This is a genomic window from Micromonospora sp. NPDC051227 (assembly GCF_044455385.1).
Lineage (GTDB): Bacteria > Actinomycetota > Actinomycetes > Mycobacteriales > Micromonosporaceae > Micromonospora.
In genome coordinates this window covers 115,344-158,090 of sequence record NZ_JBITET010000014.1, presented here as the reverse complement: position 1 = coordinate 158,090, position 42,747 = coordinate 115,344, and the positions used below count along the sequence as shown (strand labels likewise).

The following is a 42,747-nucleotide window of genomic DNA, read 5'->3' as shown; positions in this document are numbered from 1 at the left end:
TTAGCCGTCTCGAAGGATCGCGCGGTGGCCGTCTCCTATCTACCCAACACGCCCATCACGGGCAAGTCGTACACCACTCCCGTGGGCGCAACCCGATCCCTCTTACCCTGGATGTGGGAACCAGGACGGGGTAGACGCACCGATCGTGGAGGTCCTATGGCGACGAGGGCGGCGGCAAAACCGGGACGGAGCACTCTTTCGGCGTGGGCTGCCGGGCAGCGCAAGGTACGGCCACAACGGTTCACCCCGCCTGCGGATGGACTGCGCTTTGCGTTCTATGGACGGATGTCCACCGTCGACTTTCAGGATCGGGCGTCGTCGTGTCGGTGGCAGCGTGACTACGCTGACGACCTGATCGCCGACCACGGTCGGATCGTGGTGGAGTTCTTCGACGAGGGCATCTCTCGCCGGGTGGCCTGGTCGGACCGGCCGCAGGCGTCACGGCTGCTCGCCGCGGTGATGGATTCGGCACGCGGGTTCGACGCGATCGTCGTCGGTGAGTACGAACGTGCCTTCCACGGCCAGCAGCTTGAACAGTTGACTCCCACCTTGCTCAGGCATGGCGTGCAGCTGTGGCTGCCGGAAACCTATGGGCCGGTGGACTTCAACAACCCGCGGCAGCTGGCGTTGCTGGACCTGCTGGGTGTGCACTCCCAGCGGGAGGTGTCCCGAGCCCGGCATCGCACGACCGCGGCCATGCGCGCTCAGACCGAGTTGCAGGGCCGACATCTCGGCGGCCGGCCACCCTACGGCTACCGGCTGACCCACGCCGGCCCTCATCCGAACCGCGCCCACGCCGCCTGGGGACGGCGCCTGCACCGCTTGGAGCCCGACCCTGCCACCGCACCCCACGTCCGGTGGATCTTCGAGCAGCGGCTTGCCGGCCGGAGCGTGGCCAGCGTCGCCCGCGCCCTCAACGACAACGGCGTCCCGTGCCCGTCCGGCGCCGACCCAGCGCGTAACCCCCACCGCAGCGGCAGCCAGTGGATGCTGACCACTGTCGCGGCGATCCTGGCCAACCCCCGTTACACCGGGCGGCAGGTTTGGAACCGTCAACGCAACGACCGTGACGCCCTCCCTGGACAGGGAACCTTCGATCGACACCACGAGATCCAACGGTCGAGCGCCTCCACCGACTGGGTCATCTCCCGCGAGATCGCGCATACTCCGCTGGTCAGCGAAGAACACTTCGTCGCCGTCCAGGCAATCCACACCGCACCGACCTCAGCCGACGGCATCCCCCGCTGCTACTTGTTGGCCGGAGTGATCTGCTGCGGCGTGTGCGGCCGCATCATGGACTCCCACTGGGTCCACGACCGACCCGGCTACCGCTGCCGCCACGGACACACGAGCACCCGCACCAGAACCTCCGCCCAACCGAAGATCCTCTACATCCGGGAAGACCACCTGCTCGACCGCATCCGACACGACCGCGGGCTACACCGTCACCATCCCGCGCTGCGCAGCCCCGACCCGGATGAGCTTGCCGCCTACATACGCACCAACAACATGATCATCGTCTGTGACCACCACGCATGGACCATCGAAGCCGAGACCGCGATCTACCCGCTCACCCCGGCGGGGAGCTTCCTCACCACGACAGCAAAAATCCCCGCCCAACGGGACGGGGATCACGCAAAACACGAACAACCATCACAGTTCGTGTGGAAATAACGTGTCCGAGGGGGGACTTGAACCCCCACACCCTATACGGGTACTAGCACCTCAAGCTAGCGCGTCTGCCATTCCGCCACCCGGACCTACACGTTCAGCCTACCTCGCCGACCAGATGATCTTCCATCCGGCAGTCAGCACAGCGGGCCGCACGGGGAGTTACTGTACACGCCGCTCGTGGATCATGCACATCGCCTTCCGGCGCCTCTCACACGGCGCTTCCGCCGCTGCTCAAGCCGCCTCAAAACGGCCGCACCGGCACACCGTCGGGGCGTGTCCGGGTAGCGTCCGGCGGCCTCTGACGGCAGCATTGCCACGTGTCCCATCCCTCCCCCCTGGCAGCCGCCCAGCACCGAGCCCTCGCCCTGCGCGCCGCGGGCGACCTCAGCGCCGCCCGGCAACTGCTCGCGGAGGCCGTCGAGTCCGCTCCCCCGCCATACGGTGACGATCATCCCGAGGTGCTGCACACCACACACCTGCTGGCACGGTTGCACCGGGAGGGGAACGAGCCGCTTGCCGCCCGCCGGGTGTTGGAGGAGGCATTCGCGGCGGGCGAGCGGCGCTGGGAGCATTCCGACCCGCTGATGCTCGCGCTCGCCTTCGAGCTCGCCGAGGTGGCGGAGGAGCTCGGCAACCGGCACGAGGCCCGCCGCAACTACACCCGCGTCGCCACCGCCGGTCCCGCCGCGCTGGGGGAGAACCACCCGGCGGTACGCGCAGCCCGCGACTACCTCGGCCCACCCCCGTCGACGCCGGGCGAGCAGCACCCCGCGCCGACGCCCGGTCCGGCCGCAGTCGCCCCGGTGACCGAGCCCGGTGCCCGGTCGGCGCTCTCCGGCCCGACCCTGTCGCTGGCGACCCTCGCCGCGATGCGGCCCTCCGCCGGTGGCCCGCCGCCCGCCGTCTCACAGTGGGCGCCGCAACCGCCGGCCGCACCCCAACAAACCCCTCCAGCGGTACGCGCACCAGCCACACCCACGTCGCCCGGCCACGCCACCGCGGCACCGGTCCCAGCCCCTCCGGCGACGCCCGTTCAGCCGGCGGCAGCCCCCTCGATCGCGCCAGCGCGGCCCGGCCCGCCGACGGCCCCACCCAGACCCGTGACGCCGCCCCGCCCGCGCGCCGACGCGGCACCGCCGGCGAATGCGATGTCGCTCGGCTCGGGCGTCGGCGTGCAACCCCCCACGGATGCGCAACCATCGCTTCGGCGCACCGATGGGCAACCACCCGAGCGTGCAATGCCGCCCCGTGAACACGCCGATGAGCAACCGCCTGGACCGTCCCGGCCAGCGGTCAACCCGATGCTCCGGCCGAGGGCTGAAGGCCCGCCGACGACGCCGGCCGGGCAGCGGTCACCAGACCGACCGCCGTCCGGGCCGGCCGTGGCACCACGTCAACGGGTGGGCGACCAGGCGACCCCGCCGGTGGTCGACGTACCGGCGACCGTCCCGCCGGCGACACCGGCGGTGCCGGCACCTCGCTGGGACAACCCCACGATCCGGGTACGGCAGATCGAGCCGCTGCTCGCCGAGGAGGCCGCCCGGCCAACCGCGCGGACCGAATCGCACAACGTGTCCGGTGCCGAGGCGACATCATCGGGCAGGCCCTCCCCGACCGCTGACCACCCAGGGCCGGCGTACCCGGTGAGCGGACCACCAGCCCAACCCACCAGCGCACCACCGGTGACCCCGCATCCGATCTCCGCGCCACCCAGCCAGCCCTATCCGGTCTCCGGACCACCGGCCCAGCCATACCCGGTCTCCGCACCACCCGGCTACGGACCACCCGTCTCCGCGCCTCCGGTGAGCGCACCACCCGTGCCGCCCTGGGGGTTGACCGCACCGCCCTGGAGCAGCAGCGCCCCACCGCAGCCCCTGCCCAATCCAGGTGCCGACTCCCCCACCCACACCACGACACCTCCGCAGAACACGGCGGCTGTGCAGACCGTCACCGCCGGGCCGAGCACGCCCGCCCCGACCAGGATGGACGAGGGCGGCACCGGTGCGGACGGCGACTCCGGGCTGGGCATCCTCGACGCCCCAGTGGTGCCGACTCAGCGGGCCCGTAGCGCGCCGTCCGACCAGACCGTGGTAATGCCGTCCGTTCCGGCGCACGGCGGCCCGGCCGGGGTTGAGGCCAGTCCGGGCTGGCGAGCCGCCGCCCAGCCCGCCCCGACGGCCGCCCCGGCGAACCCTGTCCCCCCGCAGGCGAGCGCCAGTGCCGCCCAGGCGCACTTCACCGCCGCCCAGGCAAACCCGAGCCTCGCTCAGGCAAACCCGAGCCTCGCTCAGGCAAACCCGAGCCTCGCTCAGGCAAGCCCCATCGCCGCGCAGCCGAGCCCTGTTGCGCAACCGGCGTGGTCACCAGGCGCCGACCCGGCGCTGGCGCCGCCGGCCGCACCGCCACCGGTCCAGCAGTACCACCACCAGCCCCCCGAGGCGCCGTACCCGACCCAGGGCCAGCACCAGGTGCCGTACCCGGGTCAGCAGTACCACCCGCCGGACGCGTACCGGCCGGCGTACGCCGATGACGGTGGGTCGACGGGCCGCAACCGGGCGGCGCTGATCGGCGCGGCCGTGGCGGCCGGGGTGGCCGTCGTGGCGGTGGCGGGCCTGGGTGCGGTGATGCTGACCCGCGACGATCCGCCGCCGTCCGGGACCGCGCCGACGGCGGCGGCACCGACGGCGGCCGGGCTTCCGCCGGGCGACCTGAAGTTGCGCGACGATTCGACAACGATCACGTTGACCTGGACGGACCCGACCGGCGGCGCGGTGCCGTTCATGGTCGCCGCCGGGCGGGCCGGGCAGGCCCTAGGCGTGATCGCCACCGTGGACCCGGGCCGGACCAACTACACGGTCAACGGGTTGAACTCCCGAGTGGATCACTGTTTCACCGTGTTGGCGGTCTACTCCACTGACAGCTTTGCGACTTCCGGGCAGGTCTGCACCGCGCGGGAACGCGAAGCCACACCGAGTGGGGAGCCCTCCGGCCGACCGTCGCCACGCTGAGTCGAACCGAAGCCGGGCTGAGCTGGACGTCCACAACGCACACTCTCGGTATCCACAGGGGTGACGGTGCGGGTTCCCCCGCCACCACCAGCGCCATATGATGGCACCCGGCTCAGGGGAGGGGTCGCCGGAAGGCGCGCCACCTGCCACGACTCAGGGAGGCAGCCGGCTGTGGCCAGCATCGACGACGCCGTACAGACCGAGGCCCCCCGCCCCCGGTCCCGGCTGCGCGGCGGGCTGGTGACCGTCGGCACGGTGGCCGCGCTGTTGGCCGCCATGGGGCTGACCGTCCTCGGGTTGGGCGCGGCGGACAACGCGGTGGCCAACTACGACGCGAGTTCCTGGCTGTGGAGCGCGGCGCGCAGCGAGCTGGCCCGGGTCAACGGGGTCACCGCCCGGGTGGACACCCGCACCGAGATCCCCGGTGCCCGGCAGCATCCGATGCAGATCACCCAGACCGACCGGCTGCTGATCCTGCGGGACCTGCAGACCGGGCAGGTCAGCTCCCTGGATCTGGCCACCCTCCAGCTCAGCGCGACCACCCGGACCACCCCCGGCCTGGGCGTGAGTGTCGCCCTGTACGAGGATGCGGCGTTCGTCGTCGACGCCGTGCAGGGCATCGTCCGGCAGCTCGACCCGCGATCGTTGACCCCGGTCGGCGAGCCGGTGCGCTATCCGCCGGGCATCACCGGCGGCACCTTCGACGGCAAGGGTCGACTCTGGATCGCGGTGCCCAGCCAGGGCACCGTCTCGGCGATCACCGCCGCCAAGCTGCCGTCCGCGCCGGCGTCGGCCGCGCCCGCGGGTGCCGGGCTCAGCCCGCAGCGGGTCGAGTCGTACGACGTCGCCGACGCCAGCCACGAGCTGGTCGTCTCCACCCTGGACGACGGGGTGGCGGTGCTCGACCGGACGGCCGGGAAGCTGGTGCGGGTGCAGCGCGGTGAGGTGCACCCGACGGTGCTGACCCTGTCCGGTCCGGCGGCGCTGCCCGCGCGCACCAGCGGCCCACGGGTGCCGGTCACGGTGACCGCCGACCGGCGGGTGCTGCTGGTGGGTGACGGTGGGCAGGAGAGCGGGTTCACCGTGCCGGGTGAGGGGGACCGGCTCAGCCCGGCGGTGGCCTGGGCCAACCGGTTCTACTGCGCCGACGAGGCGACCGGCACCATCTACTCCTTCGACGCGGCGGGTCAGCTGGTCGAGACCATCCGCGGGCGGGCCAACGGGCCGCTGGAGCTGGAGGTCCGGGAGAACCACCTGTTCATCAACTCCCCCGACTCGGCGACCGCCCGGGTGGTGGACGACAAGCACCAGGTGCGCGAGGTCAACAAGTACGCCAACGACGTGCTCGGCGGCGACCCGCCGCCGGTTCCTCCGCCGCCGCCTCCGCCGAAGAAGCCGCGGGTGGGCAAGCCGAGCGCGCCGCGCAGCGTCACCGCCGCCGCCGGCAACGCCCAGGCGCGGGTGAGTTGGCGCCCGGCCGCCGCCAACGGCGCCGAGATCATCAAGTACGTGGTGCAGGGCGCCGGGCAGCGCCTGGAGGTGGGTGCCAACCAGCGTGCGGTGGAGGTCAAGGGCCTGACCAACGGCGAGACGTACCGGTTCGCGGTGCACGCCGTCAACGCCAAGGGCGACGGTCCGCCGCGCAACAGCAACCCGGTGACGCCGACCGCCGCGGTGCCCGACCCGCCGGCGAGCGTCACCGCCCAGGAGCGGCCGGACGGCACGGTCCTCGTCAAGTGGCCGGCGGCGAACGGGCAGGGCAACACCATCGCGAGATACGCGGTGACGGCCAGTTCGGCGGGCACGAACGCCCCGGCCGGCGAGTCGACAAAGACGGAGCTGGTGGTGCCCGCCGGTGAGCTGGAGTTCGGCACCCAGTACGCGTTCACAGTGGTGGCGGTCAACAGCAAGGGCGCCGGGTCGGCGGCTTCCCCGGTCAGCAACACGGTGGTGCCCTTCGCGGCGCCCGGTCGGCCGCTCAACCTGCGCGCCGGCACGGTAGCCAACCAGCCGGGCGCGGTGACGGTGCAGTGGGCTCCGGCGGATGCCAACGGTCGGCCGGTGACGAAGTACCTGGTGGACGTCGGTGGGCGGGTCAGCGAGGTGACCGACACCCGCACGACCGTCACCGGGCTGGGCAACGGCCAGAACGTCACGGTGAAGGTGAAGGCGGTCAACGAGGCGGGGCCGGGCCCGGAGGCCACCGCCACCGCACGAACGGTGGCCGAGCCACGGGTCACGGTGACCGGCTCGTCGTCGACGGCCACCGGGGCGACTGTCACGTTCACAGTGGACGCCGGTGGCGGCCAGGCCACCTGCACGCTGACCACGACGGGCGAACCGGCGAAGGCCGGGGCGTGCTCCAGCATCACGATGACGGGCCTGACGCCGGGCACCAACTACACCTTCACGGTGACGGCGAGCAACGCCGCCGGTAAGGGCACCGCGACGCGGGCCCAGAAAACGCAGCCGCTGCACGGGATCGCGACCTGCCGCAACGGCGCGTCCGGGCCCGAGTCGACCTACTGTGACCGAGACCGGGAAGGCCGCAACGGCAATGAGATCTTCTCGGTCGCCCGGCAGGACAACGACAAGCAGGTGGGCTGGGCGAAGCCGGGCAGCCGGCTGCAGGCGTACTGCAAGAAGTCGGGCGAAGAGGTGTACGCCTACATCTACAACAACGACAAGCGCAGCACCTGGTGGGTGCAGGTGAACTACGAGGGGAAGAACTACATCCCCTGGGCCTGGCTCAACCTGGAGGGCGGCGACAACATCAACGTCCTGCCCACCTGCTGAAACACCAGGCGAGGAGCACCACCGACCGTGAACACCCACGAGCCGCTCACCCAGCCGGAGGTGCAGGGCTTCGCCGCTTTGGCTGCCCGGCTGGCCGAGAACGTCAACGCGGTGGTGCTCGGCAAGCCGCAGGTGGTGCGGCTGGCACTGACCGCGCTCTTCGCCCAGGGTCACGTGCTGCTGGAGGACGTGCCCGGGGTCGGTAAGACGACCCTGGCACGGGCCATCGCCGCCACTGTGAAGGGCGAGTGGCGGCGCATCCAGTTCACGCCCGACCTGCTCCCCTCGGACGTGTCCGGCGTGACGATCTTCAACCAGGCGACCCGGGACTTCGAGTTCCATCCGGGGCCGGTCTTCGCCAACATCGTCATCGCCGACGAGATCAACAGGGCGTCGCCGAAGACCCAGTCGGCGCTGCTGGAGGTGATGGAGGAACGCACTGTCACGGTGGACGGGGTCCGGCACCCGGTGCCGTCGCCGTTCCTGGTGGTCGCTACGCAGAACCCGGTGGAGATGGACGGCACCTACCGGCTGCCCGAGGCGCAGTTGGACCGCTTCCTGGTGAAGCTCTCCGTCGGGTACCCGGACGAGGCCGTCGAGGTCGAGGTGCTGCGCGGCGCGACAGTGCGGTCGCCCGAGGCGCTCGCCCCGGTCACCGACACCGCCACCGTCGGCGAGATGGTCCGGATGGCCCGCCGGGTGCACATCGCCGAGCCGCTCTACGCGTACGCGGTCCGGTTGGCCGCGGCCACCCGCACCCACCCGCAGGTGCGCGTCGGGGTCAGCCCCCGGGGCGTGATCGCGTTGACCCGCGCGGCGTGCGCGTACGCGCTGATCGACGGGCGGGGCTGGATCATGCCGGAGGATCTGAAGGCGCTCGTCGAGGCGGTGTTCGCGCACCGGCTGCTGCTCACCCCGGACGCCCAGGTGCGCGGGATGACCCCTGCGGAGGTGCTGCGCCAGGCCGTCGCCTCGGTGCCGGTGCCGTTGCCGTCGGGGCAACCCGCTCCGGTGCAGGGCTGACCGGCAGCAGCGCGATGGGGATCACCGCCCGTGGGGTCGGGCTGCTTGTCGCCGCCGTGGTGCTGCTGGGGGTGGGTTTCCGGTTCGCGTACCCCGAGTTGACGCTGCTCGGCGCGGCGGCCGGCGCGGCCGTCGGCTACGCCGCGCTGGTCGCGGCCTGGCGGCCCCGACTGACGGTGACCCGCCGCGCAGACCCGGACCGGGTGGCGCGCGGCGAGCCGGCGAGCATGACGTTGACAGTGCGCAACACCGGGCGGCTGCGCTCGGCGAACCTGCTGGCCGAGGACCGGTGCGGGGAGCGGGCCGTGCCGGTGCCGGTACTGCGCCTGCGGCCCGGCCGGAACACCGAGGTCCGCTACGACGTGCCGACCGACCGCCGTGGAGTGGTACCGGTCGGTCCGCTGCGGGTGACCCGGCGCGATCCGCTGGGGCTGGTGGCGCTGGCCCGCCCGTACGGTGCGGCGGTGCCGGTCTGGGTGCACCCCCGGATCCACCCGCTGACGGCGGTGCCCAGAGGCGCGGGGCGCAGCCTCGACGGCCGGGTGGACGGGGTCCCGCACGGGTCGATCACGTTCGACTCGCTGCGGGAGTACGTGGTCGGCGACGAGCTGCGCCGCGTGCACTGGCGCACCAGCGCCCGGGTGGGTGAGCTGATGGTGCGGGAGAACGTGGACACCAGCCTGCCGCGCCTGGTCGTCCTGCTGGACAACCGTGCCGCCGCGCACCCGCAGCGGGTCGGCGGTGTGGCGGAGTCGTTCGAGTCGGCCTGTGAGGCGGCGGCGTCGATCATCACCGCCGCGCACCGCGCCGACCTGCCGGTGCTGTTGCTGTTGGTCGCCGCGGAGCCGGCGGAGGTCACGACGCCCGACGGCGAGGCCGACGGCGCGCTCGGGCCGCTGGACCGGCTCGCCGCCGCCGACCTGTCCGCCGACGGTGACGCGGTGCGGGCGGCCACCACCCGGCTGCGGCAGGACCGGCTCGGCGACACGTTGGTCTTCCTGACCGGGCCGGGTGGCCGGGCGGACCTGGGGCACGTCGGGGCGCTGCGCGGGGCGTACCCGTCGGTGGTGGTCGGGGTGTTCGGCGCGGCCGAGCCGACGCCGCCGGGCGCCGCCGGCCTGGTGGTCGTCGACGCGGCGGACGGCGCGCAGTTCGCCGCCGAGTGGGACGGGGTGCGCCGGTGGTGACGGGCACCGTGCGGGTGCTGCGGGCGGCGGTCCTGCCGCTGGCGCTGATCGGGCTGACGGCGCTCGCCGGGGTGGTCCTCGGCCGGGTGTACGCCGGTGGCCTGCTGACCTGGCTGGTCGTCGGCGCGGCGGCGGGTTCGGTGCTGGTCAGCGTGGCCGCCCGGCGGCTGCCGTCCTGGCTGGTGGCGCCGGTGTCGGTGGCCGCGATGGCCGGCTGGACACTGTGGTCGCTGCGGCTGGCCGCCACCCGCGCCGAGTTGCCGGGCGGCCTGCTGGAGGTCACCACGGACGCCGCCCGCAACGGCATCCCCCGGCTGCTCACCGCGATGATCCCGGTGGAGCCCACCCCGGACACGGTGCTGGTGCCGGTCGTCGCGGCCTGGCTGGCCGGGCTGACCGGCGCGGAGGTGGCGCTGCGCACCGGCCGGGTGCTGCTGGGTTACCTGCCGGCGGCGGGGCTCTACGCCGCCGCCCTCTACGTGGTCGGCCCGAACGCCGAACCGGCGGTGGGGTCGACGCTGGTGTTCGTCGCGGTCGCGGCCCTCGGCCTGGCGACCCCCACCCGGACGGCGGGCGGCGGCGATCCGACCACCGAGCTGACCCCCCGGGTACGCGCGGCGGTGCGACTGCGGCTGGCCACCAGCGCGGCACTCGGGGTGGCAGTGGTGGTCGGGCTGGTGGCGTTGCTCGGCCCGGTCGTCGCGGAGCAGGTCGACGGCCGGCCGGTGGACCCGCGCCGGTACGTGGAGCCGCCGCAGGTGCAGGCGCTCGACGAGAACCCGTTGATCCGGATCTCCGGCTGGGCGCTGCACCCGGAGCAGAAGCTCCTCGACGTGAGCACGGAACGCCCCGACGCACCGCCCGCCGACGCCCCGAACGAGGCTGACCCGGCGGCGGGCACCGCGCGCAGTGTGCGGATCCGGTTGGCGGTGCTCAGCGACTACGACGGGGTGACCTGGCGCGTCGGCGCGACGTACCGCAACGCCGGGCGGATCCTGCCGGCCGCGACTCCGGCCCGGGACAGCACAATGCAGACGGTCCGGCAGCAGATCAGCGTCGCCGAGTTGAGCGGCCGGCTGCTGCCCGCCGTGGCGACGCCCCGGGAGGTCAGTGGGGCGCGGGTGGCGTACGACCCGGCGAGCGGAACGCTGATCCGGCCGGAAGGGCTGACGCCGGGGCTGCGGTACACGGTGACCTCCGCCGAGGAACGCCCCGACCAGAACCTGTTGGCCAGCGCGAACGTGCCCGCCGGCGACGAGGTGGCCCGGGTGCTGCGGGTCGCGGACGGGGTGCCCGACCCGATGCGCCGGCTGGCCACCCAACTCGCCGAGGAGAACGGCGCGCCGTACGCGCGGGCGTCAGCGATCGAGCAGTTCCTGGCCGAGCACTACCGGGTGGTGGCGGATGCCCCGAGCGGGCACGCGTACCCGAATCTGGGTTTCTTCCTGTTCGGACCCCGCAACGGCGGCGGGCAGGAGGGCACCTCGGAGCAGTTCGCGGCGGCCTTCGCGGTCCTCGGCCGGCTCTCCGGGCTGCCCACGCGGGTGGTGGTGGGCTTCCGGAGCAGCGGGCAGGGGCTGGTGCTGGCCGGTGACGCGTACGCCTGGCCGGAGGTGCTCTTCGACGGGCTGGGCTGGGTGGCGTTCGACCCGCTGCCCCGCCCGAACGACGAGCCGAGACCGGTGGAGGAGGATTTCCGTCCGACGCCGGAGGACCCGCCGCCGTCGGAGGCGCCGGCACCGACAGCGGAGCCCAGCGTCTCGCCGGAACCGGCAACCGCCGCCGATGCCCCGCCCGGCCGGGACGGGGTCTCCACGCCGGTGCTGGTCGCCGGCGGCAGCGGCGGCCTGCTGCTGGTGGTGGGGGCCCTCCTGCTCACCCTGCTGGCGATGCGCCGCTCCCTCACCCGCAGCCGGCTCGTGCGGGGCGACCCCGGCCAGCGCATCGCCGGCGCCTGGCGGGAGGTCACCGACGCGCTCCGGCTGGCCGGCAGACCGGTCGGGGACGACCTGGCCGCCACCGAGATCGCCGGGCACGCCCGCCAAGCCCTCACCGACGCCCGCCTCGGCCGAATCGGAGGTGGCGGGGCCGGTGAGCCCGCCGACCCCGCCGGCGTGGCCGCTCGCGCGACGGCCACCGGCGGTACGACGGACGCGGACGCGTCGAGCCCGACAGTCGACGAGCTGGCAAACCTGCTCAATCAGGTGGGGTTTGCCCCCGGTGCCGCAACCAGGGAGCAGGCGACGCGGGCCGCCGAGGTGGCCACCGCCTACGTGGCCACCCTGCGCTCGGCCCGCCCCTGGTGGCGCCGCCTACTCTGGTCCGTCCACCCCGCACCCCTGCGCCGCCGCCGCTAGTCGCGCCCACCCTCCTGCGCGATCTTGCACTTTCTGCCCCGACGTAAGGGGCATTGTGCGCAAGTCGGCGACCGAAAGTGCAAGATCGCCGAGCTGAATCGCGACGGGCGGACCGCGCGGACCGCGTCGACCGCGTCAGGTCGTCAGGCGGCGGATGAGTTTGCGCATGCCGGCCTGCCAGCCGTCCGGGTCCTCGGCGCGGCGGCGCGCGTAGTCGGCGACCTCGGGGTGCGGCAGGATCAGGAACCGTTCCTCGGCCAGTCCGGCGATGGCCGCGTCGGCGACCTGGTCCGGGGTGAGCACCGCACCGGACGCGGCGACCACCCGGGCACCGAGGTGATTGTCGGCGAGCCCGTCGGCGAGCATCGGGGTGTCCACCCCCTGCGGGCAGAGCGCGCTGACCCGGATGCCCCGGTCCCGGTAGGTGATGGCCAGCCACTCCGCGAACCCCACCGACGCGTGCTTCGTCGCGGTGTACGCGGCGTCGCCCACCGCCGTCAGCACACCGGCCGCGGAGCAGGTGTGCAGCAGGTGCCCGCCGCCCCGGGCGAGCATTCCGGGCAGCACCGCGCGGGCCGAGTAGACGTGGGCCAGCACGTTGACCCGCCAGGAGCGGTCCCAGCCGGCGTCGTCGACCTCCACTCCCCCGCCGGTGGTCACCCCCGCGTTGGCGCAGAACAGGTCGATCCGGCCGTACCGCTGCTCGGTGTCGGCGACCAGCGCGCGGACCTGCTCCTCGTCGGTGACGTCGAGGGCGCGGGCGTGCGCGACCGGGCCGATGCCCTCGGCCACCGCGCGGGCCGCGTCGGCGTCCAGGTCGGCGACCACCACGGCGGCGGCCCCCTCCGCGGCGAACCGGCGCGACAGCGCCGCGCCGATGCCGCCGGCTCCGCCGGTGACCACCACGATCCGGTCGGTGAGGTTCACGCGGACGCCTCCACGGAGTTGGTGCCCAACTGGGCGATGAGGCTGAGCAGCGCGGTCGCGCCGCCGGCGGTGACCTCGGGAGTGGGCAGCAGCGCGACGACCGGCACGTCCACCCCGTTGTCGGCGTAGCGGCGCACCTCGGCGCGGCACCGCTCCGGTGAGCCGTGCAGCACCAGCGCGTCGACCACCTCGTCGGGCACCGCCGCGCTGGCCCCGCGCCGGTCACCGGCGGCCCAGGCCGCCCACATGGGCGCGAGCGCCTCGTCGCGGCCGAGCCAGCGGTGGAACTCGGCGTACGCCGGGACGGTGAGGTAGCTGGTGATGAGCCGACGGCCCAGCGCCCGGGCGTACGCCGCGTCCTCGGTGGGGCAGACGAAGATCCGGGCGGCGACCTCGAAGCCGGTGCGGCGCTCGCCCAGCTCGGCGAAGGCGCGCGGCACGTCGTCGGCGCTGAGCCAGTTGAGGATGACCCCGTCGGCTTCCGCGCCGGCCAGCCGGAGCATCCTCGGGCGCAGCGCGGCGAGCAGAATCGGTGGCGGCACCGCTGGCGGTCGTTCCAGCGTGAACCGGCGGACGGTGAACGTGTCGTAGGCCTCGTCGACGGTCTCGCCGGCCAGCGCGGCGCGCAGGAAACGCAGCACGTCGCGGGTGCGGCGGAACGGCTCATCGAACGGCACCGCGTTCCAGTCCCGTACCAGCACGGGTGAGGACGCGCCGATGCCGAGTGAGAACCGGCCCGGCGCGGCCTCGGCCAGCGCCGCCGCGCTCATCGCCAGCAGCCCAGGGCCCCGGGTGAAGACCGGTGTGATCGCGGTGCCGAGCCGCAGCCCCGGCTGCCAGGCCGCGGCGAGCGCCAGCGGGGTGAACGCGTCGGTCCCGGCGACCTCGGACGACCAGACGTCGGTGAACCCGGCCCGGTCGAGGGCCGCGTAGGCCGCGTCGTGCTGCGCCAGCGCGATTCCGCCCAGCGGCACCGTCATGCCCCATCGATTCGTCACCGGTCGATCGTGCCCGTTGACGCGGGCCCGAGCAAGATCCCCGGGTTGGGCAGAATCGCCGGTTTCCGCCCGTGCGGTCCGGCGGGAAGTGCTACCGAAATGCGGGCTAGTGCACCGCCCTTGAGGGCGGTGGCGAAAGCCCGTGCGGGAGGGCCGTCAAGGCCCGATCGTGCCCTAGGCCGGACGGTTCTGTTGCTCGATGTACTGCTGCAGGACGCTCAGGGGTGCCCCGCCGACGGAGCCGGCGAAGTATGACGCCGACCACAGGCGGTTGGTGCGGTAGTAGTGGCGGCCGAGGTCAGGGAACTCTTGGCGCAGCCGCCGGCTGGACACACCCTTGAGAGAGTTGACCAGCTTCGCCAGGGCGACCTTGGGCGGGAAGTTCACCAGCAGGTGGACGTGGTTGTCCTCGCCGTTGAACTCGGCCAACTCGGTCTCGAAGTCGGCGCACACCGTCCGCATGATGTCCTCCATTCGCTTGAGGTGCTGGTCAGAGAAGACTCGGTGCCGGTACTTGGTCACGAAGACCAAGTGGGCGTGCAACGCGAAAATACAGTGTCTACCAGTGCGGACGTCTCCGAGATCAGCCATGGACCAATGTAGACTCGAAGCGTGCAGCTTCGGTACAACTACCGGCTCTACCCGGATGGCGCCCAGCGTGAGGCGCTGGCGAAGGCGTTCGGGTGCGCGCGGGTGGTGTTCAACGACGGGCTGCGCGTGCGACAGGAAGCACACGAGGCTGGCCTGCCGTATCCGGCAGACGCCGAGCTGTCCAAGCGGGTTACCGTGGCGAAGTTGACGCCGGAGCGGGCGTGGCTGGGCGATGTGTCGTCGGTGGTGCAGCAGCAGGCCCTCGCGGACCTGACCACCGCGTACCGCAACTTTTTCGCCTCGTTGTCGGGCAAGCGTAAGGGTCGCAAGGTCGCCGCTCCCCGGTTCCGGTCCCGTAAGGACAGCCGGCAGGCCGTCCGGTTCACCGCCAACGCCCGGTTCAAGGTCCTCGACAACGGTCGACTGCGGCTGCCGAAGATCGGCGACCTGGAAGTCCGTTGGTCGCGGGAGCTGCCGGCTGCGCCGACGTCGGTGACGGTGCTCCGAGACGCCGCCGGTCGGCACTTCGCCTCGTTCGTGGTGCAGACCGCCGACCAGCCGTTGCCCGAGCTGGACTCGGAGGTCGGCATCGACCTGGGGTTGACGCACTTCGCAGTGATGTCCGACGGGACGAAGGTGAGCGCGCCGAAGTTCCTGCGCCGTGCAGCCCGCAAGCTGCGCCGGTTGCAGCAGGGCTTGTCCCGCAAGCAGCGGGGTAGCAACAACCGCAAGAAGGCCGTCCGGAAGGTCGCCCGCGCGCACGCGAAGGTGGCCGACACCCGGCGGGACTGGCAGCACAAGCTTTCGACGCAGATCATCCGCGACAACCAAGCGGTGTTCGTCGAGGACCTGTGCGTGACCGGTCTCGCCCGGACACGGTTGGCGAAGTCGGTGCACGACGCTGGGTGGTCGCAGTTCGCGGACATGCTGGAGTACAAGGCCGCCCGGCGCGGGCGCACCTTCGCCCGGGTAGATCGGTTCTTTCCGTCGACCCGCATGTGCTCGGACTGCGGCCGGATCAACGACAAGTTGGCGCTCAACGTCCGGACGTGGGGCTGCCCATGCGGCAGCCTGCACGACCGAGACGTGAACGCCGCCAAGAACATCAGGGCCGCCGGACGGGCGGACCTCAACGACCGTGGAGCGCAGGTAAGACCGGCACCCGTGCCGGCACCGCGCGGGGAAGCGGTAACCCGCCGGGAGCTTGCCCCTTCGGGGGTGTAGCAGACCGGAATCTCCGCCCTTCAGGGCGGAGAGGGCGCCAACACTTCGAGGTGGACCGACGGCGCAGGCGCTGGCCGGTGCCCGGCCTGGGCCGGTCGACGATCTCCAAGTGGGAGATCGCCGGGGAGCACCTGGCCGAGCGGTACCAGCAGTTCTTCCTCGTCGCGCTGGGCGAGACGATCCTGGTGGCGGGTTTCGCATACAGCGTGGGCCCGTACGAGTCGGGACACATGTGGGCGTTCGCGCTGGCGCTGGCCACCTCGATCATGCTGTGGCGCATTTACGTGCAACGGGCCGGGCGGATCCTGGGCGAGGCGGTGATGAAGGCCCGCCACCCCGCCACCATCGGCCGGTCGGCGTCCGACACCCACCTGCTGATGGTGATCGGTCTCGCCGCCACAGCGATCGGCTACGAGCTGATCATCGAACATCCGCTGGAGCGGATCCCTGGGCCGTGGCTGGCCATGGTGCTCGGCGGACCGGCGCTGTTCCTGGCGGGCCGGGCCCGCCTGGAATACGAGGTGTTCGGGCGGATCTCCCCGTCCCGGTGGATCGCCCTCGCGGTGCTGGTGGCGTCGTCGGTGCCGCTGCTGTACCTGCCCGGGTTTGCTCGCGACCGCAGTCGGGGCGCTGGTACTGGCCGCGGTCGCGGTGGCCGACGCCCGTCGCGCCCACGGTGCCCCACCGGAGGCCGCCGCGCCACCGTTCTGAGCCTCGCACGTCGATGTCGCCTCGGCGTGGGACGGTTACTCTCGGCCGGTGACCTTCTCGCTCGTCGCCCGCTCCGCCGACGGCCGCCTGCACGGCGTGGCCGTCGCCAGCAAGTTCCTCGCCGCCGGCGCGTTGGTGCCGGCCGCCGCCGCCGAGGTGGGCGCGCTGGCCACCCAGGCGCACGTCAACCTCGCCTACCGCCCGCAGGGCCTCACCCTGCTGCGCACCGGGGTGGCCGCCGCCGACGTGGTGGCCGGGCTGATCGCCGCCGACCCCGACCGGGAGCACCGACAGCTCGGCGTCGTGGGGGCCACCGGCTCGGGCGCCAGCTGGACCGGGCCGGCCTGCCACCCGTGGGCCGGCGGGCGGACCGGCGACGGCTGGGCCGCGCAGGGCAACGTGCTCACCGGCCCGGAGGTCGTCGACGCCCTCGGCGAAGCCTGGCTGGCGGGAACGGCGCTGCCCTTCGCCGAGCGGCTGGTCGCCGCGCTGCGGGCTGGCGACGAAGCCGGCGGCGACCGGCGTGGCCGGCAGAGCGCCGGCCTGCTCGTGGTCGAGCGCGGCGGCGGGTACGGCGGCACCAGCGACGTGGTGGTGGACCTGCGCGTGGACGACCACCCGAACCCGGTCGCCGAGCTGGGTCGCCTGCTCACTGTGCACACCATGCTGTTCGGCCGACCCGACCCGGCCACCCTGCTCGACCTGAGCGGCGCGGTCGCCGCCGAGGTGGCGGCGTTGCTCGGCGCGCTGGGCCATCCGGTGGCGGACGACGGTACGGAGGCGGCGTTGATCTCCTGGGCCGGGTTGGAGAACCTGGAGGAGCGGCTCGTGCCGGGGCGGATCGACCCGGTGGTGCTGACGCACCTGCGCGGTGTCGCCCCGCACGTCCCCGCACCCCGCTCCGCGAGCTGACAGGTCAGCGCCAGCAGCGACCGGCGCCCGAACGGCCGCGGCCCCGCAGGACCCGGGGTCAGCGGCCGAAGGCGAGCCAACGGAAGTTGGCGGCGTCGATCGCGGCCTGTTCCGGGGCGGTCAACGTCGCCCGGCCGGTGGTCTTGCGGATCAGGGTCAGCCGGTCCCAGCTCAACCCGGCCGGTGTCGGTCGCCCACTGGTTAGCAGGTCGGCGATGACCACGGCCGCCGCTGGGGTGAGCCACGGCGGCCGCCCCAGCGCGGAGGCCAGGTCCAGCCCGTGCACACCCACCTCGACGACCCGGGTCCGCAGGAACTCGCTGAGGCGCATCGCGTCGCCGTGCCGGGTTCGCACCACCCGATCGGGCGGCGCGGCGGCGACCGCCGCCTCGGTGGCCCGCCACGCCTGGTCGAACTCGGTCGCCAGCGCCGTCCGGTCCACCCGTGGCGCGTCCCGCTGGCCGCCGGCGATCCGGTCGGCGTCCACCTCCGGGCTGAACTTCGCCGCGTCGAAGTAGCCGGCGGCGTCCACCTCGGCGCGGGGCGGGGCCGGCGCGGCGAGCATGTCGGTCAGCCGGCCGGCCCCGGTGCGGATGTGCCCGATCAGGTCCCGGACCGCCCACGGAGGGCAGTCGGTGGGCCGATCGAGGTCGGCGTCGACCAGCTCGGCCAGGACCCCGGTGAGCTGCGTGCACTCGGCGGAGAACGCCGCGAGGACCGACTCCACCGGCCCGCTCAGCCCTTGACCCTGGGAACCAGCCGGTGCACGACGGTGAGCGCCAACGCCATCACCACCGCCATCGTGCCGGCGATCCCGGCGGCGCTGCCCGCGTACCCGACGAACAGGGGGCGGCGGGCCAGCTCCTCCGGCCCGGTGCCGCGCAGGTCGAGCAGCCAGGACAGGGAGATCCCGCAGACCACCAGGGCGAGCACACCACCGAGCCCGAGCACCAGCGCTGCGACCCGGTGCGCGTCGCCGGGGGCGATCTCGGCCTGCTCCCGCTGGGTGACCAGCAGCAGCAACCCGGCCAACGCCGCCCACACACCCACCACCAGGTACGCGGCGACCGCGTCGCTGGGCCGGTGCCAGCCGGCGGAGAGGGTGGCGACTCCGGCGACGGCGGCGTAGCCGGCACCGATGAAGGCGCCGACGGCCCGCACCTTGCGCGGCAGCACGAGCATCAGCGCGACCGCCACCGAGGCGGCCACCGTGGCGTGTCCGCTCGGGAGGCTGTTGCCCACCGCCGCGCGTTCCGGGTCGACACCGTAGTCGGGCCGGCTCAGCCCGTACTTGAGCAGCTGGGTGGTGACGTTCGCGCCGGCGATCAGCAGGGTCGCCGTGATCGCCAGGGCGATCCGCCCCCGGATCAGCGCGATGAACCCGATCATCGCGGTGGCGGCCAGCAGCGAGACCACCGACATCGCGTTGAGGATCCGGTCGACCGGACCGTCGATGGTGTCCTGCCCGATCCGGTTGCCGGTGAGGGCGACAGTGTCCACCCACTGACCGATCTCAAGGTGCACGGCCACCCGCCACACGGCGAGGAAGGCGGCCGCCTGGACGAGGGCCAGTACGACCAACCAGACCGCGGTCCAACCCCGTGCCGTCGCGCGCATCCGCACACCGTAGCGGCAGGTGTCGGCGGTCCGACCGGTGGCCCGCCGCCAATCGCCGGTTAGGTTGTGCCGGAGGCGAGGAGGCGGTGGTGAGCGGAACACCGGAGCGCGACAGCGGCCCGGCCGAACCCGGCCCGGAGCAGCGTGAAGGCGACAACCCGGGGTCGGGAGGGCCGGTGCGGGCCGGCGCCGACACCGGGTCGGGTGGGCCGGTGCCGGCCGAGTCGCTGGCGGATCTGCTGGGCGGGCGACGCGGTGCCATCGACGCCACACTGCCGCCGCTGGCGTTCGCGGCGGGCTGGCTGCTGGGCGGCGAGTCGCTGTGGGGCGGGGTCGGCGCGGCGGTGGCCGTGGGCGCGGCGGTGGCCGGCGTACGGCTGCGTCGGGGTGACCGGCCGCGCTCGGTGCTGATCGGGCTGCTGGCCGTCTGCGTCGCGGCGTTGATCGCGGTGCGCACCGGCCGGGCCGAGAACTTCTTTCTGATCCAGGTGCTGTCGAACGCCGCGAGCGCTCTGGCGTGGACGGTCAGCATCGTGGTGCGGTGGCCACTGCTCGGTGTGCTGGTCGGCGCGGTGCTGGGCCAGCGGGCCGGGTGGCGGCGCGACCCGGCGCTGCTGCGCGGGTACGGCCGGGCCAGTTGGGTGTGGACGGCGACCTACCTGCTGCGGCTCGCCGTGTTCGTGCCGCTCTACCTGGGTGGGCAGGTGCTCGCGCTGGTGGTGGCCCGGGTGGCGCTGACCTGGCCACTGGTCGCCGCGGCGCTGGCGCTGAGCTGGGTGGTGCTGCGGCGCTCGCTGCCGGCCGGGCATCCGGGGCTGCGTCACCCGGTCGCGCCGTCGGGCTGACCCGGCCGGCCGCGGGGCGGACAAGGGGCCGGGGTGTGGGCAAAAAAGTGGAGAGGCCGCCACGGGGGGAGCGGCCTCTCCGGTGACGTACGTTACTCCGTCACGGACCTCGGTGTGATCCCGCGAGGGCCCGAATTTCTGGGCTTTTTCGCGGCTGGCTCCAGTCCGGGCGGTGGGGTGGGCCGGCCGATCCGCTGCGTCGGCCAGATGGCCGGCCCACCCCGGCCTGACCGTGGGTGTCAGGCCGTCCGCCAGCCCCGGTCCGTCGTTCCCCGGACCCGGGCCGGACCCCGGGGTGGGCGGTCCACGCCACCCACCCCGGGTCGTCTCAGCCGTTCGGGAACATGCTGCCGTAGTCGGCGTACGCCATGGCTACGTCAGCCTGCGCCCAGAACCGGTGGTAGTTGAAGCTCGGCTCCGGACCACCGTCCAGGTACGCCTGCACCTTGGGCCAGTCCGGGTCGTTCTTGTAGAAGGATCGGATGTCGAGGAAGCTCTTGCCGGCGGCGATGGCGTCGCCGTTCGGCATCTTCCCGGTCCAACCCGACGGGACGTAGAGGCCCTGCCCGGTGGACGCGTTGTAGACGTCGTCGAAGCGCCGATAGTCGCCACGCTTCTCGGTAGTGGAGACACCCTTGGCGTCGCTGGCGGCCGACAGCGCGTCGAGCAGCCCCTTGGCGGTGTCCTTCGCCGCCACGTTGCCCGACTTGGCCGCGTACGCGATCAGGATCCGGGCGTAGGCGGCGGTGACGCCGACGTCCTGACCCTTGCTGATGACCTCGACGTGCAGGCCGGTGTTGGGCTGCGGGTTGGACGGGTTCCAGGTGGTCGGCTGACCGGTCCACGCCATGTCCGACGGGATCGACCAGTTGGTGCCGAGGGTGGTGTTGGCGATCGCCCAGGGCACCCACTTGTCCAGCAGCGCCTTGGCCTTCGCGTTGCCGGTTTGCTGGTACAGCTCGGCGATGCGCTGCATCGACCAGGCCTGCATACCGAACCACTGGTTCGACGGCGGGTCGTTGTAGACCGGGTCGACGTCGTAGAACATGCCGTAGAAGGTGCTGGTGCCGGCCGGCGGCTGGGCGTAGCTACCGTCCCAGCTGTTGGTGGCGCCACCGGCGATGCCGCCCTCGGCGGACTGCAACCAGGTGTAGAACTCCAGCTGCCGCTCGAAGCTCTTGGTCCAGTCGGCGACCGCGGTCGACGACTGCGGCTTGAGCTCCGGGGTGTTGGTCAGCGCCCAGGCCGCGAACGGGTTCTGGTAGCCGAAGTGGTTGTGGCTGGAGCCGATCCGCCAGGACCAGTTCTGGCTGGTGTCGTACGCGCCGCCCCAGGCGTAGTACCAGGACAGCAGGTAGTGCGCCGAGTCCTTGCCGCTGCCGGCGGGGCAGGTGCTGGCCCCGACGCAGTTGCCGATCTTCTTGAAGTACTTGTCGAACATCGCGTATCGCAGGTAGTCGCCCATCTTGGCGGCCTTGGCGATGGTGGCCGCGACGTCGGCCTGCTTGTTCTGCGCCTTGGACCAGGTCAGCGCCCAGTACGCGGCCTGCACGGCGCGCGCGTCGGCGTCCGGGGCGTTGGTGTACTTCCACTGCTTGGCGGGGGCGCCGGTGTCCTTGACGAACAGGTCGAGGTAGCCGTACTGACCGCCGTGCTTGAAGGTGTCGCAGGAGGGCTGCGGAACGGTCTCCCACACCGACTCCTGGGTGCCCCGCTGGAAGGTGTTGATGTAGGCCGGCTTGGTGGTGCCGTCACCGCAGCGGCCGAAGCCGTAGGTGTTGTCGACGTCCATCAGCCAGTGCATGCCGTAGATGTCGCCGGTGCCGTAGGTGGACTGCAACTCCGAGCGGAGCGGGTCCTGACCGACCGGGACGTTCGGGTTCAGCGCCGATGGGTACTGGCTGGGCAGGTTGTACTCCGCGGCGTACTGCGGGGTGCCTGCGGAGCCGGCGGTCGGCTGGTCGGCGTGCGTGGGGATGATGTACTTCTCCATCACCGTCCAGGCGTTGTTGAACGGAGCCCAGTTCTGGGTGACCTTGCCGTAGTAGGCCTCCAGCCAGAGCCAGAAGCTGAACGCCTCCGAGGTGGTCTCGTGGCCGTGGTCGGGTGCCTCGACGATCAGCGTCTCCACCGAGTGGTACGGCACGCCCTCGGGGCTGAAGTAGCCCGAGTTCTTGATCTTGCCGTACTGCTCGAGGAACTTCGCGGTGTAGGCGTTGTCGCCGCCGGGGGTGTCGTTGTCGATCTCGGTGGCGCTGACCGCCAGCGAAGCGAGACCGGTGGCGGAGGCGGTGATGGTGGCGGCGCCGCCGACGGTGTCGGTATCCTCCGCCGCGGCGACCGTGACGGTGACCCCGGTGTTCCAGTTGCTCGGGGTCAGCGTGGCGGTGGCCGGCGAGACCGTGACGTCGGTGTCACCGGTGCGGGTGAGGGTGACCGGCACGTTGGCCGTCGGGGCGGCGCTGAGCTTCAGGTTGAAGGTGGCGCTGCCACCCTCGGTGACGCTCACCGCGGACGGGGTGGCGACCAGTGTCGGGCCGTTGGCGGCCCCGACGGTGAACGCCTTCTCGTCGACCCCGATGCCGTTGGCGTTGTCGTACGCCTTGGCCTGGACGGTGTAGCTGCCGGCCGGCAGGTCCTCCTGGGTGTACGCGTACGGGGCGGAGGTGTCGGTGTTGATCAGCAGGCCGTTGCGGTAGAACTCGACCTTGCTGATCGTCCCGTCCGGGTCGCTGGCGGTGGCCGTCAGCGGCACGTCGGCCGGTGCGGTGAACGGCCCGGCCGGCACGCCGAGGGAGACCGTCGGCGGCTGGTTGGCCGGGGTGCCGTTGCAGGGAGTGCCGTTGACAGTGAACGAGGTGGGCTTCGGGTTGCTGCCCGAGTGGGCGCCGTTGAAGCCGATGGTGGTGGAGGCGCCGGTGGCAAGGTTGCCGTTGTACGACTCGTTGGTCGCGGTGACCTCGCTGCCGGTCTGGCTGAACTTGGCCGACCAGCCCTGGGTGACCCGCTGACCGCTGGTCGGGAAGGTCCACTTGAGCGTCCAGTTGCTCACCGGGTCACCCAGGTTCTTGATGGTGACGTTCGCGGTGAAGCCGGTGTTCCAGTCGTTGGTCGCGTAGACCACGTCGCAGGCGGGCGCGGCCTGTGCGGCGCCGGCAGGCAGGGTCACCCCGCCGATGGCGAGCAGCGCGGCGGCGGCGAGCGCCACGCGCCGGCGTATTGCCAGTTGTCTCATGTGCGCGGTGTCTCCTCGGACCAGGCCGGGATGGTCCCCGGCGAGGCGCCTGCCCGCGAGGGTGGTGGTGGTCCGCGGGGATGTCGAGGCGCCGGGAAGGTGGTCTTCCCCGGGCCCGGCCGGGGGTAGGGCGTGCGGCCCGCACGGGAGGGGGTCCCGCCGGCTGCGCTCGGGTGACCGTGACCGGAGCTGGTGCTGCCGGTTGCCCTCGGTGGACCCGCACTACGCGATGTGGCTCCTGTCGCGTCGAATCGACAGTGTGCCATGGAAGCGCTCCCACAACAAGCGCACGGGGCGCTGGATCAGCTCCTTGTTTCGATCTCGTTTTGGGTCTTTCACAAAGGCGTGACGGGCGTTACAGTCGCAACATCGGTCGATGGGAGCGCTTCCATCGACAAGGTTCCAACAAGAAGATCGCTGGGGTCGTTCCTGACGAACCCAGGGAACCAGACCGAGGGCCGACGACGGGCCAGCCCGGACGCCGTCGTCAGCCATCGTCCCGCCACAGGGAGGGAGGTGGAACCAGAGCCACTCGCGTGGCCCGGCTCCCGCGCGACACGCACGGCAGGACCCAAATTCCGCCCGTGTGTGTGCAGTTACGGTGGGGACGGGGGTTGCCCTCCCCCGTCCCCACACTAAACCCCCGTACACGATAGGAAAAGAGGCCGACGGGACAGGCGCGCCGCGCCGCCCGGACGGCCTCGTTCGCTGCCCGGGGCCGCACACCCGCCTCCCACCCGCCAGCGTCGGCCGTCCTGACGAACGGCTGACCGGCCGGCAGCGTCTGCCCTATCATGGGAGCGCTCCCGAATCTTTCGGCGGTGGCCCCGTATCCATGAGGAGAATCCATGTCGATACCTATCGGGCCCGCCGGCCCGCTGCGCTTCCCGGACAACTTCGGCTGGGGCGCGGCCACCTCCGCCTACCAGATCGAGGGCGCCACCAAGGAGGACGGGCGCGGCGAGTCGGTCTGGGACACCTTCAGCCGCGTCCCAGGGCGCACCCGCAACGGCGACACCGGCGACGTGGCCATCGACCACTACCACCGCTACGCCGAGGACCTCGACCTCATGCGCGACCTCGGGTTGCGCAGCTACCGCTTCTCCATCTCCTGGCCCCGGATCCAGCCCGACGGCACCGGCACGCCCAACCAACGCGGCCTCGACTTCTACCGCCGCCTCCTCGACGGCCTGCACGAGCGCGGAATCACCCCGATGGCCACCCTGTTCCACTGGGATCTCCCGCAGGCGCTCCAGGACGCCGGCGGCTGGGAGTCACGCGACACCGCCCACCGCTTCGCCGACTACGCCGACGTGGTCTTCCGCGCCCTCGGCGACCGGGTGCCGGCCTGGCTCACCATCAACGAACCCAAGACCGTGGTCCAGAACGGCTACCTCACCGGCCACCACGCTCCCGGGCGGCAGGACCCGGACGCCGCCTATCTGGTCGCCCACCACCTGCAACTCGCCCACGGGTTCGCCGTCGCCGCGCTGCGGGCCACCGGCAGCGACAGCCGCATCGGCCCCGCGCTCAACCTGCACCCCTGCTACCCCGCCGACGACTCCCCGCAGGCTGCCGCGGCCGCCCACCTCTACGACGCCTACGAGAACCGCCTCTACCTCGACTCTCTGCTCAAGGGCAGCTACCCGGAGGACCTGCTGGCCGACCTGGGCCCGCAGAGCCGAATGGTCCAGGGCATCCGCGACGGCGACCTGAAGACCATCTCGGCGCCGGTCGACCTGCTGGCCGTGCAGTACTACACCCCGATCTACGTCACCGGCGACGGCGGCACCGCGCACCGCTGGGCGACCTCCGAGGCCGAATGGCAGCAGATCTACCCCGAGGGGATGTACGACCTGCTGACCCGGATCACCCGCGAATACGGGCCGATCCCGCTCACCATCACCGAGAACGGGCTGCCCACACCGGACACCCTGGGCGCGGACGACACCGTCCAGGACGCCGGGCGGATCAGCTTCCTGCGCGACCACCTCAGCGCCGCGCACCGGGCCATCGCCGACGGAGTGCCGCTGGAGAGCTTCCACGTCTGGTCACTGTTGGACAACTTCGAGTGGGACCAGGGCTACGACCAGCGCTGGGGCCTGGTCTACGTCGACTACGCCACCCAGCGTCGGGTGCTCAAGAACTCCGCCACCTGGTACCGCTCCGTCATCGCCGACGGCGGCTTCTGACCGCGCCGCCACCCGGACGGCCGGGCCCGGACGGCTCGGCTCGGGTGAGCCGTGACCGTCCGGGCCCCGGCCGGCTCACTCAGCGGGGCAGCGCCTGCTGCAACTCCGCCCGCAGGGCCGGGGTGAGCATCTCCCCCGCCTGCTTGGCCAGCCGGGCCATCTCGTAGCCCACCACGCCGATGTCCGCGTCACCGGCGGCCAGCGTGGCCAGAATCGAACCGTCGCGGATCTGCATCACCAGGAAGTAGCCACGGCCCATCTCGACCACCGTCTGCTTGACGACATCGCCGTCGAACATCGAGGCCGCGCCCGCGGTGATACTCATCAGCCCGGAAGTCACCGCGGCGAGCTTGTCCGCGTTGTCACGCGGCAGGTGATCGGAGATCGCCACCAGCAGCCCGTCAGAGGAGACCACCACCGCGTGCGCCACACCCGGCACCCGCTCCGCGAACGCGCTCACCAGCCAGCTCAGGTCACGCGCCTCCTGGCTCAACGTCGTCACTGTCGTCGTCCCCCTTCGTCGTGCCCCCCGGACGGTGGCACGGGTATCTCGGTGGTGTCCTCAGCCTCGGCGCGCCGTACTCCGCTGTAGAGCCGCGAGAGCATGCCGCCGACCGCCTCCGGGTCCGGGTCGGTGCGGGTCGGTGCCGTCATCGGTTGTGCCGAACGGGTGACAGCGCTCAACTGCGCCATGGGCACCCGCACCGGCAATCCCCGCTCATTGGTGCCGGCGGTCACCGGGATCGTCGGTGGCGCCGCCGCAGCGGGCACCACCGGCGCGGTCGGGCCCTGCCGCGAATACCAGCCGCCGCCGGCACCGCGATCAGCGGCGGGGGTCAACACGTCCTCGGCGCGTACCGGCACCGGGCGGCCCTGACGCGGCACGCCGACGCCCGGCGGGCGGCCGGCCACCGGCAGGTCCCGCACCGCGCCGTTCAGCATCGGAGCAGCGGCCTGCCGAGCTGCCCCGGACTGCGGAACCAGCCCTCGCGCCGCGCTCGCCGCCAGCATCCGCGCCGACGGGGGCGCGTCCAGCTCCACACTGCCCGCCGGCGCCAGCAACACCGCGGGCAGGGCGAGCCGGGCGACCAGGCCGTCCTCGCCGCCCTCCAACCGCACGCGGACGCCCAACCGGGCCGCGAGGTGACTGACCACGAAGAGCCCCATCCGCTCCACCGCCGCGACGTCCGCGGCCGGAGGGCTGGCCAGCACCTCGTTCGCCTGCACCAACGCGGTCGGGCTCATACCCAGACCCCGGTCGACGATCTCGATCAGCGCACCCCCCGCCTCGACCCGGGCGGTCACCACCACGACGGTGTCCGGGCGGGAGAAGGCCGTGGCGTTCTCCAGCAGCTCGGCCAGCAGGTGCACCAACTCGCCGACGGCGTGCCCCACCACGTGCACGTCGGCCACCGACTCGATCCGGACCCGCTGGTACTGCTCGATCTCCGCGGCGGCGGCCAGCAGCACCGCACCGAGCCCGACCGGCCGGTTCCACCGGCGGGTGGAGTCGGTGCCGGCGAGCACCAGCAGGCTCTCGTCGTTACGGCGCATCCGGGCGGCCAGGTGATCGAGCTTGAACAGGTTCTCCAGCTGGTCCGGGTCGCTCTCCTCGCGCTCCAGGTCGTCCAGCAGCTCCAGCTGACGCTCCACCAGCACCTGGCTACGGCGGGCCAGGTTGACGAACATCGCGTTGACGTTGCGCCGCATCAGCGCCTGCTCGACGGCGACCGTGACCGCGCTGCGGTGCACCGCCACGAACGCCTCGGCCAGTTCGCCGATCTCGTCGAGCGAACGGACCACCGCCGGCGCGACATCGATGCGCGGTACCCCGCCGGTGACGGTCTTCAGTCGGTCCAGGGCGTCCGGCAACTCGACCTGGGCGATCCGCAGGGCCTGGCTACGCAGCATCCGCATCGACCGGGCGACCGACCGCCCGATGAGCAACGAGATCAGCAGGGCGGCCAGCAGGACCGTGACCACCCCGCCGACGACCAGCAGGGTCGTCCGGAGCTGATCGTCGCTGGCCTCCTCGGCCTGCCGTACGGCGTCGTCGAGCACACCCGCCTCAAGCTGACGCAGCAGCTCCTGGCGTTGCTGGCTGGCCGACCACCACTGCTCCGACGGCAGCACCTGCGGCGAGGCGCCGCCGGAGGACAGGCTGCGCTCCTCCAACCCGGTGGCGACCAGGAAATTCGGCGACACCGAGGTCTCGTCGTAGCGGCGAATCTGCGCACTGGTCGCGGCCACCCGGAACGCGCCGAGCGCGGTGAGTTGCTGACCGCGCAGGTCGGCGAGGACCACCCGGTCCTCGGTGCCGTACACACCGGCGCGGGCGGCGGCGTAGAGCTGGGCCCGCACCCGGGAGGAGAGCTCCTTGACCCGGGCCAACTGGACGTAGCGCAGCACCGCGTCGTTCAACGCCGGCTGGTTCTGCCCTGGCGTCGGTTCGGCGAGCAGGTCGAGCAACGCCCCGACGGCCCGGTGGTAGTTGCTCAGGATGGTCTCGCTGCTGAGCACCGCCGGCGGAATAGCCGAGCGGATGTCGACCACCTGGTCGTACGCCTCCAGCGCCTCGGAGAAGGCCACCCGCCAGGACGCGTCCGCGTCCGCCAACGGCTCGGCGGCCCGGCTGAGGTCCACGATGGCCTTGTCGGTGGCCGCCTGCAACGGCTTCAGGTCGTTCGCGGCGGCCTGCCGGTCACCACCCTTACGCAGCTCACCCAACTCCCCCGCCGAACGGTCCCGCTCCTGCTGGAGCTGGTGCACCGCCGCGGTGATCTGCCGGCCGATACCGACCTGACTGGAGAAGTCGTTCAACGCCGTCGTCCGCCCCACCAGGGTGCTGGTCTGCACCCCGGCGAGCAGGAGGAACGCCATCGACGGCACCAGCAGCACGGTGGCGAGCTTCGTGCTCATCCGCCAGTCGCGCAGCCGGAACGGCGATCGCCGTCGATGCGGAACGACTCGGACATCGAAGCGGCGTCGGCGATGGTTCGACACCGCGCCGTTCGCCGGGTCGGGACCTGCCGCCACCCTGCCTCCTCCGTCCTACCGCGTCCACCGCGGTCGGGGGAGCGCAGTCCATCCAACCAGGCTCGGTACCGCTGTCAACGGCCCGGGCGAGGCCGAGGTTCAGGAAGGATACTGCGGGTGGGAACGTCCTGCCGTGGTCGGTAAAACCAGCTCGTCCGTCCGGCCGATGTCGGCGAGCTCGATCGCGTCACCGAAGCGCCCGAGCGCCACCAACGCGGCACCGGTGGCGCCGATCTCCGGGTTGCGTTGATGCGACACCGGTCGCGGTGCGAGCGCTGTCGCGAAGGCCTGCCGCCACCACACCGAGGCGGCCACCGCACCGCCGCCCAGCACCACGCCGACCGGCTTGTCGATGGTGGACTCCAGCACCCCGAGATCCTCGGCGACCAGCTCACACAACCCCTGCATCAGCCCGGCCAGGATGTCGACCGAGGTGGTGCTGAAGCTCAGACCGCGCAGCTCACCGCTGCCGGCCGGCGCCAGCCCGGGCGCCCGGTCGCCACCGAAGCGGGGATCCGCCGGCCGGCCACCGCCCGTCGGCACCAGCGCCAGCGCCGCGTCCAGCTCGGCGCCCCGGGGCAACCGCAGCTCCCGGTCCGCCCAGGCGAAGAGGTTGCCGCCGTTGGCGTACGCGGCCCCGGTCACCACGTGGTCGTGGTCGACCCGGTACCGCCACAACCGTTCGGGCAGGCGCGGCATCGGTTCGCCGGCCGGGATCCGCTGCATCAACCGTACGGCCGCGGAGGTGCCCACGGTGACCGCGGCCCGGCTCGGGTCGACGCAGCCCGAGCCGACGTTCGACGCCCCACCGTCGCCCACCGGCGGCGACCAGCGGGCCTGCGCCAACTGCGGCCACCGACGGGCCAGGTCGACCCGGAGCCGGCCGTGCCAGTCCAGCTCGCCCAGCGGCGGCAGCTCCGCCGGCCGCGCCTCGGCCAGCGTCAGCGCCTCCTCGTCCCAGCGCAGGGTGCGCAGGTCCAGCAGACCGGTCCCGGAGGCCTGGGAGATCGACATGGGCGCCGAGTCGAGCAGCTCGCCCAGCACGTACTCGGGCAGACCCACGAACCGGGCGATCGGGGTGCCGGACTGCTCACGCAACCAGGGCAACCGCATCGACCAGTACGAACGGTGCCACCAGCAGCCGGTGCGCTGGTGGAAGCCGTCCGGGTCCGCCGGCCCGGCGGTGCGTCCGACCGGGGCGGGCCGGGTGTCCAGCCAGGTGACCACCGGACCCAACGGGGCGCCGTCACGGTCCAGCGGGAGCACCGAGTGCCACTGGGCGGAGACCGCCACCAGGCCGACGTCGTGCAGGCGCCCCGAGTCGGCCAGCTCGTCCAGGCACTCGACCAGGCTCGCCAGATAGTCCCGACCGGACAGCGTGCCGGTGCCGTCGTCGCCGATGGCGAGGTCGACCTTGCGGCGGGCCAGAGCGCCGGGCAGCGGCTGGGTGTCCGCGTCCAGCACCAGCCCGCGTACCGAGGAGGTGCCCAGGTCGAGCGCGAGAATGTTCATCGCCGGTCAAGTTACCCCGTGCCAGCCGGGCGACGGGCGCGTAGGGTGGATCACATGCTCGCGCAGTTGACCAGTTGGTGGCCCGCCGACCCGGCGGCCATCTCCCGCGCGTAGCTCCATCCACGCGGCCGCCATCGAGGCGGCCGCCGGATCTCCCGGCCGAGGGCCGCCCGACGGCGGCACCCAGCCCGACGGAGACTCCGATGACCCACCTCACCAACCTGCTCGCCGCCGTCGCGCACGGCGTCGACCCCGGCCCCTTCGCGCTGTTGCGCCGCGAGGGCGCGGACGAACTGGACCTGTTCACCGGCCCGGTCGACACCGTCGAAGCGCTCACCGACCTCCCGCTGCCGCCCGGCCCGCCCGGGGCGCGGACCCTGGCCCTGGTGCCGTACCGGCAGATCACCGAGCGCGGCTTCGCCTGCGTCGACGACGCTGCCCCGCTGGAGTTCCTGAAGGTCCGCGAGCACCAGCGGATCACCCTGACCGACGCCCTCGCCGCGCTGCCCGACGAACCGGTGCACACCACCGACGCCGGCTTCGACGTCAGCGACGAGGAGTACGCGCGAACCGTGCAGCGGGTGCTGTCTGAGGATATCGGCCGCGGCGAGGGCGCGAACTTCGTCATCCACCGCGCCCTGCACGCCACAGTGCAGGGCCCGCCGCTGCGGGCCGCGCTGGCCGCGCTGCGCCGGCTGCTGGTCGCCGAACGCGGCGCGTACTGGACGTTCGTGGTGCACACCGGCACCCGGACGCTGGTCGGTGCCAGCCCGGAGCGCCACGTCAGCGTCGACGACGGACTGGTGATGATGAACCCGATCAGCGGCACCTTCCGCTGCCCCGGTGGCGTCGCCGACCGGGCGGCCCTGCTGCGCTTCCTCGCCGATGAGAAGGAGACCGAAGAGCTGTACATGGTGCTCGACGAGGAGCTGAAGATGATGGCCACCGTCGCCGAACACGGTGGGCAGGTGATCGGGCCGTACCTGAAGGAGATGTCGCACCTGGCGCACACCGAGTACCTGCTCGCCGGGCGGGGCACCCGCGACGTGCGGGAGGTGCTGCGCGAGACGATGTTCGCCCCCACCGTCACCGGCAGCCCGATCGAGAACGCCTGCCGGGTGATCGCCCGGCACGAACGCAGAGGCCGGGGCTACTACGGGGGCGTGCTGGCACTGCTCGGCCACGACGAGGCCGGCCGGCAGACGCTCGACGCCCCGATCCTGATCCGGACCGCCGAGATCTCCCCCACCGGCCGACTGCGGGTGCCGGTCGGCGCGACCCTGGTCCGGCACTCGACGGCGGCCGGCGAGGTGGCCGAGACGCACGCCAAGGCCGCCGGGGTGCTGGCCGCGCTCGGCCTCGGGCCGGCCGCGTCCGTCGGCGACCGCGGGCCGGTCGCGCGCCTGGCCGACGACCCGGCGGTACGCGACGCGCTGGCCGCGCGCAACGCACCGCTGGCGCGGTTCTGGTTGGACCAGCGGTCACCGGACGCACCCGGACTGCCCGGACTGGTCGGCCGCCGGGTGTTGATCGTGGACGCCGAGGACACCTTCACCGGAATGCTGGCCCACCAACTGAACGCGTTGGGTCTCGCGGTGACCACCCGACCGTGGCACGCGAGCGGCCCGGTCGACGACTACGACCTGGTGGTCGCCGGTCCCGGACCGGGCGACCCGGGCAGCGCGGACGAGCCGAAGATGCTGGCGCTGCGGAAGCTGCTGACCGGACTGCTGACGACCGGCCGTCCCACCCTCGCGGTCTGCCTCGGCCATCAGGTGCTGGCCGGGCTGCTGGGGCTGACGCTGCACCGCCGGGATGCGCCCTACCAGGGGTTGCAGCGGGAGGTGCCGCTGTTCGGCCGGAACCGCCGGGTCGGGTTCTACTCGACGTTCACCGCCCGCTCCGAGGCCGACCGGCTGGCCACCGCGTACGGGCCGGTGGAGCTGGTTCGGGACCCGGACGACGGCGCCGTGCACGCCCTGCGGGGGCGCGGCTTCGCCGGGGTGCAGTTCCACGCCGAGTCGGTGCTCAGCCCGGACGGGCTCGCCGTGCTCAGCGAGCTGTTGACCGAGCTGCTGCCCGCGTCGCGCCCGGACGAGCTGTCCGCGACGCGCGGAGGCGCATAGTCGCCCCGGCCCGGGGGTAGGGCTGGATGGACCGGCGGCGCGGACGGGCCGAGAGCCCCCGCCCGCGCCGCCGGTCGCCCTCGTCCGTCAACCGGCCAGGCCCGCCTTCAGCGCGGCCCCCATCTGCACGGCGCGCCGGGCGGTCAGCGCGCAGGCCCCGAGCGCCACGGCGTCCGGCGCGATCTCCCCGTTGTTGCTGGTGTGCGAGGGGCCGTACGGGTTGCCGGCGATGAACTGACTGGTGTCGGTGTAACCGGGGGTGACCACCACACCGCCCCAGTGGTAGAAGACGTTGAAGAGCGAGGTCAGCGTGGTTTCCTGACCCCCGTGCGAGGTCGCCGTCGAGGTGAAGGCGGAGTAGACCTTGTTGGCCAGCGCGCCCTGGGCCCACAGCGGGCCGGTGGTGTCGACGAACTGCTTCAGCTGCGCCGCGACCATGCCGTACCGGGTCGGCGCGCCGAGGATCACCACGTCGGCCCAGGCCAGGTCGTCGACCATCGCCTCGGGCACGTCCTGGGTCTCCAGGCGGTGCGCCTGCCAGCCGGAGTTGGAGCGGATCGCCTCGTCCGGCGCCAACTCGCGCACCTTGCGCAGGCGCACGTCGGCACCGGCGTCCCCGGCGGCCTCACACACGGCCTGCGCCATCTGGTACGTGATGCCGGTGGCGCTGTAGTAGATCACCGCTACCTTGGTCTGGGCAGCCATCAGAGTGTCCCCTCCTCGTCTCGAATCAGCTCCCGCGACTACCCGCTGCGGACGCGCTCTAACGACAGCCCCGGCGCCCCCGGCTACCGGTCCGCCGGCTCAAGTTTTCCGCAACTTCCCGGTCGTTCCGGCCCGACGTCGCGCGCGGACCGCGATCCTGATGCCATCGGTGCCGGCGGGATCGAACCGCCGCCCCGCACCGGGCACCTGAACGGGGGATCGCGCTCCGCCGGCAACGGCGCTGGCGTAGCGCGATCAGGGGACGATCACCGCTCCCGCGCCCCGCTCCGGCTCAGCGGACCAGGGTCGCCATCAGCCGGTCCAGCTCGGCCGCCGGGTCGACGGTGAGACCGGTGTGCACCGGCCCCGTCTGGATCATCGTGCTGCGCGGCGCGGCCAGCCAGTGGAACCGCTCACCGAGCCGCATCCGGGTCGCCGGCCCGTCACCGGAGCAGGTCCGGTCCCAGGAGTCGAGCACCGCGGCCACCGCCGGCAGGTCGACGTCGGGCGCCAGCGCGCGAACCCGGTCGGCGTCGAGGTGCGTTCGCGCGGCCAGGAAGTCGCGCTGCTGGCAGTAGAGCAACACCCCGACGTTGATCTGCTCACCGCGCTCGATGCGGGGCACGAGCCGGATCAGCGCGTACTCGAAGGGTTGCCTCATGCCCCGCTCCCCGATGGCAGCCAGTCGGCCGTGCGGGCGACCCGGCGGGACAGGTGATCCAGGTACGCGTCGCGCGCCGCGCCGGCCGTCTCGAAGTCGGCGGCGGTCAACCACTCCCCCGGCACCAGGGCCAGCACCTCGGTGAGCAGCTCCCGGGTGACCTGGGGGGCCAGCTCGGCGTCGGCCTCGGCCAGCCGCGACGCGTACGGCGCCAGCACGTGGTCCTCCGCGCGGTAGGCACGGTGCACACCGGCCTCGGCGCGTGGCCAGTTGTGGTGGAAGTACAGCGAGGCGCCGTGGTCGATCAGCCACAGCTCCCGGTGCCAGACGAGCAGGTTCGGGTTGCGCCAACTCCGGTCGACGTTCTCCACGTACGCGTCGAACCAGAGCACCCGGGAGGCCAGCGCCGGGTCGACGGGGTGCGCCACCGGGTCGAAGCCCAGCGCCCCGGGCAGGAAATCCATCCCGAGGTTGGCGCCGCCGCTGCTGCGCAGCAGCTCCTGCACCTCCTGGTCGGGCTCGGCCCGCCCGATCACCGGGTCGATGTCGAGGACCACCAGCGGCGGCACCCGCAACCCCAGCCGGCGCGCCAGCTCACCGCAGATCACCTCGGCGATCAGCGCCTTCGGCCCCTGCCCGGCGCCTCGGAACTTCGCCACGTAGGTGCCGAGGTCGTCGGCCTCCACCACGCCCGGCAGCGACCCACCCTCGCGCAGCGGGGTGACGTAACGGATCGCGGTGACCTGGCGGAGCACGCCGCCCACCCTACTGTGGCCGGCCGGGACGGTTGGCGGGCCGGCCTAAACCGGCACGCGCGGGTCAGTCGAGCTTGTCGCGCAGCTTGTCGACCTGGGTCTGCAAGCGGTCCACCGCGTTCTCGTTGTTGACGAACGTGGTGATGCCCGCGGCCAGACCGAGCCCGATCAGCACGGCCAGGATGCTGAGCACCAGGCCGCCGATCGACACGCCACGACCGGTGACGCCGGGTCGGCTCGCCATCTTGAGGCCGACGATGCCGAGGATGACCCCGATGATGCCGAGCACCAGCCCCAGCGGGGCAAGGATCGCGGTCAACACGCTGAAGAAACCGGCCACTCCGAACACCAGGGCGAAGGTCGCGGCGGCGCTCGTCTTCGCGCGGGTGTCCCCCCGATGGCCCCGGGACCCGGCCGGTGCGCTTGCGGCAGTCATGACATTCCCTCCCGTACGCGCGGCGCGCGCACTTCCGGCGAGCCGCATTCCCCCGAAGACCGCGGTTACGCCTCCCACCAGCAGAAGTGTCGGTGGTCGGCCCTAGGCTGGCCGCCCGGCCACCAAAAGGAGCGCCCGATGCCTGTCGACCTCAGTGCGGCCGACGCGCTGGCGCTGCGGATGACCAGCCTGCTGCTGCGCCCACACCCGAGCACCCGACCCGGCACCGTCGCCGAGGTGGTCGAGTGGTTCGGCGCGATGCAGGCACAGGATCTGGCCAGCGGGCTGTGGTCGCTGGGCGCCCGGCTACCCGGTCGCAGCGTGGCAGACGTGCAGGTGGCGTTGGAGCGGCGTGAGGCGCTGCGGACCTGGCCGATGCGGGGCACCGTGCACCTCGTCCCGTCCGCCGACGCCCGCTGGATGCTGGAGCTGACCGGCGTACGATCCCTGGCCGGCGTGGCGACCCGGCGGGCGCAGCTCGGGCTCACCGAGGCCGACGCGGACCGGGCGGTGGACGTCCTCGGCGCCGCACTGGCCGGCGGCGGGCGACTCACCCGCGCGCAGTGCCTGGCCACCCTGCGGGCGGCCGGCCTGGGCACCGAAGGGCAGCGTGGCTACCACCTGCTGTGGTATGCGAGCGTTCGCGGCGTGACCTGCGTGGCGCCGAACGTCGGCACCGAGCAGACCTTCGCCCTGCTCGACGAGTGGGCACCCACGTCCCACCGGCTGGAGCGGGACGAGGCGCTGGCCCTGCTCGCCCACCGCTACGTGCGCGGGCACGGCCCGGTCACCGACCGCGAGTTCGCCGGGTGGAGCGGCCTCACCCTCACCGACGCCCGGCGCGGCCTGGCCGCCGCCGACGACGCGCTGAGCACGGTACGCGTCGACGGCACTCCGATGTACGTCGACGCGGCCCTGGCCGACGCGCCACGCACCGCGCCGGACGACGTGTTGGCGCTGCCCGGCTTCGACGAGTATCTGCTCGGCTTCCGGGACCGCACGTTGATGCTCGACCCCGCCCACCAGGCGGCAGTGGTGCCGGGCAACAACGGCATCTTCCAGGCCACCGTGGTCCGCGCCGGTCGGGTGGTGGGTGTGTGGAAGCGCAAGGTCGGCCGCACCGCGGTCACCGTGACGATCCAGCCGCTCACCACGCTCGACATCGCGGCGCGGGCCCGGGTGGAGCAGGCGCTCGGGCGCTACGCCGACTTCCTCGGGCTGCCGGCCCGCTTCGACTGGCTGACCCGACCCGGCGGCGTCACTGCTCCGGCGGCGCCGGGTCGGCCGGTCGTGGGCGGGCAGCGCTGAGCAGGTCGACGATCCGGGTCACCCGGGGGTCCGCGCGGATCTGCGCCACGCTGGCCGGCAGCGGCAGTCGCCAGTTCGGATACTCGTCCACCGTGCCCGGCATGTTGGGTTGGCGCACCTCGCCCAGCACGTCGTAGAGGGAGACGCCGAGCAGCCGGGTCGGGCTGGCCGCGAGCGCGGCGTGCATCGCCACCACCACCTCGCCGTCGTCGGGCGTCTTCGCCGGTTCAGCCGACTCAGACCCCGACGTCGGCTCGGGCAGCAGGTTCTCGGCAGCCAACATCGTGAGCAGCCGGTCCCGATCGGCGGCGGCGCGGGCCCGCTCCACCGCCACGTCGGTGCCGAGCAGCTTCAACTCGTCGCGCACCCGCACGTGCTCACCGGTCAGGAAGCCGGGCGCGGTGGGCAGGTCGTGGGTGGAGATGGTGGCGAGGGCGTTGCGCGGCCACCGGGCCGGCGGGACGAAGTCACCGGCATCGTCGCGTGCGAACCACAGCACTGTCGAGCCGAGCATGTTGCGCCCCCGCAACCCTCGGGTCACCGCCGGTTGGACCGTGCCGAGATCCTCACCGACCACCACCGCGCCGGCCCGGTGCGCCTCCAACGCGAGGATGCCGAGCATCGCCTCGGCGTCGTAGCGCACGTAGGTGCCCTCGGCGGCGCCGCCGCCCGGCGGCACCCACCACAGTCGCCACAGGCCGGCGACGTGGTCGACCCGCAGACCACCCGCGTGCCGCAGGGTGCGGCGCAGCATGTCCCGGTACGCGGCGTAACCGGTGGCGGCAAGCCGGTCCGGGCGCCACGCGGCGAGCCCCCAGTCCTGGCCGAGCTGGTTGAAGTCGTCCGGTGGCGCGCCGACCCGCACGCCCTGGGCCAGCACGTCGGCGAGCTGCCACCCGTCCGCGCCGCCCGGGTCGATGCCCACGGCCAGGTCGTGCACGACACCGACCGGCATTCCCGCCGAGCGGGCCGCTGCCGTTACGGCGTCGAGCTGCTCGTCGCACAGGTGTTGGAGCCAGGCGTAGAAGGTCACCCGGTCGGCGAGTTGCCGACGCTGCTCGGCTACCGCCGGGGCGTCCGGGTGGTGCAGCTCCGCCGGCCAGGCACGCCAGTCGTTGCCGTGCCGCTCGGCGAGCGCGCACCAGGTGGCGAAGCTGGTCAGCGCCGGGTCCGCGGCAAGGTCCACCGGCTGGGCGTACGGGTGCAGCAACTCCAGGGCGTGCCGCTTGGCGGCCCACACCTCGTCGTAGTCGATCAGGGGACCCCGGTCGGGACGCAGCGCGTCGACCACGGCCCGGGTCGCCGGGTCCGCCGCACGGTACGCGGCGGTGTCGCTGACCCGTAGGTACAGCGGGTTGACGAAGCGTCGGCTGGCGGGCGAATACGGTGAGGTGGCCACCGGATGCGCCGGCCCGACCGCGTGCAGCGGGTTGAGCAGCACCAGCCCGGCCCCGGTGTCACCGGCCCACCCGGTGAACTCGGCGAGGTCACCGAGATCTCCCATCCCCCAGGAGCGCTCCGAGGTCAGCGCGTAGAGCTGGAGCATCCACCCCCAGCTCGACGGCGGGACCGGCAGTCGGCGCGGCACCACCACCAGTGTCACCTCCCGGTCGGCGCAGGCCAGCCGGTGCCAACCAAGGGGCAGGTCCGCCGGCAGCTCACCGTCGACCGCGCGACGGCCACCGTCCTCCAGGGTCACCACCCCCGGGCCGGGCAGCGCCCGGCTGCGCCCGTGGGTGAGCACTACCGTCTCCGGCAGGGCGCTCCGGTCGACCGCGCGGGCGGCGGCGAGCGCGTCGGCGATCGCCGACGGGCTGGTGGCGTCCACGCCGAGCAGCCCCAGCACACCCACCACGGTCTCCGGTGCGACAGCGACGCGGCGATGCCGCCAATCCTCGTACCAGGTGGAAACACCGTTCGCGTTGGCCAACGCGGCCAATCGTCGGTTCATCCCGCCCGCCCCCCGCTTCACGACGCGACCTCCGACCACCCTGCCACGCCCGCTCCCGCGCCGCAGAACACGGCAGGTCGCCCCCCGCCGCGCCAATCCCCCCGCCGCGCCGATCCCCCCGCCGCGCCGATCTTGCACTTCCTGTCCCGACACAAGGGCTATTCCACCTGTATCGACAACCGAAAGTGCAAGATCGGCGCGATCGGGCCGTCAGTCGGCGAGCGCGCCGGCGGCTCGACCCTCGTGCAGGGTCAGGTTGCGGCCGTTGGCCGGGTCGAACAGGTGGATCTTCTCCAGGTTGAACCAGACCCGCCGCGTCTGCCCTTCGGCGACCGGGGACTCGGCGGACAACCGGGTCACCAGGTTGCCGCCGGCACCGGCGAAGTCGGCGGCGCCCGCGTCGGCGGCCAACTCCTCCAGCTCGGCGGCGCTGGCCTTCTCACCCTCGACGGTGAAGTAGACGTACTTGTCCGAGCCCATCGACTCGACGATGTCCACCGGCGCCTCGAACTCCATGCCCCGCCGACGGGTGTCGTCGTCGACCAGTTCGGCGTCCTCGAAGTGCTCGGGCCGGATGCCGAGAATCAGCTCGCGAGGCGCGTCGGCCGACTCCAACTCCCGGCGGACCCGGTCACCGATCGGCACCTCGCCCAGGGCGGTGTGCAGCTCGCCGTCCTGCACGGCGGCGTGCAGGAAGTTCATCGAGGGCGAGCCGATGAAGCCGGCCACGAAGAGGTTCTTCGGGTGGTCGTACAGCTCCTGGGGCGGCCCGACCTGCTGCACCGCGCCCCCGCGCATGATCACCACACGGTCGCCGAGGGTCATCGCCTCGGTCTGGTCGTGGGTGACGTAGACAGTGGTGGTGCCGAGCTGCTTCTGCAGGCGGGACACCACAGTGCGCATCTGCACCCGCAGCTTGGCGTCGAGGTTGGACAACGGCTCGTCCATCAGGAACGCCTTCGGCTGGCGGACGATTGCCCGGCCCATGGCGACGCGCTGACGCTGGCCACCGGAGAGGTTGGCCGGCTTGCGGTCCAGCAGCGAGGTCAGCTCCAGCACCTTCGCCGCCTCGTCGACCTTCCGGTCGATGGTCTCCTTGTCGAGCTTCGCCAGCCGCAGCGGGAACGCCATGTTCTCCCGCACTGTCATGTTCGGGTACAGCGCGTACGACTGGAACACCATGGCGATGTCCCGGTCCCGGGGGGCCTTGTCGTTGACCCGCTGCCCGGCGATGCGCAGCTCACCGGAGCTGATGTCCTCCAGCCCGGCGATCATGTTGAGGGTGGTGGACTTGCCGCAGCCCGAGGGCCCGACCAGGATCACGAACTCGCCGTCGGCGATCTCCAGGTCGACGTCCTGCACGGCGACGGTCCCGTCCGGGAAGCTCTTGCTCACCTTGTCCAGCACGATGTCAGCCATGACTACCCACCTATCCCTTTACCGCGCCGGAGGTCAGACCGGACACGATGCGACGCTGGAAGAAGAGAACGAACAGGATGATCGGAACGGTGATCACCACGGCGGCGGCACAGATCGCCCCGGTGGGGTCCTCGAACTGCGACGCGCCGGTGAAGAACGACAACGCTGCCGGCACCGTGCGCGACCGCTCGGTCGAGGTCAGCGAGATGGCGAACAGGAAGTCGTTCCAGCAGAAGATGAAGACCAGGATCGCCGTGGTGAACAGCCCGGGCGCGGCCAGTGGCGCGATCACCCGCCGGAACGCCTGCCCCTGGGTGGCGCCGTCCATCTTCGCGGCCTTCTCCAGATCCCACGGGATCTGCTTGAAGAACGCCGACAGCGTGTAGATCGCCAGCGGCAGCGCGAAGGTGATGTACGGCAGGATCAGCCCCAGCCAGGTGTCGAAGATCTTGAGCTGACGCTCGATCTCGAACAGCGGCGACACCAGTGACACCTGCGGGAACATCGCGATCAGCAGGGAGACGCCGACCAGCAGCTTCTTACCGGGGAAGTCCAGTCTGCTGATCGCGTACGCGGCCATCGCGCCGAGCACCACAGCGATCAGCGTGGCGATCAGCGCGATGCCGATCGAGTTGACCAGCGCCCTGACGAACTGGTCGGTGTCGAAGATGGTCCGGTAGTTGTCCAGCGTCCACTCCCGGGGGATGAAGTTCCCGTCGGTGAGGGTGGCCGGCGTCTTGAACGACAGCGACGCGATCCACAGCACCGGGACCAGCGCGAAGACGACCACGAGGACGTCGAGCAGACCCCAGCGCAGCTTTGCCCTGGTAGTGGTTTCGACAGCCATGTCAGCGCCTCTCTCCGTCGTCGCTGCCCGGAGCAGCGGTGCCGAACAGCTTCACGAAGACGAAGGCGATGATCGCCACGGTGATGAAGATCAGCACCGACATCGTCGAACCGATGCCGAGGTTGAGACCCCGGATCAGGTTGTTGTAGGCGAGCATCGACACCGACGACGTCTCGTTGCCTCCGGCGGTCAACACGAAAATGTTGTCGAAGACCCGGAACGCGTCCAGGGTGCGGAACAGCAACGCGACCAGGATCGCCGGCTTCATCACCGGCAGCATCACCTTGGTGAACTTCTGCCAGGCGGTCGCGCCGTCGGTGGAGGCCGCCTTGAGCAGGTCCTCCGGGACCAGCGCCAGGCCGGCCATCAGCAGCAGCGCCATGAACGGGGTGGTCTTCCAGATCTCCGCCAGCATGATGATCGCCAGGGAGCTGGCCCGTTCGGTGAGCGGCGCGCCGTCGCTGAACAGGTCGGCCAGGTAGCCGGTGCCGGGCGTCCAGGCGTACCGCCAGGAGAACGCGGCGACCACCGTGACGATCCCGTACGGGATCAGCGCCGAGGTCCGGACCAGGCCGCGCCCGACCAGGGTGCGGTGCATGATGATCGCCAGGCCCATGCCGAGCACCAGCTCGACGGCGACGGTGACCACCGTGATCAGCATGGTCACCCCGAACGCCGTCCACCAGAACTCGTTGGTGAGCACTGTTACGTAGTTCTCCAGCCCGATGAACTCACGCTGGTCGGGGAAGCGCAGGTCGAAGCGCTGCAACGACAGCCAGACCGAGTAGATGATCGGGTACGCGGTCACCGCGATCATGACCAGCGCGGCCGGCGCGCAGAGCAGCAGGCCGAGCCGGCGTTCGGCCTTCTTGTTCTCACTCAGAGGGGCCTTGCGACGGCCGCCGCGTTGCTTCGGTACGGCGGCGGGCCGGCGGGTCTCCTCGGCGGCGACATCGGCGCCGGTCGGCGTGGCGTTGATACTCACGGCAGGACCCCCTTGGACTGGAGGGCGTCAGCGATGGCGTCGCGCAGCTCGTCGGCGGTCTGCTGCGGGCGGATCCCGGACGGCGGCGACAGGATCGCCGACATCACTGTGGAGATGCTCTGGTAGGCGGGGGTCAGCGGACGCGTCGCCGGCTCCTTCAGCTCCTCCAGGATGGTGTCCTTCATCGGGTACGCCTCGGTCATCTCCGGGTCGTCGAAGACCGCCTCGATGGTCGGCGGCACACCGTCGTTGATGGCGGAGAACTTCTGGTGCTCGGCGCTGCGGATGCACCGGGCCGCCTCGAAGGACTGCTCCGGGTGCTTGGAGTAGGAGCTGACCGCCAGATTGACCCCACCGATGGTGACCTTGCTGGGGGTGCCCTCGTCGATGCCCGGGACCCGAGCCCAGCCGACCTGCTTGGCCAGCTCCGGGTTCGCCTCCTGTAGAGCCGGGTAGACGAACGGCCAGTTCACCTGGAACGCGCCCGCGCCGGACTGGAACTCCAGCCGAACCGGGTCCTCGGTGGCGTTGCTGAACGACGGCGAGGTCACGCCCGACGTGGCGAACTTCTTCAGCTGCTCCAACGCCCGGACCGTGCCCTCGTCCATCACGGCCTTCGTACCGTCGTCGTTGAGGATCTTCCCGCCGGCGCTTTCGGCCAGGGTGTTGTAGAGGACGACCAGACCCTCGTACTGCGCGCCCATGGTGAGCACCTGGTACGGCTTGCCCTGGTCCTTGAGCTGCTGGGCCGCGCTGATCATCTGGTCCCAGGTGGTCGGCGGCTGCGGCACCAGGTCCTTGCGGTACCAGAGCAACTGGACGTTGGTGTTCTTCGGCGCCGCGTACAGCTTGTCCTCGTATCGGGCGGTGTCCAACGGCCCGGCGAGGGTGCCCTGCTCGACGTCGGCCTTGTCCTGGCCGGTCCACTCGCGGATCCAGTCGGCGCTGGCGAACTCCTGGGTCCAGGTGACGTCCAGCCCGAGCAGGTCCATCCCGCTGTCCTCGGCGGCCAGCCGGCGCACCATCTGCACCCGCTGGTCGTCGGCCTGCCGGGGCAGCACCCGGTAGGCGATCTCGTACCGTCCCTGGGCCTGCGCGTTGCAGTCGTCGACGACCTTCTGCAGGTTCTGCTCGGGCGGGTAGTACAGGTTGATCGTCGGTGGGCCACCAGCGTCGTCCGCGCCGCACGCGGCCAGCGGCGCCACGAGTGCCAGCGCGGCAGCCGCCGCGCCCAGCCGAACAACCGGCCGGCGTCGGTGTCGAGCCGTTTCGGGGTCCGTCATCGCCCTCCCCCTCTCCTCGGCGAAAGACCGGGGAGGGCATCCGTGCCCCGGCGCACGGCGAGCCGATTCCGAGTCGGCAAGCTGCGGAAACTCCGGCCCGGATGCTCTGTAGCGGCTACTCTGCCCCGCCCGTGAAGTCGCGAAACCTGGCTGTCACACCGAGAGTTCACACAGCGACCGGCCCTCGGTGCCTGCGCCCGAACGCGCGTGTTCGCGCTGTCAGCGGAGGGTTCGGCAGTAACCGACGGGCGGTGTGAGCATGATCGGCGCGCGGGCGGGTAGCGGCAGCGCACCGACTCCTCGCCAAGTTTGGGAGGCACCCATGCGAACACCGCTGTGTCGAGGTTCGAGACCTAGCCGAAGTCGGTCAACCTCGACCGGGCGGGGATCAGGCCGCCAGGCACGAGCATTGCCGCTGGCACCCCG

Annotated in this window: 30 protein-coding genes, 1 tRNA gene and 1 pseudogene; 13 read left to right on the top strand and 19 right to left on the bottom strand. The window is 72.2% G+C overall.

Going from position 1 to position 42,747, the window contains the following annotated elements; all coding sequences use genetic code 11:
* A partial coding sequence (locus ACIA47_RS27580) for a recombinase family protein (protein ID WP_396711306.1) occupies positions 1-1,674 on the top strand: 1,674 nt, incomplete at its 5' end.
* A gap of 2 nt (positions 1,675-1,676) precedes the next feature.
* Here ACIA47_RS27580 and ACIA47_RS27575 read toward each other — a convergent pair.
* A tRNA-Leu gene (locus tag ACIA47_RS27575) sits at positions 1,677-1,760 on the bottom strand.
* Between the two features lie 231 nt (positions 1,761-1,991).
* Here ACIA47_RS27575 and ACIA47_RS27570 point away from each other — a divergent pair.
* From ACIA47_RS27570 to ACIA47_RS27550, 5 genes are all read left to right on the top strand, one after another.
* Positions 1,992-4,682 (top strand): tetratricopeptide repeat protein, encoded by a 2,691-nt coding sequence (locus ACIA47_RS27570; RefSeq protein WP_396711305.1) that lies wholly within the window; start codon positions 1,992-1,994, stop codon positions 4,680-4,682.
* A 171-nt stretch (positions 4,683-4,853) separates the two neighbouring features.
* Complete coding sequence (locus ACIA47_RS27565) at positions 4,854-7,478, top strand: fibronectin type III domain-containing protein (protein ID WP_396711304.1); 2,625 nt, start codon at positions 4,854-4,856, stop codon at positions 7,476-7,478.
* 27 nt (positions 7,479-7,505) lie between these two features.
* Positions 7,506-8,501: a MoxR family ATPase gene (locus tag ACIA47_RS27560; protein WP_112583044.1), complete on the top strand. Its 996-nt coding sequence runs from the start codon at positions 7,506-7,508 to the stop codon at positions 8,499-8,501.
* Positions 8,502-8,515: 14 nt separating this feature from the next.
* Positions 8,516-9,688 (top strand): DUF58 domain-containing protein, encoded by a 1,173-nt coding sequence (locus ACIA47_RS27555; protein ID WP_396711303.1) that lies wholly within the window; start codon positions 8,516-8,518, stop codon positions 9,686-9,688.
* The gene (locus ACIA47_RS27550) at positions 9,664-12,045 is read left to right on the top strand and encodes a transglutaminaseTgpA domain-containing protein (RefSeq protein WP_396711301.1); all 2,382 of its coding nucleotides are present in this window, start codon (positions 9,664-9,666) and stop codon (positions 12,043-12,045) included. Before ACIA47_RS27555 ends, ACIA47_RS27550 begins: the two co-directional genes overlap by 25 nt.
* A 135-nt stretch (positions 12,046-12,180) precedes the next feature.
* Here the strand turns inward: ACIA47_RS27550 and ACIA47_RS27545 are convergent, their stop codons facing one another.
* From ACIA47_RS27545 to tnpA, 3 genes are all read right to left on the bottom strand, one after another.
* On the bottom strand, positions 12,181-12,972 hold the full coding sequence (locus ACIA47_RS27545) for an SDR family oxidoreductase (protein WP_396711300.1): 792 nt from the start codon (positions 12,970-12,972) through the stop codon (positions 12,181-12,183).
* Complete coding sequence (locus ACIA47_RS27540; protein WP_396711314.1) at positions 12,969-13,952, bottom strand: LLM class F420-dependent oxidoreductase; 984 nt, start codon at positions 13,950-13,952, stop codon at positions 12,969-12,971. Before ACIA47_RS27540 ends, ACIA47_RS27545 begins: the two co-directional genes overlap by 4 nt.
* 192 nt (positions 13,953-14,144) lie before the next feature.
* Entirely contained in the window at positions 14,145-14,561 is a 417-nt protein-coding gene (gene tnpA / locus ACIA47_RS27535) for an IS200/IS605 family transposase (protein WP_396711299.1), read from the bottom strand.
* 21 nt (positions 14,562-14,582) lie between these two features.
* On the opposite strand from tnpA, the gene ACIA47_RS27530 reads away from it, so the two are divergent.
* From ACIA47_RS27530 to ACIA47_RS27520, 3 genes and pseudogenes are all read left to right on the top strand, one after another.
* Positions 14,583-15,785: an RNA-guided endonuclease InsQ/TnpB family protein gene (locus tag ACIA47_RS27530; protein ID WP_396711298.1), complete on the top strand. Its 1,203-nt coding sequence runs from the start codon at positions 14,583-14,585 to the stop codon at positions 15,783-15,785.
* Positions 15,786-15,835: 50 nt separating this feature from the next.
* Positions 15,836-16,327, top strand: a pseudogene (locus ACIA47_RS27525) (low temperature requirement protein A); the annotation flags it as partial.
* 217 nt (positions 16,328-16,544) lie between these two features.
* Positions 16,545-17,408, top strand: a complete 864-nt coding sequence (locus tag ACIA47_RS27520; RefSeq protein ID WP_396711297.1) for a DUF1028 domain-containing protein — start codon at positions 16,545-16,547, stop codon at positions 17,406-17,408.
* Between the two features lie 58 nt (positions 17,409-17,466).
* Here the strand turns inward: ACIA47_RS27520 and ACIA47_RS27515 are convergent, their stop codons facing one another.
* Together ACIA47_RS27515 and ACIA47_RS27510 are read right to left on the bottom strand one after the other, a co-directional pair.
* A complete protein-coding gene (locus ACIA47_RS27515; protein WP_396711296.1) occupies positions 17,467-18,135 on the bottom strand; it encodes a maleylpyruvate isomerase N-terminal domain-containing protein in 669 nt (222 codons plus the stop codon).
* A gap of 8 nt (positions 18,136-18,143) precedes the next feature.
* Complete coding sequence (locus ACIA47_RS27510) at positions 18,144-19,031, bottom strand: phosphatase PAP2 family protein (RefSeq protein WP_396711295.1); 888 nt, start codon at positions 19,029-19,031, stop codon at positions 18,144-18,146.
* 170 nt (positions 19,032-19,201) lie between these two features.
* Between ACIA47_RS27510 and ACIA47_RS27505 the strand changes: the two genes are divergently transcribed.
* A complete protein-coding gene (locus ACIA47_RS27505; protein WP_396711313.1) occupies positions 19,202-19,870 on the top strand; it encodes a DUF3159 domain-containing protein in 669 nt (222 codons plus the stop codon).
* A gap of 328 nt (positions 19,871-20,198) precedes the next feature.
* On the opposite strand, the gene ACIA47_RS27500 is transcribed toward ACIA47_RS27505, so the two are convergent.
* On the bottom strand, positions 20,199-23,105 hold the full coding sequence (locus ACIA47_RS27500; RefSeq protein WP_396711294.1) for a glycoside hydrolase family 48 protein: 2,907 nt from the start codon (positions 23,103-23,105) through the stop codon (positions 20,199-20,201).
* A gap of 848 nt (positions 23,106-23,953) precedes the next feature.
* Between ACIA47_RS27500 and ACIA47_RS27495 the strand changes: the two genes are divergently transcribed.
* Positions 23,954-25,297 (top strand): GH1 family beta-glucosidase, encoded by a 1,344-nt coding sequence (locus ACIA47_RS27495; RefSeq protein ID WP_396711293.1) that lies wholly within the window; start codon positions 23,954-23,956, stop codon positions 25,295-25,297.
* 79 nt (positions 25,298-25,376) lie between these two features.
* Here the strand turns inward: ACIA47_RS27495 and ACIA47_RS27490 are convergent, their stop codons facing one another.
* From ACIA47_RS27490 to ACIA47_RS27480, 3 genes are all read right to left on the bottom strand, one after another.
* The gene (locus tag ACIA47_RS27490; RefSeq protein WP_196925059.1) at positions 25,377-25,790 is read right to left on the bottom strand and encodes a roadblock/LC7 domain-containing protein; all 414 of its coding nucleotides are present in this window, start codon (positions 25,788-25,790) and stop codon (positions 25,377-25,379) included.
* A gap of 5 nt (positions 25,791-25,795) precedes the next feature.
* The gene (locus ACIA47_RS27485) at positions 25,796-28,333 is read right to left on the bottom strand and encodes a nitrate- and nitrite sensing domain-containing protein (protein WP_396711292.1); all 2,538 of its coding nucleotides are present in this window, start codon (positions 28,331-28,333) and stop codon (positions 25,796-25,798) included.
* Positions 28,334-28,432: 99 nt separating this feature from the next.
* Positions 28,433-29,845, bottom strand: coding sequence for an FGGY family carbohydrate kinase (locus tag ACIA47_RS27480; RefSeq protein WP_396711291.1), 1,413 nt, complete (start codon positions 29,843-29,845; stop codon positions 28,433-28,435).
* A 203-nt stretch (positions 29,846-30,048) separates the two neighbouring features.
* Between ACIA47_RS27480 and ACIA47_RS27475 the strand changes: the two genes are divergently transcribed.
* Positions 30,049-31,971: an anthranilate synthase family protein gene (locus ACIA47_RS27475; protein ID WP_396711290.1), complete on the top strand. Its 1,923-nt coding sequence runs from the start codon at positions 30,049-30,051 to the stop codon at positions 31,969-31,971.
* Between the two features lie 87 nt (positions 31,972-32,058).
* On the opposite strand, the gene wrbA is transcribed toward ACIA47_RS27475, so the two are convergent.
* The 4 genes from wrbA to ACIA47_RS27455 all read right to left on the bottom strand — a co-directional run bounded on the left by wrbA (position 32,059) and on the right by ACIA47_RS27455 (position 34,528).
* Positions 32,059-32,676 carry an NAD(P)H:quinone oxidoreductase gene (wrbA, locus tag ACIA47_RS27470; protein ID WP_396711289.1) on the bottom strand — a complete coding sequence of 206 codons (618 nt, stop codon included), beginning with the start codon at positions 32,674-32,676 and terminating at the stop codon, positions 32,059-32,061.
* Between the two features lie 292 nt (positions 32,677-32,968).
* Positions 32,969-33,337, bottom strand: a complete 369-nt coding sequence (locus ACIA47_RS27465; protein WP_091404117.1) for a DUF3037 domain-containing protein — start codon at positions 33,335-33,337, stop codon at positions 32,969-32,971.
* The gene (locus tag ACIA47_RS27460) at positions 33,334-34,092 is read right to left on the bottom strand and encodes a HipA family kinase (RefSeq protein ID WP_396711288.1); all 759 of its coding nucleotides are present in this window, start codon (positions 34,090-34,092) and stop codon (positions 33,334-33,336) included. The genes ACIA47_RS27465 and ACIA47_RS27460 overlap by 4 nt, the downstream gene beginning before the upstream one ends.
* Before the next feature lie 64 nt (positions 34,093-34,156).
* Positions 34,157-34,528, bottom strand: coding sequence for a hypothetical protein (locus tag ACIA47_RS27455; protein ID WP_396711287.1), 372 nt, complete (start codon positions 34,526-34,528; stop codon positions 34,157-34,159).
* Positions 34,529-34,666: 138 nt separating this feature from the next.
* Here ACIA47_RS27455 and ACIA47_RS27450 point away from each other — a divergent pair, with 138 nt between their 5' ends.
* The gene (locus ACIA47_RS27450) at positions 34,667-35,836 is read left to right on the top strand and encodes a winged helix DNA-binding domain-containing protein (RefSeq protein ID WP_396711286.1); all 1,170 of its coding nucleotides are present in this window, start codon (positions 34,667-34,669) and stop codon (positions 35,834-35,836) included.
* Here the strand turns inward: ACIA47_RS27450 and malQ are convergent.
* The 5 genes from malQ to ACIA47_RS27425 form a co-directional block, all read right to left on the bottom strand.
* Positions 35,787-37,787: a 4-alpha-glucanotransferase gene (malQ, locus tag ACIA47_RS27445; protein WP_396711285.1), complete on the bottom strand. Its 2,001-nt coding sequence runs from the start codon at positions 37,785-37,787 to the stop codon at positions 35,787-35,789. The two genes, ACIA47_RS27450 and malQ, sit on opposite strands and share 50 nt — an antisense overlap.
* Before the next feature lie 210 nt (positions 37,788-37,997).
* Positions 37,998-39,206, bottom strand: coding sequence for an ABC transporter ATP-binding protein (locus tag ACIA47_RS27440; RefSeq protein WP_396711284.1), 1,209 nt, complete (start codon positions 39,204-39,206; stop codon positions 37,998-38,000).
* Between the two features lie 10 nt (positions 39,207-39,216).
* Positions 39,217-40,053, bottom strand: coding sequence for a carbohydrate ABC transporter permease (locus ACIA47_RS27435; RefSeq protein WP_091404101.1), 837 nt, complete (start codon positions 40,051-40,053; stop codon positions 39,217-39,219).
* Between the two features lies 1 nt (position 40,054).
* Positions 40,055-41,038 carry a carbohydrate ABC transporter permease gene (locus ACIA47_RS27430; protein ID WP_396711283.1) on the bottom strand — a complete coding sequence of 328 codons (984 nt, stop codon included), beginning with the start codon at positions 41,036-41,038 and terminating at the stop codon, positions 40,055-40,057.
* Complete coding sequence (locus ACIA47_RS27425) at positions 41,035-42,321, bottom strand: ABC transporter substrate-binding protein (protein ID WP_396711282.1); 1,287 nt, start codon at positions 42,319-42,321, stop codon at positions 41,035-41,037. Before ACIA47_RS27425 ends, ACIA47_RS27430 begins: the two co-directional genes overlap by 4 nt.
* Between the last annotated feature and the right edge of the window lie 426 nt (positions 42,322-42,747).

Bases quoted from the DNA above. Each gene is read 5' to 3' on its own strand.
- malQ (WP_396711285.1), bottom strand. From the start codon at position 37,787: ATGAACCGACGATTGGCCGCGTTGGCCAACGCGAACGGTGTTTCCACC.
- ACIA47_RS27475 (WP_396711290.1), top strand. From the start codon at position 30,049: ATGACCCACCTCACCAACCTGCTCGCCGCCGTCGCGCACGGCGTCGAC.
- ACIA47_RS27500 (WP_396711294.1), bottom strand. From the start codon at position 23,105: ATGAGACAACTGGCAATACGCCGGCGCGTGGCGCTCGCCGCCGCCGCG.
- ACIA47_RS27455 (WP_396711287.1), bottom strand. From the start codon at position 34,528: ATGACTGCCGCAAGCGCACCGGCCGGGTCCCGGGGCCATCGGGGGGAC.
- ACIA47_RS27495 (WP_396711293.1), top strand. From the start codon at position 23,954: ATGTCGATACCTATCGGGCCCGCCGGCCCGCTGCGCTTCCCGGACAAC.
- ACIA47_RS27465 (WP_091404117.1), bottom strand. From the start codon at position 33,337: ATGAGGCAACCCTTCGAGTACGCGCTGATCCGGCTCGTGCCCCGCATC.
- ACIA47_RS27425 (WP_396711282.1), bottom strand. From the start codon at position 42,321: ATGACGGACCCCGAAACGGCTCGACACCGACGCCGGCCGGTTGTTCGG.
- ACIA47_RS27555 (WP_396711303.1), top strand. From the start codon at position 8,516: ATGGGGATCACCGCCCGTGGGGTCGGGCTGCTTGTCGCCGCCGTGGTG.
- ACIA47_RS27450 (WP_396711286.1), top strand. From the start codon at position 34,667: ATGCCTGTCGACCTCAGTGCGGCCGACGCGCTGGCGCTGCGGATGACC.
- ACIA47_RS27435 (WP_091404101.1), bottom strand. From the start codon at position 40,053: ATGGCTGTCGAAACCACTACCAGGGCAAAGCTGCGCTGGGGTCTGCTC.
- ACIA47_RS27480 (WP_396711291.1), bottom strand. From the start codon at position 29,845: ATGAACATTCTCGCGCTCGACCTGGGCACCTCCTCGGTACGCGGGCTG.
- tnpA (WP_396711299.1), bottom strand. From the start codon at position 14,561: ATGGCTGATCTCGGAGACGTCCGCACTGGTAGACACTGTATTTTCGCG.
- wrbA (WP_396711289.1), bottom strand. From the start codon at position 32,676: ATGGCTGCCCAGACCAAGGTAGCGGTGATCTACTACAGCGCCACCGGC.
- ACIA47_RS27440 (WP_396711284.1), bottom strand. From the start codon at position 39,206: ATGGCTGACATCGTGCTGGACAAGGTGAGCAAGAGCTTCCCGGACGGG.
- ACIA47_RS27540 (WP_396711314.1), bottom strand. From the start codon at position 13,952: ATGACGGTGCCGCTGGGCGGAATCGCGCTGGCGCAGCACGACGCGGCC.